The organism is Paenibacillus sp. sgz302191 (genome assembly GCF_057749925.1).
Genome location: NZ_JBYLHY010000031.1, coordinates 1 through 57,671 on the forward strand (window position 1 = coordinate 1; position 57,671 = coordinate 57,671).

At 48.4% G+C, this 57,671-nt stretch carries 49 protein-coding genes, 2 pseudogenes and 1 riboswitch (1 of these 52 running past the window's edge); of the genes and pseudogenes, 40 read left to right on the forward strand and 11 right to left on the reverse strand.

What is annotated here, in order from left to right:
- Positions 1–209: 209 nt before the first annotated feature.
- The 14 genes from AC3G2T_RS31335 (at position 210) to AC3G2T_RS31400 (ending at position 15,387) form a co-directional block, all read left to right on the forward strand.
- Positions 210–608: a hypothetical protein gene (locus AC3G2T_RS31335; protein WP_488437959.1), complete on the forward strand. Its 399-nt coding sequence runs from the start codon at positions 210–212 to the stop codon at positions 606–608.
- A gap of 460 nt (positions 609–1,068) precedes the next feature.
- Positions 1,069–1,170, forward strand: a riboswitch (purine riboswitch).
- A gap of 128 nt (positions 1,171–1,298) precedes the next feature.
- The gene (gene purE / locus AC3G2T_RS31340; protein ID WP_488437960.1) at positions 1,299–1,784 is read left to right on the forward strand and encodes a 5-(carboxyamino)imidazole ribonucleotide mutase; all 486 of its coding nucleotides are present in this window, start codon (positions 1,299–1,301) and stop codon (positions 1,782–1,784) included.
- Positions 1,781–2,950: a 5-(carboxyamino)imidazole ribonucleotide synthase gene (gene purK, locus AC3G2T_RS31345; protein WP_488437961.1), complete on the forward strand. Its 1,170-nt coding sequence runs from the start codon at positions 1,781–1,783 to the stop codon at positions 2,948–2,950. Before purE ends, purK begins: the two co-directional genes overlap by 4 nt.
- Before the next feature lie 27 nt (positions 2,951–2,977).
- Positions 2,978–4,273, forward strand: coding sequence for an adenylosuccinate lyase (gene purB / locus AC3G2T_RS31350; RefSeq protein ID WP_488437962.1), 1,296 nt, complete (start codon positions 2,978–2,980; stop codon positions 4,271–4,273).
- A 20-nt stretch (positions 4,274–4,293) separates the two neighbouring features.
- Positions 4,294–5,184: a phosphoribosylaminoimidazolesuccinocarboxamide synthase gene (locus AC3G2T_RS31355; RefSeq protein ID WP_474684612.1), complete on the forward strand. Its 891-nt coding sequence runs from the start codon at positions 4,294–4,296 to the stop codon at positions 5,182–5,184.
- Positions 5,185–5,275: 91 nt separating this feature from the next.
- Positions 5,276–5,515 carry a phosphoribosylformylglycinamidine synthase subunit PurS gene (gene purS, locus AC3G2T_RS31360; protein ID WP_188177107.1) on the forward strand — a complete coding sequence of 80 codons (240 nt, stop codon included), beginning with the start codon at positions 5,276–5,278 and terminating at the stop codon, positions 5,513–5,515.
- A gap of 22 nt (positions 5,516–5,537) precedes the next feature.
- A complete protein-coding gene (purQ, locus tag AC3G2T_RS31365) occupies positions 5,538–6,233 on the forward strand; it encodes a phosphoribosylformylglycinamidine synthase subunit PurQ (protein WP_488437963.1) in 696 nt (231 codons plus the stop codon).
- Positions 6,211–8,454, forward strand: a complete 2,244-nt coding sequence (gene purL, locus AC3G2T_RS31370; RefSeq protein WP_488437964.1) for a phosphoribosylformylglycinamidine synthase subunit PurL — start codon at positions 6,211–6,213, stop codon at positions 8,452–8,454. Before purQ ends, purL begins: the two co-directional genes overlap by 23 nt.
- Complete coding sequence (gene purF, locus AC3G2T_RS31375) at positions 8,439–10,010, forward strand: amidophosphoribosyltransferase (protein ID WP_488437965.1); 1,572 nt, start codon at positions 8,439–8,441, stop codon at positions 10,008–10,010. The genes purL and purF overlap by 16 nt, the downstream gene beginning before the upstream one ends.
- Positions 10,011–10,119: 109 nt before the next feature.
- The gene (purM, locus tag AC3G2T_RS31380; protein ID WP_474684608.1) at positions 10,120–11,160 is read left to right on the forward strand and encodes a phosphoribosylformylglycinamidine cyclo-ligase; all 1,041 of its coding nucleotides are present in this window, start codon (positions 10,120–10,122) and stop codon (positions 11,158–11,160) included.
- A complete protein-coding gene (gene purN / locus AC3G2T_RS31385; RefSeq protein WP_488437966.1) occupies positions 11,160–11,771 on the forward strand; it encodes a phosphoribosylglycinamide formyltransferase in 612 nt (203 codons plus the stop codon). The genes purM and purN overlap by 1 nt, the downstream gene beginning before the upstream one ends.
- Positions 11,772–11,865: 94 nt before the next feature.
- Positions 11,866–13,413, forward strand: coding sequence for a bifunctional phosphoribosylaminoimidazolecarboxamide formyltransferase/IMP cyclohydrolase (gene purH / locus AC3G2T_RS31390; RefSeq protein WP_474684606.1), 1,548 nt, complete (start codon positions 11,866–11,868; stop codon positions 13,411–13,413).
- A gap of 80 nt (positions 13,414–13,493) precedes the next feature.
- Entirely contained in the window at positions 13,494–14,765 is a 1,272-nt protein-coding gene (purD, locus tag AC3G2T_RS31395; protein ID WP_474684605.1) for a phosphoribosylamine--glycine ligase, read from the forward strand.
- 121 nt (positions 14,766–14,886) lie between these two features.
- Positions 14,887–15,387 carry a ferritin-like domain-containing protein gene (locus AC3G2T_RS31400; RefSeq protein WP_488437967.1) on the forward strand — a complete coding sequence of 167 codons (501 nt, stop codon included), beginning with the start codon at positions 14,887–14,889 and terminating at the stop codon, positions 15,385–15,387.
- Here the strand turns inward: AC3G2T_RS31400 and AC3G2T_RS31405 are convergent.
- The 3 genes from AC3G2T_RS31405 to AC3G2T_RS31415 form a co-directional block, all read right to left on the reverse strand.
- On the reverse strand, positions 15,374–15,871 hold the full coding sequence (locus tag AC3G2T_RS31405) for a CBO0543 family protein (RefSeq protein WP_488437968.1): 498 nt from the start codon (positions 15,869–15,871) through the stop codon (positions 15,374–15,376). The two genes, AC3G2T_RS31400 and AC3G2T_RS31405, sit on opposite strands and share 14 nt — an antisense overlap.
- A 14-nt stretch (positions 15,872–15,885) precedes the next feature.
- Positions 15,886–16,428 (reverse strand): hypothetical protein, encoded by a 543-nt coding sequence (locus tag AC3G2T_RS31410; RefSeq protein WP_488437969.1) that lies wholly within the window; start codon positions 16,426–16,428, stop codon positions 15,886–15,888.
- Positions 16,429–16,842: 414 nt separating this feature from the next.
- A complete protein-coding gene (locus AC3G2T_RS31415) occupies positions 16,843–16,971 on the reverse strand; it encodes a hypothetical protein (RefSeq protein WP_488437970.1) in 129 nt (42 codons plus the stop codon).
- A gap of 1,466 nt (positions 16,972–18,437) precedes the next feature.
- Here AC3G2T_RS31415 and AC3G2T_RS31420 point away from each other — a divergent pair.
- The 6 genes and pseudogenes from AC3G2T_RS31420 to AC3G2T_RS31445 all read left to right on the forward strand — a co-directional run bounded on the left by AC3G2T_RS31420 (position 18,438) and on the right by AC3G2T_RS31445 (position 23,396).
- Positions 18,438–19,318 (forward strand): annotated as a pseudogene (locus tag AC3G2T_RS31420) (IS1595 family transposase).
- Between the two features lie 100 nt (positions 19,319–19,418).
- Positions 19,419–20,270 carry a hypothetical protein gene (locus AC3G2T_RS31425; protein WP_488437971.1) on the forward strand — a complete coding sequence of 284 codons (852 nt, stop codon included), beginning with the start codon at positions 19,419–19,421 and terminating at the stop codon, positions 20,268–20,270.
- A 546-nt stretch (positions 20,271–20,816) separates the two neighbouring features.
- Positions 20,817–21,230, forward strand: a pseudogene (locus AC3G2T_RS31430) (DODA-type extradiol aromatic ring-opening family dioxygenase); the annotation flags it as partial.
- A 74-nt stretch (positions 21,231–21,304) separates the two neighbouring features.
- Complete coding sequence (locus AC3G2T_RS31435; RefSeq protein WP_488437972.1) at positions 21,305–21,601, forward strand: hypothetical protein; 297 nt, start codon at positions 21,305–21,307, stop codon at positions 21,599–21,601.
- On the forward strand, positions 21,598–22,566 hold the full coding sequence (locus AC3G2T_RS31440) for a helix-turn-helix transcriptional regulator (RefSeq protein ID WP_488437973.1): 969 nt from the start codon (positions 21,598–21,600) through the stop codon (positions 22,564–22,566). The genes AC3G2T_RS31435 and AC3G2T_RS31440 overlap by 4 nt, the downstream gene beginning before the upstream one ends.
- A 293-nt stretch (positions 22,567–22,859) precedes the next feature.
- Positions 22,860–23,396 (forward strand): DinB family protein, encoded by a 537-nt coding sequence (locus AC3G2T_RS31445; protein ID WP_488437974.1) that lies wholly within the window; start codon positions 22,860–22,862, stop codon positions 23,394–23,396.
- Between the two features lie 216 nt (positions 23,397–23,612).
- Here the strand turns inward: AC3G2T_RS31445 and AC3G2T_RS31450 are convergent, their stop codons facing one another.
- Positions 23,613–24,035 (reverse strand): thiol-disulfide oxidoreductase DCC family protein, encoded by a 423-nt coding sequence (locus AC3G2T_RS31450; protein ID WP_488437975.1) that lies wholly within the window; start codon positions 24,033–24,035, stop codon positions 23,613–23,615.
- 336 nt (positions 24,036–24,371) lie between these two features.
- Here AC3G2T_RS31450 and AC3G2T_RS31455 point away from each other — a divergent pair, with 336 nt between their 5' ends.
- Positions 24,372–25,442: a DUF3048 domain-containing protein gene (locus AC3G2T_RS31455; protein ID WP_488437976.1), complete on the forward strand. Its 1,071-nt coding sequence runs from the start codon at positions 24,372–24,374 to the stop codon at positions 25,440–25,442.
- A gap of 82 nt (positions 25,443–25,524) precedes the next feature.
- Here AC3G2T_RS31455 and AC3G2T_RS31460 read toward each other — a convergent pair whose 3' ends face one another.
- Positions 25,525–26,076, reverse strand: a complete 552-nt coding sequence (locus AC3G2T_RS31460) for an aminotransferase (RefSeq protein ID WP_488437977.1) — start codon at positions 26,074–26,076, stop codon at positions 25,525–25,527.
- A 236-nt stretch (positions 26,077–26,312) separates the two neighbouring features.
- Here AC3G2T_RS31460 and AC3G2T_RS31465 point away from each other — a divergent pair, with 236 nt between their 5' ends.
- The 4 genes from AC3G2T_RS31465 to rlmD all read left to right on the forward strand — a co-directional run bounded on the left by AC3G2T_RS31465 (position 26,313) and on the right by rlmD (position 30,481).
- Positions 26,313–26,603, forward strand: coding sequence for a YerC/YecD family TrpR-related protein (locus AC3G2T_RS31465; RefSeq protein ID WP_474684595.1), 291 nt, complete (start codon positions 26,313–26,315; stop codon positions 26,601–26,603).
- 233 nt (positions 26,604–26,836) lie between these two features.
- On the forward strand, positions 26,837–27,610 hold the full coding sequence (locus AC3G2T_RS31470; protein ID WP_488437978.1) for a sirohydrochlorin chelatase: 774 nt from the start codon (positions 26,837–26,839) through the stop codon (positions 27,608–27,610).
- A 10-nt stretch (positions 27,611–27,620) separates the two neighbouring features.
- Complete coding sequence (locus AC3G2T_RS31475) at positions 27,621–28,619, forward strand: diacylglycerol kinase (protein WP_488437979.1); 999 nt, start codon at positions 27,621–27,623, stop codon at positions 28,617–28,619.
- A gap of 215 nt (positions 28,620–28,834) precedes the next feature.
- Positions 28,835–30,481 (forward strand): 23S rRNA (uracil(1939)-C(5))-methyltransferase RlmD, encoded by a 1,647-nt coding sequence (gene rlmD / locus AC3G2T_RS31480; protein ID WP_488437980.1) that lies wholly within the window; start codon positions 28,835–28,837, stop codon positions 30,479–30,481.
- 180 nt (positions 30,482–30,661) lie between these two features.
- On the opposite strand, the gene AC3G2T_RS31485 is transcribed toward rlmD, so the two are convergent.
- Positions 30,662–31,384, reverse strand: coding sequence for a hypothetical protein (locus AC3G2T_RS31485; RefSeq protein WP_488437981.1), 723 nt, complete (start codon positions 31,382–31,384; stop codon positions 30,662–30,664).
- Positions 31,385–31,452: 68 nt separating this feature from the next.
- Entirely contained in the window at positions 31,453–32,280 is an 828-nt protein-coding gene (locus tag AC3G2T_RS31490; protein WP_488437982.1) for a M23 family metallopeptidase, read from the reverse strand.
- A 490-nt stretch (positions 32,281–32,770) separates the two neighbouring features.
- Here AC3G2T_RS31490 and AC3G2T_RS31495 point away from each other — a divergent pair, with 490 nt between their 5' ends.
- Positions 32,771–32,998 carry a hypothetical protein gene (locus AC3G2T_RS31495; protein ID WP_488437983.1) on the forward strand — a complete coding sequence of 76 codons (228 nt, stop codon included), beginning with the start codon at positions 32,771–32,773 and terminating at the stop codon, positions 32,996–32,998.
- Between the two features lie 292 nt (positions 32,999–33,290).
- Here AC3G2T_RS31495 and AC3G2T_RS31500 read toward each other — a convergent pair whose 3' ends face one another.
- Complete coding sequence (locus tag AC3G2T_RS31500; protein ID WP_488437984.1) at positions 33,291–35,258, reverse strand: AAA domain-containing protein; 1,968 nt, start codon at positions 35,256–35,258, stop codon at positions 33,291–33,293.
- Between the two features lie 95 nt (positions 35,259–35,353).
- A complete protein-coding gene (locus AC3G2T_RS31505; protein ID WP_488437985.1) occupies positions 35,354–36,475 on the reverse strand; it encodes a toll/interleukin-1 receptor domain-containing protein in 1,122 nt (373 codons plus the stop codon).
- 797 nt (positions 36,476–37,272) lie between these two features.
- On the opposite strand from AC3G2T_RS31505, the gene AC3G2T_RS31510 reads away from it, so the two are divergent.
- The 10 genes from AC3G2T_RS31510 to AC3G2T_RS31555 all read left to right on the forward strand — a co-directional run bounded on the left by AC3G2T_RS31510 (position 37,273) and on the right by AC3G2T_RS31555 (position 50,991).
- The gene (locus AC3G2T_RS31510; RefSeq protein ID WP_488437986.1) at positions 37,273–38,103 is read left to right on the forward strand and encodes a toll/interleukin-1 receptor domain-containing protein; all 831 of its coding nucleotides are present in this window, start codon (positions 37,273–37,275) and stop codon (positions 38,101–38,103) included.
- Positions 38,104–38,203: 100 nt separating this feature from the next.
- Positions 38,204–38,965: a toll/interleukin-1 receptor domain-containing protein gene (locus AC3G2T_RS31515; protein WP_488437987.1), complete on the forward strand. Its 762-nt coding sequence runs from the start codon at positions 38,204–38,206 to the stop codon at positions 38,963–38,965.
- Positions 38,966–38,978: 13 nt separating this feature from the next.
- On the forward strand, positions 38,979–40,397 hold the full coding sequence (locus AC3G2T_RS31520; protein WP_488437988.1) for a tetratricopeptide repeat-containing protein: 1,419 nt from the start codon (positions 38,979–38,981) through the stop codon (positions 40,395–40,397).
- A 5-nt stretch (positions 40,398–40,402) separates the two neighbouring features.
- Positions 40,403–40,825, forward strand: a complete 423-nt coding sequence (locus tag AC3G2T_RS31525; RefSeq protein WP_488437989.1) for a TIR domain-containing protein — start codon at positions 40,403–40,405, stop codon at positions 40,823–40,825.
- 103 nt (positions 40,826–40,928) lie between these two features.
- Positions 40,929–41,081 (forward strand): hypothetical protein, encoded by a 153-nt coding sequence (locus tag AC3G2T_RS31530; RefSeq protein WP_488437990.1) that lies wholly within the window; start codon positions 40,929–40,931, stop codon positions 41,079–41,081.
- Positions 41,054–41,389 carry a DNA/RNA helicase domain-containing protein gene (locus tag AC3G2T_RS31535; protein WP_488437991.1) on the forward strand — a complete coding sequence of 112 codons (336 nt, stop codon included), beginning with the start codon at positions 41,054–41,056 and terminating at the stop codon, positions 41,387–41,389. Before AC3G2T_RS31530 ends, AC3G2T_RS31535 begins: the two co-directional genes overlap by 28 nt.
- Before the next feature lie 84 nt (positions 41,390–41,473).
- The gene (locus AC3G2T_RS31540) at positions 41,474–44,284 is read left to right on the forward strand and encodes an MrcB family domain-containing protein (RefSeq protein WP_488437992.1); all 2,811 of its coding nucleotides are present in this window, start codon (positions 41,474–41,476) and stop codon (positions 44,282–44,284) included.
- Positions 44,256–46,688 (forward strand): DUF2357 domain-containing protein, encoded by a 2,433-nt coding sequence (locus AC3G2T_RS31545; protein WP_488437993.1) that lies wholly within the window; start codon positions 44,256–44,258, stop codon positions 46,686–46,688. Before AC3G2T_RS31540 ends, AC3G2T_RS31545 begins: the two co-directional genes overlap by 29 nt.
- A 448-nt stretch (positions 46,689–47,136) precedes the next feature.
- On the forward strand, positions 47,137–48,402 hold the full coding sequence (locus AC3G2T_RS31550; protein ID WP_488437994.1) for a class I SAM-dependent methyltransferase: 1,266 nt from the start codon (positions 47,137–47,139) through the stop codon (positions 48,400–48,402).
- A 3-nt stretch (positions 48,403–48,405) separates the two neighbouring features.
- Positions 48,406–50,991, forward strand: a complete 2,586-nt coding sequence (locus AC3G2T_RS31555) for a metallophosphoesterase (RefSeq protein WP_488437995.1) — start codon at positions 48,406–48,408, stop codon at positions 50,989–50,991.
- 48 nt (positions 50,992–51,039) lie between these two features.
- On the opposite strand, the gene AC3G2T_RS31560 is transcribed toward AC3G2T_RS31555, so the two are convergent.
- A complete protein-coding gene (locus tag AC3G2T_RS31560; protein ID WP_474684556.1) occupies positions 51,040–51,327 on the reverse strand; it encodes a hypothetical protein in 288 nt (95 codons plus the stop codon).
- A 204-nt stretch (positions 51,328–51,531) separates the two neighbouring features.
- Here AC3G2T_RS31560 and AC3G2T_RS31565 point away from each other — a divergent pair, with 204 nt between their 5' ends.
- The gene (locus AC3G2T_RS31565; RefSeq protein WP_488437996.1) at positions 51,532–52,437 is read left to right on the forward strand and encodes an ATP-grasp domain-containing protein; all 906 of its coding nucleotides are present in this window, start codon (positions 51,532–51,534) and stop codon (positions 52,435–52,437) included.
- Positions 52,438–52,521: 84 nt separating this feature from the next.
- On the opposite strand, the gene AC3G2T_RS31570 is transcribed toward AC3G2T_RS31565, so the two are convergent.
- Positions 52,522–53,055 (reverse strand): O-acetyl-ADP-ribose deacetylase, encoded by a 534-nt coding sequence (locus tag AC3G2T_RS31570; RefSeq protein ID WP_488437997.1) that lies wholly within the window; start codon positions 53,053–53,055, stop codon positions 52,522–52,524.
- Between the two features lie 611 nt (positions 53,056–53,666).
- On the opposite strand from AC3G2T_RS31570, the gene AC3G2T_RS31575 reads away from it, so the two are divergent.
- The 3 genes from AC3G2T_RS31575 to AC3G2T_RS31585 all read left to right on the forward strand — a co-directional run.
- Complete coding sequence (locus tag AC3G2T_RS31575) at positions 53,667–55,160, forward strand: TROVE domain-containing protein (RefSeq protein ID WP_488437998.1); 1,494 nt, start codon at positions 53,667–53,669, stop codon at positions 55,158–55,160.
- 244 nt (positions 55,161–55,404) lie between these two features.
- Positions 55,405–55,737, forward strand: a complete 333-nt coding sequence (locus AC3G2T_RS31580; protein WP_488437999.1) for a hypothetical protein — start codon at positions 55,405–55,407, stop codon at positions 55,735–55,737.
- 98 nt (positions 55,738–55,835) lie between these two features.
- Positions 55,836–57,671, forward strand: the 5' portion of a protein-coding gene (locus AC3G2T_RS31585) for a TOTE conflict system archaeo-eukaryotic primase domain-containing protein (protein WP_488438000.1). Its footprint extends 615 nt past the window's final position; the window shows 1,836 of its 2,451 coding nt (coding positions 1–1,836); it begins with the start codon at positions 55,836–55,838; its stop codon lies off the right edge, out of view.

Below are 57,671 nucleotides of genomic sequence, written 5' to 3' on the forward strand. Positions count from 1 at the left end.
ACCTCTCCAAGAAAGCAGGATGAGGTACAGACCTCATTCAAACCCTCATTTCCCCCCCTGAAATACTTTTTTTCCAAATGATTCGTTATGCTTTCGTAAACAAACAGGGGTTTCTCAACAGCCTGAATTGTGCAGGCTTTTTGCCGCGAACATGGGCTCGGGTTCATTTTCATCGAAAATTCCTGCACAATTGCAGGCTTTTCGTCAAAATGAACCCTTTTTACGGAAAAAACCTGCGCTTTTGCAGGTTTTCACGCTGCAAGCTACTTTACAGGAATGCCATGGCACGGGATGGCAGGGCAGGCACCACGGCAAGACAAGGCAGGGCATGCGGCCGAAGCCAGCCCGGCGGAAACCCGCCCGGCCGAAACCCGCCCGCCAGAGCCGGTCGCATCATCTGCCTGGTTGCGCGAAAAAAACCTGCAAAAGTACAGTTTTTGCTCGATGGATACGCCGGCCACGACAAATTCCTGCAATTGTGCAGGCTTTTTGCCGCGAACATGGTCTCAGGTTCATTTTCATCGAAAATTCCTGCACAATTGCAGGCTTTTCGCCAAAATGCCCCCTTTTTACAGAAAAAACCTGCGCATTTGCAGGTTTTCACGTGACAAGCTACTTTACAGGCAACTGCACCCACTCCGGTCCACTTTTTCTCACGTTTCCAAGAGTCTGGCCGACAAGTTTATTTACACGATAGAGGAATCGCCCCCTGTCTGATCGGTGTGCATACAAGATTGTATCGGGGGATATGCGGCATGGTATAATGCAGTAGAACATGGGGGAGTGATCGCCTTCGGGCTGCGCGAATTATTTGCCAAAATATGTTGATGAGTTCGAGCGGTCGCTAGTCGGGTGATCGTTTTGTTTTTTTGTTGGTAATAATCCCAGTATTCCCCCTTTTTCTTAATGGAACTGACGAATGATTTCATTCCGCCTTCATTTTTTTATACATCGCCGCCAAAACGCGAACTTTTTAAAAGCAAGTGCGGGAAAATGTTCGTTTTTTGAAATTGACATGACACGTTAGTTGGTAGTAAACTAGGTAAGCGGGAAACAAGTTCCCCACTAATTGAAGATGTCGAATCGACTCGTATAATGTCGGGGATAAGGCCTGAAAGTTTCTACCCAAAAACCGTGAATTTTTGGACTACGAGGATGCGAATGCCGGGAACCATAGATAGATGATGGTCTTTTTGCATTCGGTTCTTTTGCTGTCCAGCGTGTAGAATCGTGCATTCTAGCCCTGGGCATTTTTTAGTTTGCTGACAGCCTCTATTATTGAAGAAAGTAGGTTTATCATGACTGTACGTGTTGGTGTCATTATGGGAAGCCAGTCGGATTGGGAAACGATGGAGCACGCATGCGACATGTTGGAGGAGCTCGGAGTGCCTTATGAGAAAAAGGTCGTTTCCGCGCACCGGACGCCGGATCTTATGTTCGAATATGCGGCGTCGGCGGCAGGCCGCGGCATTCAAGTGATTATAGCCGGAGCGGGCGGGGCGGCTCATCTGCCAGGGATGGTAGCAGCCAAAACCGAGCTTCCGGTTATTGGCGTTCCGGTGAAAACGTCCACGCTGAACGGTCTGGACTCGCTGCTGTCCATCGTGCAAATGCCGGGGGGCATCCCCGTTGCTACGGTGGCGATCGGTCATGCCGGCGCGACGAATGCCGGACTGCTCGCGGCGCAAATACTGGGCGCATTCGATCCGCAGCTGCAAGCGAAAATCAAAGCCCGCCGCGAGCGCATCGCGCAGACCGTAATCGAAAGCAGTGACCTGTCATGACACGAGCAGACGGTAAAGTCATTAAACCGGGAGGCGCCATCGGCATTTTGGGCGGCGGCCAGCTCGGCCGCATGCTCTCTCTGGCCGGACGGAACATGGGCTATCGCTTTATTACGCTCGATCCGACGGAGGACGCGCCTTGCGGCCAAGTCGCCGACGAGCAGATTTTGGCCGGTTATGACGATGTGGAGGCGGCGAGAAGGCTGGCCGCGCGGTCGGACGTCATTACGTACGAATTCGAGAACGTCGACGCGCACGTTACCGACATTTTGATGCAAGAAGCTTACGTCCCGCAGGGGAGCAAGCTTTTATATACGACGCAGCACAGGCTGCGCGAAAAAAGAGCGATCGAAGCGGCCGGTGTGCCGGTAGCGCCCTATGCGGAGATTACAAGCGCCGGGCAGCTTCGGGAAGCTGTGGAGCGCTTCGGTACGCCGTGCGTGCTCAAAACGGCGACCGGCGGCTACGACGGCAAAGGCCAGTGGGTGATTCGCTCTCTGGATGAGGTCGGGGAAGCCTACGAAACGCTGAGCCGGGCGAAGACGGAGCTTGTGCTCGAACAATTCATCCATTTTGACAAGGAATTGTCCGTTATTGCAGCGAGAAGCCCCCTCGGGGAAGTGAAAGCTTTTCCTGCGGCGGAAAATATACATGTGGACAATATTCTTCATTTGTCCATCGTGCCGGCGAGAATCACCGCAGAAGTGCAGCGCGAAGCCGAAAAGCTGGCGATGCGCATCGCCGATTCGCTCGGCGTCGTCGGGCTGATCGCGGTAGAGCTGTTCCTGACCAAGGACGGTCAGCTCTATGTGAACGAGCTTGCGCCGCGCCCGCACAATTCCGGGCATTATACAATGGAGGCGTGCCGCACGTCGCAGTTCGAGCAGCATGTCCGCGCGATTTGCAATCTGCCGCTCGGTTCGACGGAGCTGATGACGCCTGTCGTCATGGTCAACGTGCTCGGCGAGCATGTGGAGCCGCTGCTGAGGCGGATTGACGAGCCCGGGTTTCTGGAGGACGGCGAGCTTGGCGTCAGCGCCAAAGTTCATCTGTACGGCAAGCATGAGGCGAAAGAGAAACGCAAGATGGGACACATCAATGTGCTGGCGAAAGACGTCCAAAACGCGCTGTCTTGGATAGAACGCATTGGCATTTGGGGAAAGTAAGTAAATGAGACAAACGGAGGAACGGCAATGATCGATCGTTACAGTCGCCCGGAAATGGCGCGCATTTGGACAGAGGAAAACAAATTCAAAGCATGGCTGGAAGTGGAAATTCTCTCCTGCGAAGCATGGTCGGAGCTGGGAGTGATTCCGAAGGAAGATGTCAAGGTGCTGCGCGAAAACGCGAGCTTCAACATCGACCGCATCTACGAAATCGAGCAGGAAACCCGCCACGACGTGATCGCGTTCACGAGAGCGGTGTCCGAAACGCTCGGACCTGAGCGCAAATGGGTGCACTACGGCCTGACTTCCACCGACGTTGTGGATACGGCGCTGGGCTACTTGCTGCGGCAGGCCAACGAGATTTTGGACAAGGATATCCAGAATTTCATCGGGATTTTGCGGGAAAAAGCGATCCAGTACAAGCATACAGCGATGATGGGCAGAACGCATGGCGTGCATGCGGAGCCGACGACTTTCGGCTTGAAAATGGCGCTCTGGCATGAGGAAATGAAGCGCAACCTGGAGCGTTTCCGCTTTGCTGCGGACGGCGTCCAGTACGGCAAAATCTCCGGCGCGGTCGGCACTTACGCCAATATCGATCCGTTCGTCGAGCAGTACGTGTGCGGCAAGCTGGGCACGAAAGCCGCTCCGATCTCGACGCAAACGCTGCAGCGCGACCGCCACGCCGAATACATGGCGACGCTGGCTCTTGTCGCGACGTCGCTCGATAAATTCGCCACGGAAATCCGCGCTTTGCAAAAGAGCGAGTTCCGCGAGGTGGAAGAGCCTTTTGCCAAAGGTCAAAAGGGCTCCTCGGCGATGCCGCACAAGCGCAATCCGATCGGCTGCGAGAGCATTTCCGGGCTGTCCCGCGTGATCCGCGGACATATGGTTTCCGCTTACGAGAACGTGACGCTCTGGCATGAGCGCGACATTTCGCACTCTTCCGTAGAGCGGATCATTCTGCCGGATGCGACGACTTTGCTCAACTACATGCTGAACCGTCTGGGCAACATCATCAAAAATTTGACCGTGTTCCCTGAAAATATGAAGCGCAACATGCGCAGCACGTACGATGTGCCGTTCTCCGGCCGCGTGATGACGAAGCTGATCGACAAAGGCTTTAGCCGCGAGCAGGCTTACGATACGGTGCAGCCGCGGGCGATGCAGGCTTGGGAAGAGCAGCGCTCGTTCCGCGAAATCGTGGAGAACGCATCGGTTATTACGGAAGCGCTGAGCGCCGAAGAAATCGCCGATTGCTTTGATCCTAGCTGGCATTTGAAGCATGTCGATACGATTTTTGACCGGCTCGGTTTGAAATAAGAAGAAGGGACGTGTTGTTCTTGGCAAGCACAATTTTGGATTCGGCCGCCGGTCTCGTCCTAGCGCCTTTGGTGCACAAAGGCAAAGTTCGCGAGCTGTACGATTTGGGCGAACATTTCCTCATCGTGGTGACGGACCGGATCTCGGCGTTCGATTACATTTTGAAGCCGGGCGTGCCGGACAAAGGCTACGTGCTGAACTCGCTCAGCAAATATTGGTTCGGCATCACAAGCGGGTACATGAACAACCATATCGTGCACACGGACGTGGAGCAATTGCGCGATGTGATTCCCGATGCCGCGGCAAGAGAGCTGCTTAAGGAACGGATTATCGTGGCGAAAAAAGCGGAGCGGATCTCCGTAGAATGCGTCGTTCGCGGATACATTACAGGCAACGGCTGGAGACAGTACGAGAAAACGGGCGAAATCAACGGCCGGAAGCTGCCCGAGGGCTTGCGCAAAAATCAGCGTCTTGAGCATCCGATTTTCACGCCTGCGGCGAAAAACGACGTCGGTCACGACGAGGATATTTCGGTACAGCAAATGTGTGAGTTGATCGGTGAGGATCTGACCTACGAGCTTCAGGAGAAAAGCATTATGCTGTACACGCTGGCACATGCGATATGCGAGCGCAAGGGCATTATTTTGGCGGATACGAAGTTCGAATTCGGTTTTTATGCGGGTGAACTGATTATTATTGATGAAATTTTCACGCCGGATTCGTCGCGCTACTGGGCGGAGGACAATTATGCCCTCGATATCGAGATCGATTCGATGGACAAAGAGCCGGTGCGCACGTATTTGGCGGGCTCGGGCTGGGACAAAAACAGCGAGCCGGACGAGCTTCCGGCCGAAGTTGTGGAAGAGACGTCCCGCAGGTACAAAGAAATTCTTCGCCGTTTGGCGGATTAACGCATACGCAGCAGACCCGATTATTATCATGCTGAGGGTGGCCGGTCAGGGCTAACAGAGGGCAGTCAATTCGAGGAGGAGAGAATAGGAAATGAAAGCAACCGTATATGTAACGATCAAACAGAACGTATTGGACGTTCAAGGAACGGCGGTTCAAGGAGCGCTGCATTCGATGGGTTTTGAAGAGGTGGGCAAAGTCCGCATCGGCAAATATTTGGAGCTGGAGCTGAACACGACGGACAAGGCGGAAGCTGAAGCGAGAGTAAAAGCGATGTGCGAAAAGCTGCTTGCGAATACGGTTATCGAGGACTACCGCTACGAGCTGGCGTAAAACGATGAAGGAGGAGAGCGTCATGAAATTTGCGGTTCTTGTATTTCCGGGATCGAACTGCGATATCGACTGCTACAAAGCAGTTGAAGATACGATCGGGCAGCCGGTCGATTATGTATGGCATACGGCGGACGATCTGTCGGGGTATGACTGCATCCTCGTGCCGGGCGGTTTCTCCTACGGGGACTACCTGCGCTGCGGCGCGATCGCGCAATTTACGAACGTGATGAAAGCCGTGGTGAAGGCTGCGGAAGAAGGCAAATACATTTTGGGCATTTGCAATGGATTCCAAATTTTGACAGAATCGGGACTGCTGCCGGGAGCGCTGCTGCGCAACAACGGCATGAAGTTCCGCTGCCATCAGGCAATGCTGAAGGTGGAAAACAATGCGACTCCGTTCACGCGGGAATATGCCGAAGGCGAGCTGATCGATATTCCGATCGCACACGGCGAAGGCAATTACTACTGTGACGAGGCGACGTTGAAAGAGCTGCAGGAGAACAAGCAGATCGTATTCCGTTACGAAGCGGGCAACAACCCGAACGGATCGATTGACGATATCGCCGGTATTTGCAACAAAGCCGGCAACGTAGTAGGTATGATGCCCCATCCGGAGCGAGCCATTCATGAGCTGCTCGGATCGGCGGACGGCAAGAGAATGTTCACATCGATTCTAAGCACCTGGAGGGAGAAACATGGCGCAGCAGCTATCCGCTAAGGAACCAACGGCCGAGCAAATCGCGGAGCAGAAAATATACAAGCAGATGGGCGTAACCGACGAGGAATACGCACTGATCTGCGGCTTTCTCGGACGCAATCCGAACTATGTCGAGATCGGCGTATTCAGCGTCATGTGGTCGGAGCACTGTTCTTACAAAAACTCCAAGCCCGTGCTTCGCAAATTCCCGGTAACGGGACCGCGCGTCCTGATGGGACCGGGGGAAGGCGCAGGCATCGTAGATATCGGCGACAACCAGGCGGTCGTATTTAAAATCGAAAGCCACAACCACCCATCGGCGATCGAGCCTTATCAAGGCGCGGCGACGGGTGTGGGCGGGATTATCCGCGACATTTTCTCGATGGGCGCACGTCCGGTAGCGCTGATGAATTCATTGCGGTTCGGCAAATTGCAGAACGACCGCGTGAAATATTTGTTCGAGCACGTCGTTTCGGGGATTGCCGGATACGGCAACTGCATCGGTATTCCGACGGTCGGCGGCGAGGTTATGTTCGACGAGAGCTACGAGGGGAACCCGCTCGTCAATGCGATGTGCGTCGGTCTGATCGACCACGATAAAATTCAGCGCGGCGTCGCCAAAGGCGTCGGCAACCCGGTATTTTACGTCGGTCCGGCTACGGGCCGCGACGGCATTCACGGCGCGACGTTCGCGTCCGAGGAGCTGACGGCGGAGTCGGAAGCGAAGCGCCCGGCGGTACAAGTGGGCGATCCGTTCATGGAGAAGCTCGTGCTGGAAGCATGCCTCGAGCTGATCGATTCCGGTATCGTGCTCGGCATTCAGGACATGGGCGCGGCGGGGCTGACATGCTCCAGCGCCGAGATGGCCAGCAAAGCGGGCAACGGCATGGAGCTTTATCTGGACGAAGTGCCGCAGCGCGAAGAGGGCATGACGGCCTACGAAATGATGCTGTCCGAGTCGCAGGAGCGCATGCTGTTCGTCGTTGAGCCGCAGCATGAGGCTCAGGCGAAAGGCATTTTCGAGCGCTGGGGCTTGCACTGCGCGAAAGTCGGCAAGGTGACCGATGACGGTCGCCTGCGTCTGATCCACCACGGCGAGGTCGTGGGGGATATGCCTGTAGGGGCGCTCGTCGACGAGTGCCCGGTGTACAGTAAGCCAAGCAAGGTGCCGGCTTACTACGAGGCGAACGCATCCATCGACACGACCCGTTACCCGGAGGTAACGGAGCTCACGGATGCGCTGAAGGCCGTGCTCGCGTCTCCGACGGTGGCGAGCAAGGAATGGGTGTACAACCAGTATGACTACATGGTTCGTACGGATACGGCGGTGCGCCCGGGTTCGGACGCAGCGGTCGTGACGATTCGCGGCACCCGCAAGGGGCTGGCGATGACGACCGACTGCAACGGGCGCTACGTGTACCTCGATCCGGAAGTAGGCGGACGGATCGCCGTGAGCGAAGCGGCGCGCAACGTCGTCTGCTCCGGCGCGGAGCCGCTGGCGATTACGGACAACCTGAACTTCGGCAGTCCGGATAAGCCCGAGATTTTCTGGCAGCTGGAGAAAGCGACCGACGGCATGGCGGAAGCGTGCCGCGAGCTGAACGCTCCGGTCATCGGCGGCAACGTGTCGCTGTACAACGAGAACGCGAAGGGTGCGATTTACCCGACTCCGGTTATCGGAATGGTCGGTCTTGTGCACGACATCGACCACATCACGACACAAAGCTTCAAAAATGAAGGCGACATCATCATCCTGCTCGGCGAGACGAAAGCGGAGCTCGGCGGCAGCGAATTCCAATATGTCATTCACGGCGTAACCGAAGGCCGTCCTCCGGAGCTTGATCTGGCTGTGGAGAAACGCCTGCAGGAAACCGTATTGAAAGCAATCCAGGAAGGCTTCGTCGCTTCCGCGCACGACCTGTCCGAAGGCGGTCTTGCCGCAGCGCTCGCCGAGAGCTGCATCAGCGGCCGCATCGGCGCGAACGTGACGTTCAAGACCGAGCTTCGTCCGGACTTCGCGCTGTTCAGCGAGAGCCAGTCGCGCATTGTGCTGACGGCATCCCCGGACAAGGCCGATGCCTTGAAACACTGGATCGCTTCGCAAGGCGTGCCTTATCAGGAAATCGGAACAGTAACGGGAACAGAACTGAGCATAGCCGTCAACGACGGCCAGCAAATCCAGTCTCCGGTCAGCGAGCTGGAAAAGGTCTGGAAGGATGCGATCCCATGTCTAATGCAGTGAGTTTCGAAGCCCGAAACCCCGAGCTTTCTGTGGCGGAGACTCAAACCGGGGCCCTGAAGCTTCCTGCTGCCCCTATCGTCCAATTGGGCGAGCGGCAGCACGAGCTTTGGACAGGTGCGTATTTCAACGAAGGTACAGGCGGCCATGGGGGACTGCTCGACAAATTGAATGAAGAATGCGGTGTGTTCGGGGTGTACGGTCACCCTGACGCCGCTTCGCTGTGCTATTACGGGCTTCACGCCCTGCAGCACCGCGGGCAGGAAAGCGCGGGAATCTGCACGGTCGACAAGGAGCAGTTTAACTATTACCGGGGCATGGGACTGGCAAAAGAAGTATTTACGGGCGAGACGCTTTCCCCTCTGACCGGCTCGACGGCGATTGCGCATGTGCGCTACTCGACCGCAGGCGAGAGCAAGCTGGCGAATGCGCAGCCGCTCGTGTTCAAGTACCGCGAGGGTGATTTGGCGATTGCCACGAACGGCAATTTGGACAACGCCAACATCATCAAGCGGGAGCTGGAGCGTCAAGGCTCGATTTTTCAAACGACGAGCGATACGGAAGTTATGGCGCATCTGATCGCCCGCTCGAAGCACGATAACATCGTGGACGCGGTCAAAGACGCCTTGGCGCAAGTCATCGGCGGCTTCGCGTTCCTGATCGTGACCAAGGACAAGCTGATTGCCGCGCTCGATCCGAACGGCCTGCGTCCGTTCATGATCGGCCGGCTCGGCGACGCGTACTTGTTCGCGTCGGAGACGTGCGCGTTCGACGCTGTCGGCGCGACGTATTTCCGCGACGTGCAGCCCGGCGAGCTGATCGTGCTCGACCGCGACGGCTTCCACGAGGAGCGCTTCGCGGAAGGCGGCAAGCGCGCGATCTGCGCGATGGAGTACATTTACTTCGCGCGGCCGGACAGCGACATCGATACGGTCAACATCCACTCCGCGCGCAAGCGGATGGGCAAACGACTGGCGATGGAATCGTTCGTCGACGCCGATGTTGTGACAGGCGTGCCGGATTCGAGCATTTCCGCGGCGATCGGTTTTGCCGAGCAGACGGGCATTCCTTACGAGCTCGGACTGATCAAAAACCGCTATACCGGCCGGACGTTCATCCAGCCGAGCCAGGAACTGCGCGAGCAGGGCGTCAAAATGAAGCTGAGCGCCGTCCGCAAAGTCGTGGAAGGCAAGCGCGTCGTCATGATCGACGACTCGATCGTGCGCGGCACGACTTCCTTGCGGATCGTCAACCTGCTGCGCGAGGCGGGCGCGACGGAAGTGCATGTGCGGATCAGTTCGCCGCCTTTTATGAACCCTTGCTATTACGGCATCGATACGCCGTCACGCAAGGAACTGATCGCGGCCATGAACTCCATTGAGGAGATTCGCAAAGCGATCAATGCGGATTCGCTGCATTTCCTTACGCAAGAGGGGCTGCTCGATTCGATCGGCCAAGGCTCGGCGGGCAAAGAAAGCGGCTATTGCATGGCGTGCTTCAACAACAATTATCCGACGGAAATCGTCGATACAACCAAAGTGGGCTGTGCTTGCGACTAATTGTCCGACTTGGCGGCTTAAAGTTTCGGCGGGACGGCCGGGCAGCGGGAGAGCTGTTCGGACGAGCGTCCGGCCTCCCGATTTTATAAATCAAAGGAGTGGAAACGAAGTGTCGGATGCTTATAAAAAAGCTGGAGTCGATATCGCGGCGGGAAACGAAGCCGTAGAACGGATGAAAAAGCATGTCAAACGGACGTTCCGGCCTGAAGTGATGACCGACCTCGGCGGCTTCGGCGGGCTGTTCAGCCTGAATAAGGACAAATACGAAGAGCCTGTGCTCGTATCCGGTACGGACGGAGTGGGCACGAAGCTGAAAATCGCTTTTGCGATGGATAAGCATGATACGATCGGGATCGACGCGGTGGCTATGTGTGTGAACGATATCGTCGTTCAAGGCGCCGAGCCCTTATTTTTCCTCGATTATCTCGCTTGCGACAAAGTCGTGCCGGAGAAAATCGAAGCGATTGTCAAAGGGATCGCCGACGGCTGCGCGCAGTCCGGCTGTTCGCTGATCGGCGGAGAAACGGCGGAAATGCCCGGCATGTATGCCTCGGGGGAGTATGACATTGCCGGCTTTACCGTAGGAATCGTCGACAAGAAAAAAATCATCGACGGCTCCACCATCCGTCCCGGAGACGTAGTTCTGGGCCTGGCTTCAAGCGGCGTGCACAGCAACGGGTTTTCTCTTGTGCGCAAGCTTTTGCTGGAGGACAAAGGGTACTCGCTCCAAGATCATGTGGAAGAGCTTGGCGATAAGCTCGGCAGCGTGCTTCTTGAGCCTACCAAGCTGTATGTGAAGCCGGTGCTGGCGATGCTTGAGCAAGTGGGCATCAAGGGCATGGCGCACATTACTGGGGGCGGCTTCATCGAAAATATTCCGCGCGTTCTGCCGGAAGGCGTGAATGTACAGATCGAATACGGCTCCTGGCCGATTCTGCCGATTTTCCAGCTTATGCAGCGTGAGGGCGGCATCAGCAACAACGACATGTTCCGCACGTTCAACATGGGCATCGGCATGGTCGTTATCGTGAGCGCGGACGATGCGGAGAAAGCCGTTCAGGCTGCCGAATCGCAGGGCGAGAAGGCTTACCGTCTCGGCGTCGTTACCGAAGGAAGCCGCGTCGTGACGTTCCAAGGAGCTGAAGTGTAATGCAGCCATACCGTATTGCGGTATTCGCTTCCGGCAGCGGTTCGAATTTTGCGGCAATCGTAGATCAGGTGCAAAAGGGGAAGCTTGATGTCAGCATCGAGCTTCTTGTCTGTGACCGCCCGCAGGCGTTTGTCGTAGAGCGCGCCGAGGAAGCGAAGGTGCCTGTGCTTGCATTCCGTCCCAAAGAATACGATAGCCGCGAGGCGTACGAGACTATGATTTTGCAGGAGCTTCAGGCACGGCAGGTGGATTTGATCGTGCTTGCGGGCTACATGCGCATCCTGACGAATGTGCTGGTCATTCCTTATTACGGCCGCATGATCAACATTCATCCTTCGCTGCTGCCGTCGTTCCCGGGCGTGAACGCGATTCAGCAGGCTATTGATTACGGGGTGAAGCAGACGGGCGTGACTGTGCATTTTGTGGACGGAGGGCTGGATTCCGGCCCGATCATCGCCCAGCGCAGCGTGGAAATTCATGAGCATGAGACGGCGGAGTCTTTGACGGAGCGGATTCATGCAGCCGAGCATGTGCTGCTGCCGCAGGTGATCCGCTGGCTTCGCGAGGGCCGGGTGGCCATCGACGGGCGCAAAGTGACGGTACGGAAGTAGCGGACTGCCCAGCGGTGGTTGCGGCAGTGTTGGCGGGGAGCCGAACGGAGAGAAATGGAATTTTTCAAATCAACAAATACTGGGAGGAAGCAAAGTGGCTATCAAAAGAGCACTGATCAGCGTGTCGGACAAAACCGGAATCGTGGAATTTGCCGGCGAGCTGGCGAAGCTGGGTGTGGAAATTATTTCCACAGGCGGCACGCAAAGCTTGTTGAAGGACAAAGGGGTGCCGGTTATCGGCATTTCGGAAGTTACAGGGTTCCCGGAAATTATGGACGGCCGCGTGAAAACGCTGCATCCGGCCGTACACAGCGGCCTGCTCGCCGTTCGCGACAACGAAGAGCATCGGGAGAGCATGAAGCAGCTCGGACTGGATTACATCGATTTGGTTGTCGTGAATCTGTATCCTTTTGCGCAGACGATTGCGAAGCCCGACGTGACTTACGAGGATGCGATCGAAAATATCGATATCGGCGGGCCTACGATGCTCCGCTCGGCAGCCAAAAACCATGCGTTCGTAACGGTTGTCGTGGACGCGGCCGATTACGCGGGTGTGCTGGAGGAAGTGCGCGCCGGCGGCGATACGACGCTGGATACCCGCAAACGTCTGGCGGCAAAGGTGTTCCGCCACACCGGCTCTTACGATGCCCTTATCTCCGATTACTTGTCCAAACAGGTAGGAGAGCCTTATCCGGAGCGTTACACCGTTACTTATGAAAAAGTACAGGAGCTCCGTTACGGAGAAAACCCTCACCAGAAGGCGGCTTTTTACCGTAAGCCCAATGCGGCTGCGGGCAATATTACGACGGCGGAGCAATTGCACGGCAAAGAGCTGTCGTACAACAATATCAACGACGCCAACAGCGCCCTGCTGATCGTCAAAGAGTTCAGCGAGCCTGCGGTGGTGGCCGTCAAGCATATGAACCCTTGCGGCGTAGGGATCGGAGCGAACGTGCTCGAAGCTTACCAAAAAGCGTACGCAGCGGACCCGACGTCGATCTTCGGCGGCATCGTAGCGGCGAACCGCACGATTGACGAAGCGACTGCCCTGCTGCTGCACGAAATTTTCCTGGAAATCGTCATTGCTCCGGATTTTGCGCCGGAAGCGCTGGACATTCTTTCCAAAAAGAAAAACATCCGCCTGCTGAAAGTAAGCGGTTTGGATAAAGCAGGCGCGCGTGTGCCTGAGCCTGTCATTACAACGGTAGAAGGCGGCATGCTGGTGCAGGATATCGATGCTTACCAGTTGACCGAGGCCGATCTGACCGTCGTTACGGACCGCAAGCCGACCGAAGCCGAGCTGAAGCAGCTCTTGTTCGGCTGGAAAGTCGTCAAGCACGTGAAGTCCAACGCGATCGTGCTTGCAGCGGACGACATGACCGTCGGCGTCGGCGCCGGACAGATGAACCGCGTAGGCTCGGCGAAAATCGCCATCGAGCAGGCGGGCGACAAAGCCAAGGGCGCCGTCATGGCGTCGGATGCGTTTTTCCCGAAAGGCGACACGCTGGAATTGGCGGCCAAAGCGGGCATTACCGCCGTCATTCATCCCGGCGGCTCGATCAATGACGCGGAATCGATCCGCGTTGCCAATGAGAACGGAATCGCCATGGTAACGACCGGCGTGCGTCATTTTAAACACTAATTCCCGCAGGAATGCTTGCGGTTTGGCCCACCGGGGGCAGACCGCGAGCATTCGCGGTTTTTTCGAGAGGGGTACGAACGATGCGTATTTTGGTTATCGGCCGGGGCGGCCGCGAACACGCGATTGTCTGGGCTTTGAGCAAAAGCCCGAAAGTGAGTAAACTGTTCTGCGCACCGGGCAACGGCGGGATTGCCGCATTGGCCGAATGCGTGCCGATTACGGAGCTGCAGTTCGAGGAGATCAGCGCATTCGCCAAGGCGCAGCAAATCGACCTCGTGATGGTCGCGCCTGACGATCCGCTTGCGGCGGGGCTCGTCGACCATCTGGAAGAGAAAGGCATCGCGGCGTTCGGGCCGCGGGCCAACGCTGCGATTATCGAAGGCAGCAAGGTGTTCACGAAGGACTTGCTTAAGAAGTACAATATCCCGACCGCGGCTTACGAGTCGTTCGACGCTTTCGAGCCTGCGCTCGCCTACCTGCGCACGCAATCGGCGCCTATCGTGATCAAGGCCGACGGCCTCGCGGCAGGCAAAGGCGTGACGGTAGCCCGCACGATGGAGGAGGCGGAAGCTGCGCTACGCGACATCATGGTCGATCAGGTGTTCGGCGCATCCGGCGCCAGCGTGGTGATCGAGGAGTTTTTGACCGGCCAGGAGATGTCGCTGCTTGCTTTTGTGGACGGCTCGGTCGTTCGCCCGATGGTGCCTTCGCAGGACCATAAGCCGGTGTTCGATAACGACCAGGGCCCGAATACAGGGGGCATGGGTACGTATTCGCCGCTGCCGCACATTCCGCAGGAGATCGTGCAGGAGGCTATCGACAACATCGTGCAGCCGACGGCGGATGCGATGGTGAAGGAAGGCAGGCCGTTCAAAGGCGTGCTGTACGCGGGCTTGATCCTTACGCCGCAGGGCGTGAAGACGATCGAGTTCAACGCGCGCTTCGGCGATCCGGAGACGCAGGTCATTTTGCCGCGGCTGAAGACGGATTTGCTCGATATTTTCCTGGCGATCAATAACGGAACGTTGGCCGAGCAGCCGATCGAGTGGAGCGACGAAGCGGCCGTATGCGTGATCGTGGCATCGGAAGGATACCCTGCCGCGTATCCGAAAGGGCTGCCGATCAGCGGCCTGGATCAAGTGCAGGACTCTATCGTTTTCCACGCGGGCACGGCTTTGAAAGACGGACAAGTCGTCACGAACGGCGGACGCGTGCTGGGCATTACGGGCCTCGGCAAAGATATCGCGGAAGCCCGCCAAAAAGCATACGCAGACGCGGACCGCATTCATTTCGACGGCAAGCATTACCGGACGGACATCGCCATGAAGGCGCTGAACGCACTGAAATCATAAGCATAACGTCAAACAGTCTTTTGCGCATTGCGGCAAAGGGCTGTTTTTTCATGCCGAGGAACCAATTTGGATTAGGCGAATATTCTGTTGTAAAAATGTTCGTTCAAAGGAGTTATTCGGGATGTATTATGCATACAGAGCGCCGGCTTATACACCGTATCAAGGTTATCTGGAATATTTTACGCGCAACGAAGAAATGGTTCTTAAGCTGATTCGCGAAGCCGTTGCGGGAGAACGAAACGACGAGCTTTTTTATGATACGCTCATCCGCATGGCTCCGACGCAGCAAGAAAAAGCGGTTATAGCCGGCATCCGGGACGATGAAAGAAAGCATAGACGGATGTTCAGAAGCATCTATGCTCAGCTTACGGGAACGGTTCCTCCGGGGGGAGAAGAAACGGAGCCGGCCGAACACGTGACCAATTATGTTGAAGGGCTTGAAAAGGCGCTGCTTGGGGAATTGAAAGCTTTTGAAAAGTATCGCACGATTTACTTGAACATTCGCTCGGAATTTCGCGATGCGATATTTGAAATTATGACCGATGAGATCAAGCATGCCGGTTATTATAACTGGTTGTATGCCAAAAACAAATCACGGGCCGGGACGATCAAGGGGGACTGATTTTGAAATACCACATCAGGATGACGATGATTATAACGGACAGCAAATACGTCAGCAGCGGTCTTGTATGGTGCAAGCGCAGCATGGGGAACATCACGATGTCGAACAGGACGGAATACCAGTAGTTCCAGCCATGCTCATACCAAATTTCGCCGAGAATTTGCAAGATCCATTCGGCGGCCGCATAGATGGCGATCCATTTGGCGATGTAGATGACTTGTTGGATCGGCCCGGCGGGATAGTTCGACAAGTAAATGAGAGCGCTTAGCGGCATCGTGACGGCTGCGTACACGGTCACGGTCCACAACTCACTTAACTGGAAATCGGGGTGAAAAGCCCAGAGCGTACAGTTCGTGGTTAAATATTCATACAGCAGTCCGCCCGCCAAAATATACAGCATTGTCGAATGGTACTGCTTCCACTGCTTGTAGTCGCCGTAGCGCCAGGCGCCCAAAACAGTGAGCAGGGCTATTGCAAAATGCATGCTCAAATTCCTACCTAATTGAAAATTAGCAAAAAAGAAGCCGATTTTGAAGGCACCGCTTCGAAGGGGCTTGGCGGTCCCGGCAGCTGGCGGACTGGCAGTTTGGCAGCTTGGCAACTGGTTGCCTGGCAGCACACAACCATGCAAAATTCTCTCGCACCGCGCGCAGCTCCCAGCGCGCGGTGTTGCGCTGCATGACGGCGGTCGGTCGACCACATGCAGGTTGTTGGCCGGTTTGCCAGCATAGCCTGCAAAAAAGCAGGAATTTCGCTTATGACGGGACGAAGCCCCGAGCTTAAGCGGTCAAACCTGCTGCCTAAAACCCCCCACGACAGGGCGGTCGCACAAACTGCCTGGTCGCGCACGAAAAAAACTGCAAAAGTACATCTTTTGCTCGACGGATACGCTGTCCACGACAAATTCCTGCAATAGTGCAGGCTTTTCGCCGTGAACATGGGCTCAGATTCATTTTTACCGAAAATTCCTGCACAATCGCAGGCTTTTCGCGAAAATGAACCATCTTTACGGAAAAAACCTGCACTTTTGCAGGTTTTCACCTTGCCAAACCGCCTTACTCCCACCACTTCAGCTTCGTAACCTATGCAGTAGAGGGATCGATTGGGGAAGAGCGGCTGTGCCTCCGTTGGTTCCTCTAACCCATCACTTGAGCAACAATCTGATGTTTACAGAAAAGTTACAATCACCACTCCGGCTGTCGCCTACGTTACACTTGGCAGGTTTTCTACGTCTTATAGCGAAGCGCCCCTCAACAATGTACGTTTTCTCAACAGCCTGACATCTGCGGGTATTTTTCTTGCCAGGCGCTCATCCGGGTTTAAAAAGATGTACATGTGCAGGTTTTCTGTGTGCGATGTGGTTGACCACCGTCGCGTGACGCTGCACCGTACGTCAGGAGATGCGCGCGGTTGCCAGTGATGCTTTAGCGGACAAGTTTTGCGGCAGCACGAAGTTCATTTGTCACTGCTGCCGGTCAGCAGTTTGTCTTTGTTTTTATACACGAAATATATCGCCAAGCACACCCCTGCGATCAAGGCAATCGATATCCAGTGACGTGCGATCCAGCTCCAAAATGTATCCATCCGCTGCCTCCCCGAAACCTAATCCAAATCCAAACCCGAACCTGAATCTATATCCGAACCCGAATCCCGACCTGAGCCCAAATCCATATCCGAAACGAACCCAAATCCTGACCAAGGCCTGAATCCATATACGAACACCAGTCAGAATTAACCTATGCATAGTGTGAGCAGAACGAAGCGTTTTCATGCAGATGGGTATGGATAATTTCGGCCATTCAAGGGTATCGCCAGCAGAATGACGGAAAACCCACGCTGAGACATTATCTGGAATTTTGTATTGCCCCTAGTTAACGTTATCTAAAATTGTGTTTAGAAACCCCTTGATCATCAAGGGATTGTACAGCGAAGACATGTAAACAACGTATTCGCCTTGACAATGAGCCTCGCTGCATCGGATTCTAAACACGTGTGCCGATGCAACAGTAAAGATAATTAGCGAAAATATAAGCTAAGCTCTTATTTTCGCGTCCTTGTATTTGATTACCGGAGAGGGGTGGTTATAACTTATCTTGCTTGATAGTTATTTTTGGGTTCCGTTTGATTGAAATATTTAATGGTCCCATACAGGAGATAGGTGTGCCATTTTGATCGATGAGACCTTGCTTGGTATTGTTTAACGGTACGGGTGGAGTGGCCGCGGAGCTCTTCACTAACAAAAATAATAAAGGCGCTTCAGAAGGTAGACCCCTCTGTGAGCGCCGCGGAATTCTGGTGAGTATTTGTCGTACTATTGTATGACGGACTGGCCATTTTTTGCTATTTGAGCCTAGCTGGGGTTGTGCCAACATTTTGACCGTTTTATACGCTGGGCATTAGCGGACATTCGGCTTAGAGTAGGAAAAGTCCGCTGTTCGTGAGTCTAAACGTCCCTTAGCGAATATTTTGGTTAAAATGTTGGCGGTCGCCCTAGCTGCTTCGTCGCTTCAGCTGAAGCTAATCTAGCGACGAATAGCGTATGTGGGACAAACGAATTATGCCTATCTACTCCCCAGAAGCCAAAAAAATAACTAGCGTGGGCCAAGATGTATTGTACGGGCGGGATGGCTTTTGTTTTTTTATCCCGGTGCTGGCGGAACGCTTATCGAGCCGTCTGAGTGCCGAATAACATTTTCGGTGCAGTATGTGGTTCCGTTAGTCGGAGAATCTGGAATAGCATCCTTAATGCACACAGGTTTTTGGTTTGAAATAGCAACGACGCCTGATTTAATGTGCTCCCCATCATCTGAAGAGGCTACGGTTGTAATGCAATTGAATAGAACAGTACCAATTATCAGCATCATACTTGATAAAAAAACCAGTCTCGTTGTACTCAGCATGAACTCTCCCTCCTCTCTTGAAAGTGACGCTTCTCTTAATTAACGATAACCTAAATGTTTCTATATTTCAAATTCTACCCATACAATCCCATAAATATTTATATTTGTATTTGTATTAGATTACACCAATAATTACATTAATATTTTTTAATTATCCAGTTAGCTCAGTTAGATCAGGAGGAAGCTTGCCATCAGCATTTGTTCAAGATGAAATGGCCTGACGGATATCGCTGCCCGAAATGCCAGCACCGGAAGGTTTACGAAATTAAGACTCGTAATTTACCTCTTTACGAGTGTACGGGTTGCCAACACCAAACAACCGTGATCGCCGGAACGATTTTCGAAAAGACAAGAATGGATTTGGTCAAATGGTTTTGGGCCGTATACTTGATCGCCCAAGACAAACGTGGCGTCTCGGCTACTTACTTATCCGACGAACTCGGCATTGTCTATCAGACTGCCTGGACGATTCAGCTCAAAGTTCGTAAGGCGATGGGACGTGATGCTGCCTATACTCTTGCTGGCATCATAGAACTCGACGAAGCTTTTTTCGGAGCGCCCACGGAAGGCGGTAAACGCGGGCGCGGCACCGAACAAACTACCGTGCTTGTAGCTTTATCCTAGACAAGAAGGGCTGCCCCAAATACCTAAAGATGCAGGTCATTCCTGACATCAAAGGAACGACGCTCACTGACTTTGCAACTACGTACATTGAAGCCGGATCAACAATTCCCAGCGATAGATATCGTTCTTACCAAGCTTTGGCCAAAAATGGCTTCCACCATGAAGCCAGAAAGTACGACCTGAAAGAAAATCCAGATCATCTAAAGTGGCTCCACACGATCATCTCAAATACGAAAGCTTTTATTGGTGGTACCTACCACGGCTTAGATCCTAAGCACCTTCAAGCGTATCTGGATGAGTTTTGTTATCGATTCAACCGTCGCGAGGTCAAGAGCGAGTTATTTAACAGGCTAGTTCATTGTTGCCTTTCGTCTACGACGATTACCTATCCTGAGCTAGTTGGATAATCAAAATATTTTTTTATCCAAAAAAAGGATTTTAATTGCCTGGTGTAGAATGAAATATATGTAAAAAATACAAGTAATTGAAAAGAAGAGAATCGAAGGTATGAAAAAAATGTTCGCTATGGTTTCGGCAATCGCTCTGGCTTCTACTGTTTTTGCTGGAGTATCAAGTGCTGCTGAAATTAACAATGACTCTGCAACCGAAAAGGCAATTACGATTTCAGCGGTAGAAAAATCGGAAAAAGCAGCTTTAAAGGCTGCGAATGATTATTTCCAAAATATCGTAAATCAAAGCGTTGCAGGTACTGCAGACGGCATCCCTCTGAAAAGCTTTAAGATTGTATCGAAGGACGCTTCGGATGTAGACAATGTCAAGTTATCGGTTGAATTGACATATGAGGAGTTCGGTACACTTCCTGTTACACCGTACAGCGTGATTAATAATAACGGAACTTATAAAGTAAAAGAAGAATCCATTACCTATAATTTGGTTCCGGGTTCCGATCAATACGGGACTGTAGAGGTAGGTAAAGCTCAGGTTGACAAGACTGCTGGTAGTAGCGCGAATAAACAAGCTTCTACGGTATTTTCAAGTTCTATTCCCGGCTCATACTATCTCAATGATGCACCTGGATACGGTCTGATTACGTACTTTTCTGGGCAGTCTTTTGCAACTACTCAAAGTAATGTTTCCATTATGGGATGGCAAGTAATTTCGCCATCTTCCCCAAGCAAAACTAACTTGAAGGTGAAGTATGGCATTGCTGCTAAATTATCTGGTCAAACTTCCTTTGTACAATTGGGTATTAGTGAAAGTTTTGATGGAGAGTATCCTAGCAGTGGCACTTGGCTAACAGCAAAACTCTCTAACATTCCTTGGGGTATTAATCGTTGCATATTTGTACAAACTGGTGGATCGGCCACCGCGTATCTTTCGGGAAATGCATATGAGTAAGAAATAAAAGTAAGTAAGGGATCGCCTCTTCTTCACTCCTCAATTTTGAGGATTCAAGAAAGGAGTGATCCTTTTTTATTTGTTGTTCGTTTGCCATTTGCAATGTTAGAAACCTTATCAGAACGGAAACAGCGAATACATCCAAGTGTATGTTGAAATTGGTAGCAAGGACAACAATCCTTAGATTATAAAAAAACGCCAAGCCTGGCGTATCCGAAGGCTTAGCGTATATTTTTTAGCGTTAAAATGTTGGCGGGGAGACCCCTATTAAGTAATTGTCAAGAAAAATGCCGAAGTTCCTTAGCGTAAGGGATTCGGCATTTTTTATGGTAAATAATATCTTAGCGTAGGTTTTACGTCATTCTGCTGGCGGGACCCCATTCAGGGAACGAAAGGTTTAGATCGCCCCGATTCGCTATAATTCAAGCAGCTTGCGGGTCAGGCCCTTTGCCGTTTTCGTCCGCTGCCTCATCGGCCTAATGAAATCGCGAATAAAGTAAGTTATGATAGAGGAAAATCAGGATTGAGGCATAAGGGGGTTGGGCGATGCTGCCTTCTTTTTTTATAGCGCACGGGGAGCCGGGCTTGGCTAACGAGCAAAACGCGTATACCGATTTTTTGCAAAAGCTGGCTGCAAGCCTGCCGCGGCCCGAGGCAATTGTCGTGTTCAGCGCCCATTGGGAAAGCGGCGTGCAGCGGGTCGGTGCGGCGGCCCGGCCGGAGACGATGCATGATTTTACCGGATTTCCGCAGGAGCTATATCAAATTCGCTATCTCGCCGCGGGGAGTCTACCGCTCAGCTTGGAAATACAGAGCCTGTTCGAGAACGAAGGCATCGCTTGCGGGCTGGACGACCGGAGGGGTCTGGATCACGGGGTCTGGTCGCCGCTCCGCATCATGTACCCGGATGCGTCGATTCCGGTCGTGGCGCTGTCGGTGAACCCGAATCTCGCGCCGGAGGAGCATTACCGGATCGGACGGGCCATATCGGGGCTCAGGGAGCGGCAGGTGCTGATCCTGAAAGCGGTGGCACGGTGCACAATTTGCGCAGGCTGGATCGAAAAAACAATTCCCCGCAGCGATGGGCGCTGGAGTTCGACGAATGGCTGGCTGAACAGTTGGAGACGTGGAATCTGGAAGCGCTGTTCGACTATGTGCAGCGAGCTCCTTGGGCCCGCGAGGCGGTGCCGGCGGAGGGGCATCTGGCGCCTTTGCTGCTGGCGTTAGGCGCGGCGGAACCTGCGCGCAGGGCGAAGCTGCTGCACCAAAGCTTGCAGATGGGCACGCTGAGCCTGAGCTGCTGGATGTTCGGGGCGGAGGAACGTCGATGAACCGGACCGATCGGATGCTGGCCATCGTCCTTGAGCTGCAGAGGCGCGGAACAGTGCGCGCCGAAGATTTGGCGGAGCTATTTGAAACGAGCGTAAGAACGATTTATCGCGATATGCAGGCTCTCAGCGAAGCCGGGGTGCCTGTCGTCGGGGCGACCGGACAAGGCTATTCGCTGATGGAGGGCTATTTTCTGCCTCCGCTTACTTTCAGCAGCGATGAAGCGGCGGTTATGCTGCTGGGCAGCGATTTGGTGATGAACCATCTGGACATGCAGTACCGCCGGCACGCCGAGTCGTCGAAGGCCAAGATGGAGGAGGTGCTGCCTGCCCGCGTCCGCGAAGAAGTGGAGCTGCTGCGCTCCCGGATGCGCTTCCTCCCGATAAGGCCGCTGCACAAAGATGCGGCCCTAAGCGAAATCATGCATGGGCTGCGGCAAGCGATTGCCGGCTGCCGCCGCGTCAGCTTCCGCTATTACAAAAAAGCGCCCGGAGCCGCGGAACGGGTCGGAAGCGACCGCGAGGCCGATCCGTACGGGCTCGTCTTCAATGCGACCGCATGGGTGCTTGTCGCTTACTGTCATCTCCGGCAGGAGATACGCCATTTTAGGCTCGACCGGATGCGGGACTTGAAAGTTTTGGACGAGGCGTTTGCGCTGCCGGCCGATTTCAATCTGCGGGAATATACGATGGCGGATGACCGCAGTCTGAGTGTGAAGGTGCTGTTCCCGTCAACGCTGTTCGAAAGGCTGAAAGAGAGCCGCTGCTTCTACTCCGAGCATATGGAACAGACGGCGGAGGGGATTTTGGTTACGCTGCGGGCCAGACAGGAGGAGGACGTGCTGGAGTGGATTCTTGGCTGGGGCCACCTCGCCCGGGTGCTGGAGCCGGCGTCTTTGGCGTACCGGATACGGGATGAGGCTCTCAAAATGGTTGCGGTCTATGAGGAAGCGGCGGAAGGGCCATAGCGGGAAGCCGCGTAAGTCCTGGATGCCCGCGTCTGCGAGGCTCTCAGGCGGGAATGTGCCCTGTGAGTCTGGCGGGCGGTGTTACTTTTGTGCATACCGGGTGACTAATGACTGCATATATTGCCGCTTCCGCTATATATACCTTCACGTGGTTCATCGGACAGATTCCAATGTGGTTGACCTCCGTCATGCGACGCCGCACTGCGTGCCGGGCCTTTTTCGTTACTGACATAACGGTGTCAGTAACGATCTGCTATATTAGAAGAAACTTGATTCTAAAGGAGCAGATACTTATGATGAACACTCAACAAATTGTGGCAAGCTTGGAGCAAACGATCGGCGATTACATCCGGGATCTGGACGGGTACCGCGAGGAGGATTTTTTGGCTAACCCCAGTGAAACGAACTGGTCGCTCGGTCAAATGTATGTGCATCTGCTGGGGGCCGCCTTTTACATGCAGCTAAGAAATGTCGAGCTTTGCAAAAGCGAGGACGCGCAAACCTCCGAGGGGAAAACCGATGTCGGCCAAATGATATTCGAGCAGGGAAGCATGCCGAACGTCGATATCAAGGTGCCGCCGTCAGCGCAATATACGCCCGCCAATCCGCAAAGCAAGGCGGAAGTCCGCGAGCAACTGCTGCGGCTGGCCGATGAGCTGAAGCGGGTTGAATCGACGCTGCAAGCCGTTCCGCAGGACCGCAAAGTACCGCATCCGCGCTTCGGGTATTTGAACGCTGCGGAATGGTTCGCGCTGATCGAAATGCATTTCCGCCATCATTTGCGGCAAAAAGCCAAAATTGAAAAAAACCTGGGACTGCAAGCCTCCTAGGAGGCGCTCGCATCTGTCCGACAGAGCTGCACCCAGTCGATCCGAACCGGAGCGGCCACCCGAATGATAAGGGTGCCGCTTCCGGTTTTTTTACCACATAAAAATGTTTAAGTTCTTTACAGCGGTAAAGCGTGAAGAACAGCATTCTTATTGGCGAATAAACCTACCTCTAAACGCGGCCCTCACATCTTCGAAAGACCTCGATAGGGGTTTATCTCATTCCAAAAAGCGGTGCTTGTATTCCGGCTTGGGCAGCATGCACTGCTCGCTTTGGCCGAACCAGCGGTACCGGTTGCGCGCAATCCAGGAGTAGACGGCGTTCCGCACCGCCGGAGGCACGGCAATCGCCGCATAGGCAAGCGGCCACGCTCCGCGGAGCCCGCGGGCGATGCGCAGCGCGGCTGCAGATTGCGTGTAGGCGCGGTCTTTTTCAATCAGCACGATCGAGCTGATCCGATCCGTCGGCAGCCCATGCTCCTGCAAAAGCCGCTGACCGGCGGGAGACTGCAGGGACGCAAAACGAAACTTGCCCCTCGGATCGTTGCGCAGGATGAATTGTACGGCTCCGCTGCACAGGTTGCATACCCCGTCAAACAAAATAACGGACGCCGGGCCGGTATCGCCTGTTCGGGTAACCATGATGGAAGCCTCCTTGAATGCAAATGGTAAATAAGCTGTAACAAAAACTATAGCACATCCGGCTTTTGCGCGGAACGAAAAGCTTGGCGGGAACGCCGTGCAGACGGGCATTGTCCCCTCTGAATCTCCAATCGCGAAAAAGGGTTCTTCCACACGCGCCGCGAACTAGTAATTCATGTAAAAAATAGGTTGAAAGTCTTCTAAATGTCCTCTTGCCAGAATAAGAATAGCTAAGAGTCTGTTCGATGAACCCGGTAGAAGGCAAACGTATGCAAAATGCGCAAAGTACCTCCGTCGGACAAACTTCCGAAGAACGAGTAGGAGAGGTGCAGCCCTATGAAACTATTAAAATTACGCCCAGCCCGCATTCGCGTCTGGCTGATCCTCGGATGTGCGGCTATCGCCTTATCCGGCTGCGGCGGCGCGTCGTCCGGTTCCCCGGCGACCGGCGTCAAGCCTGCGGAAACAACCGCGGTCTCCGCATCGTCCGAGCCTGCTTCCGCAGCCGTAGAATCGTCGCCGGCCCCGTTCAGGTTTCCGCTGACCGGCTTGCCGAGCGAAGCTGAAGTGAAGAGCAGACCCTTCATGGTCATGGTCGAAAATTCGCCGCAAGCGAGGCCGCAGACCGGGCTGGATCAGGCGGATATCGTGTATGAAATATTGGCGGAAGGCGAGATCACGAGATTCGTCTCGGTTTTCCAGAGCCACGAAGCGAAAACGATCGGCCCTGTGCGCAGCATCCGCCCTTATTTTGTGGAAATCGGAGATATGCTTGACGCCGTTATCGTTCATGCAGGCTGGAGCCAGGACGCGATGAACATACTCGCGGGGCGCAAGCTGGCACATCTCGACGAGGTTTACGGTGACGGGGCCTTTTATTGGCGCGATTCCGAGCGCAAAGCTCCGCACAATTTGTATACCTCCACGGATAAAATGAAGGAAGGCTCCGAGGCGCGCAGCTTCCGCCAGGAGTGGAACGGCCCGCTGCTCGCTTTTGCCAAGGACGGTCAAAGCAGGCTTACGGGTCCGGCTGTCTCGCGCATTCGGATTCCCTATATTTCGGGATACGTCGTTTCTTACGAATACAGCGCCTCTGAGGGCGTATACAAGCGAAGCATGGACGGCAAGCCGCATCTGGATAAAGAAACCGGCAAGCAACTGCAGACGACGAACCTGCTCGTGCTGGAAAGCAAGCACCGCATTGTGGATAAAGAGGGGCGGCGCGAAGTCGATGTGTTCGGTCCCGGCAAAGGCGTCATTCTCCAGCAGGGCAAATCCCAGGAGATCGTTTGGGAACGCAAAAACGGCATGATCCGCGCATTTGCGGACGGGAAGGAAGTGCCGCTGCTGCCGGGCAACACATGGATTCAATTCGTGCCCGAAGGCTCGGCGCTCCAAACGGAGTAGGCGCTGCAAAGGCGAAAGCCGCCCTGCCGGCAGCATGCATGCCAAGCGAGGCGGCTTATCGTATTGGCCGAAGAGGGCCGTTTTATCTGCGGGTGCGTCCGGAACCGCCGGATTTTCTGCGGCTGGAGCCGGATTTCTTGCGGCGCTTGCGCTTGCGTGACCGGCCAGAATCGGAATCGGTAGATTTGGCAGCCTTGCCGATCGAATTAAAAAGCACTTTTAACATCGGCGCCATTTGTTGAAAGCTGTTTACGAATTTTTGGACTTTGCCCATCGTGCCGATGATGCCTTCAATTCCGCCCATGCGTTCTACGAAGCCTTGGATTTGCTTGAAATTAATGCCGCTGAGCGGATTGGCGGAACCTCCGCCTCCGCCGAACAAGCCTCCGCCTCCGCCCCCGCCGCCAAACAAACCTCCGCCGCCTCCGCCTCCGCCTCCGCCAAATAACCCCCCGCCCCCGCCTCCGCCTTGAAACGGGCCTGGAAGATTGCCGCTAGGTGGGAAACCGCCAAACGGAGCGCCTCCGCCAGGGCCGGGATAAGGTCCCCCGAAGCCATCGCCGATTTGGGGTGGGGCAAAGCTTCTGGTATACGCCTCGGGGCCATTTCCATTCATTGGTCTTTGTGTGTTCACAGTGGATTCACGATCCTTTTTATCAAGTTTTTCTAATACAGGATATGTCACTTGCCTACCGTTGGTATGGACGGATGTCACGGGTATTGTGATTTGTAACAATTTAGCCCATTAACGCATAGAAATTTTAACGTTTTGCAAACCTAAAGGAAGGAATTATGGGAGGAGTGTCGAAACATACAACAGAGCTTGCTAAACTCATAAGCTACGACGACGTTCTTCCGGGAGTTGATAACATGCAGTTGAAAAAACTAAATGATAAGGCGATCGACCAGCTTTTTGAAGCGATTCTTACGCTCAAAGATATAGAGGAGTGCTACGTTTTTTTTGATGATTTGTGTACCGTGAACGAAATTCAATCGCTGTCCCAGCGCCTTGAAGTGGCACGCATGCTGCGCAAAGGCTGTACGTATAACCAGATCGAAGCGGAGACAGGTGCGAGCACGGCGACCATATCCCGTGTAAAACGCTGTCTGAACTACGGGAATGACGGCTACGTAATGACGCTGGACCGGCTGGACCGTTAAAAGCTAACCGCTAACAGGCGGCGTCCGTCCCGGGCCCGAATGAACAAATAACAAACCGTCCTGCTTTGCCTAGCGCCGAGCAGGGCTTTTTCACAGATAGGTCGCCTAATAATTGGAAATAACCGAAAGGTCCCATTTTTGATGTGGGACTATTTTCATGCTCAATTGACATGGGAGGACCATTTCGATAGCATAAGAATAATGGTAGTGTCCGGAACGGTGGGAAGAGTGCGATGAACAAATACGGTGTGCTTGTAATCAGCCATGGTTCCCGGGACGAGGATTGGGTCAGACTTGTAGATGATGCGGTGTCGGGGGTCTCGCTGCCCGGCGGTATTCCGGTCTATGCCTCGTATTTGGAACTGGTCGAAGGGCGTCTGATCCAGGACGGTATTTACAGCCTGGAAGCCGCAGGCGTCACGGATATTATAGTCGTTCCCTTGTTCGTGTCCTCCGGGAGCACACATATTGATGAGATCAGCTATGCGCTGGGCGTCATTCCGGAGCCGATCCTTGCGACCGATATGGAGCTTTTCGATATAAAAGCCAGAATCCGTCTCGCATCGCCGATCGACGATGATCCGGTGATTGCCGATATTGTTTACGACAAAATCGCCGGGCTCAGCGTCAATCCCGAACAGGAAATCGTGCTGCTGGTAGGCCACGGCAGTGTGGAAAAAAATTTTCATCTCAAATGGCGCCAAGGGCTGGAAAAGCTGGCCGGGCGGCTGAAGACGATCGGCGGCTTCGATGAAGCGGATGTGGCGATGCTTCTGCCCGATCAGGTGAAGCGCAAAATGACGCGGTGGGCCCAAAGGAAGCCCGGCCATACGGTCATCGTGGCCCCGCTGTTTTTGAGCGAAGGCTATTTTACACGGAATGTGATTCCTTCCCGAATGGAAGGGTTCGAATACAGATACAATGGACGGGCGCTCCTGCCCAGTCCGCTTATTTCCAGATGGATTGAGAAGCAAGCCGCTTCTCAAATAACAATTGCGAACGGGTGATGAGTGCGTAATGGTTAAAAGGGCAAGACTGATCTATAATCCGACTTCCGGACGCGAGGAAATGCGAAAACGGCTGCCGGAAATCCTTCAGCGGTTGGAGCGCGGAGGGCTTGAAACCTCGACGCACGCGACGATCGGCGAAGGCGATGCGACACTGGCGGCCGCCGAGGCGGTAGCCCGCGGCTTCGACGTCATCATCGCGGCGGGCGGGGACGGCACGCTGTGCGAGGTCGTAAGCGGAATGGCCGAGAAAAACCATCGGCCCGCCCTCGGCATTTTGCCGCTCGGGACGACAAACGATTTTGCCAGAGCGCTGAATATCCCCAAAAACTGGGAACAAGCGTGCGACCTGATCGTCAGGCAGTACACGCGGGACATTGACGTAGGCAAGATCAACAACCGCTATTTTATCAACATCGCAGGGGGAGGCTCCCTGACGGAACTGACTTACGAAGTGCCCAGCAAGCTGAAAACGATGATCGGCCAGCTCGCTTATTATATGAAAGGACTCGAAAAGCTGCCCAGACTGCGGCCTATCGAGCTGTTTGTCAAAACAGGCGAAACCGAGCTGCACGAGGAAGCAATGATGTTCCTTGTCGCTAACAGCAACTCTGTCGGCGGCTTTGAAAAGCTGTCGCCCGACGCCAGCCTGAACGACGGCCTGTTCGATGTCATCATTTTGCGCAAATGCAATCTCGCCGAATTCATCCGCGTCGTGACGCTGGCGCTGCGGGGCGAACATTTGAGCGATCCGAACGTGATCTATTTTCAGACGAGCCATATCGAAATCAATTCGCCGGACTACGTCCAGCTTAACCTGGACGGGGAGTTCGGCGGCACGCTGCCGTGCGTCATGACCAATCTGAAAAGCCACCTGCAAATCATCGTCGATGAATCCGGCCAGTCGATCTACAAAAAGACGCTGCTCAACACGCTGACCGCGCCGTTTCAATTGAAAGGAATCGGTCAAACCGACGAGGACGTCGAGCATGGCGATGTGAGAGAGTAGGGGAGGCCCGCCGTGCAGCGCTGCAACGTGCGCGTGGAGAGGTGCGTGCTTGCCTGGCGGCATTTAAGTACCGTGTGCCGACGATGTACGCGGCGTTCCGCCGGATTCCTGGTACAGGGTAAAATTCATAGACACCGCAATCCGCCACATTTCGCCCATGTTGAGCATGGCGCAGGTCTGGAGCGGGCGGTGACGGGTATAAAAGCGAGGGTATTATGACTGTTAAAAAAAATACCGGTAAACATAAAAATCGCGGCGGGACGGCTGCTGCAGGCCGCGGGCCGGGCGCAGGCAAACGCGCCGCGGCGACGGATCTGCCCGTGCAAAAAGGGCAGCAATATGAGGCTGAGATCATCGGGATCAGCCATGACGGGGAAGGGGTAGGCCGTGTGAACGGCTTTACCCTTTTTGTCGGCGGCGCCCTCCCGGGTGAGCGCGCGCTGGTGCGAGTCGAGCACCTGAAGAAGCAGTACGGCTACGCCTCGCTGCTGCAGGTGCTGGAGGAAAGTCCGGATCGGGTGCGGCCGGACTGCGGCATTTACGACCAGTGCGGCGGCTGCCAACTGCAGCACTTGAGCTACGAGGCGCAGCTGCGCGTCAAGCGCCGGCAGGTTGTGGACAACCTGCAGCGCATCGGCAAGCTGCAGGTGTTGGGCGAGCCGCCGATCGGCGAAGCCGCGGGTTCGGAGCGGGCGGACGAGGCCGCCGGTCTGGAGCGGGCGACCGGCAAAGCTCCGGTACCGGAGCGGGAAGGCAAGGCCGCCGATTCCGGTGCGGACGCGGGCTCGAACGAGGGCGTTTCCGCGGCGAGCCGGCGTGCGGAGCAGGGCGTTATCGTCCATCCGACGATCGGCATGAAAAACCCGTGGCGCTACCGGAACAAAGCACAGGTTCCTTTCGGCGAAGAGCAGGGCGGCTTGGTCGGCGGGTTTTACGCGCAGGGCAGCCATCGCATTATCGATATGGATACATGCCTGATCCAGCATGAGGCTAACGACGAAGTCGTTGCCCGCGTGAAAGAAATCGGGACGCGGCTTGGAATTAGCGCCTATCGGGAAGAACTGCACGCCGGACTACTTCGCCACGTCGTCGTGAAAGTCGGCTACCGCACGGGCGAGATCATGGTCGTTTTGGTGACCAATGGTTTTGAAATTCCTCGCGCGGACGAATGGGTGGCCGGCATCCGGGCGGCCGTGCCCGGCGTTGCAAGCATTTGTCATAACGTCAATACGAAGCGGACGAACGTTATTTTTGGGGATGAAACCCGCGTCCTGTGGGGCAGCGAGGTCATCTACGACTACATCGGCGACGTGAAATTTGCCATTTCCGCACGATCGTTCTTTCAAGTCAACCCCGTACAAACGGAAGTGCTGTACGGGAAAGCTTTGGAATACGCCGCATTGACCGGCGGCGAGACAGTCGTCGATGCCTATTGCGGCATCGGCACGATCTCCCTGTTCCTGGCGCAGCGCGCGGGACAGGTGTACGGCGTCGAGATCGTCGAAGAGGCGATCTCCGATGCACGTAAGAATGCCGAGCTCAACGGCATGTCGAACGTGCACTTCCAGGCAGGACCGGCCGAAGTCGTCCTGCCCGAATGGACACGTCAGGGTGTCCGCCCTGACGTGATCGTCGTTGACCCGCCGCGCAAAGGCTGCGACCCCGCGCTGCTCGCAACGATCCTCGAGCTGCGGCCGCGGCGCGTCGTCTACGTGTCGTGCAGTGCATCGACACTAGCCCGCGACCTGCGCGTGCTCGAGGACGGCGGCTACACCGTCGCGGAGGTCCAGCCGGTGGATATGTTCCCGCATACCGTTCACGTGGAAAGTGTTTGTCAGTTGATTTATAAGGGTGTCGAGTGAGAGGCCTGTAGTGTTGGGGACGTGAGTTATTACGTCCCCAGTTGTTATTGTTGATACTTGAACTCATCATCGTTATTTTATTAGCTCCCTAAAGGTGAAAAATCGTGAGTATTGTAAGCACCCACGATTTCAACTTTAATAATGCAAAATTTAATTATCAAACCATTCCGTTTGCGAGAGCTATTCCAATAAAATTTTATTTTCTTCCACTGTGAGCGTCCTAGCTCTTGTGCCAATTAATAAGTTCATAAATTCTCTTCGCGCTTTACTCAACTCATCGGAAGGTACTCCGTAATCATGTGGTTCCTTCTCATCACCAGATGCGAACAAACTGCTGAAAAATTCATCGTTTTCTGGTATTGTTAGTTCCACTGGAAATTTTATTGTCTGATCTTTCTTATATAATTCATAAACAGTGTGTACCTTATAAGCCCCCTCTCCCCCTTTCTTTCCTTTTTGGTAACTTATATTCATTTCGGTTATCCTACATGTCGGATAAGGGTCGTCAGATTGTAATGGAAGCATCTTGTCTTCATACATTTTTTTTATTTTTAAATAGTCCACATGTTTATCTATATTTTTCTTTAGGTTTTCTTTGCTTTTATCTGTGGTATGCCATGTCATACGCGCGTAATATTCCCATAATGATTCCGCATCTTTCTGTTTAAAAAGCATCGGGTAATATTCGGTTAGTATTTGAGTTACTGTTGACAAGGATACTATAGGCTCAGAAGGAACCATTTTTTTTGCTACTTCTAACTGATTCTTTGCGTTTTGTAATTGTTTTTCATAATTTTGGTCAGTGACAGACTTGCTTTCCACGGATACACTTCTTTGCTCACAACCGACTAGCAATGTGAAACTTAACATCATTACAGGGATTGTTCTTCTTAAAATCATCATAAAACCACACCTTTCGTTATAAACAGAGATACACCAGTAAACAGAGGTGTTTACTGGTGCTGTTGAAACTATTGTAATTTATAATATGCTTCCTTTAGTTCCTTTTCTTTTTTATCACTGATTTTAAAATGTTTTTTGAAAGCACTTACCGTAGCATCCTTTTCAGAAGTAGATTTTTTCCATTGATCAAATGCGTTTCTTCCAACAAAATCTATTAGAGCGTTATCAAAGAAGTATTCTGGATTGTCATATTCAATAGATTCCCCGGATATTGAATCTGTATTGGACAGAAGGGAATTAACATAAGTAAATTTTATACGAGGAGATGGATAGAAAATTTTCGGGTCAATCATATCACTTTGCGTCAATCCAGAATACTTTCCTGCATTATTGACATCAAAGTGTAGGTGAGCTGCTACTCCCCCTGAGTTACCTGACACGCCAATGTTTTGATCCTTGGTAACTCGACCTTTAGTTACATCTTGCTTACTCAGATGTAGATATCTGACTATAAGCTTCTTCCCCGTGTCAGGGTCTGCATCGTCAGATTCTAGTGCAATATATTTACCGCCATTTCCATTGCCCCAATCACCCGAGGACAGAATAGTCCCATTTTGTACGGCGTATATTTTGATGAAATTCGCTCTAAGATCAATGCCTTTATGAAATTCGCCGGGTCGCAAACCGAAATCAGATGTAATCGTTTGTTCGCTTCCAGTGAGAGGAAAACCCCACCAAAAGTCTGCATAAGGATTGACAGGAGCAAGGCGTGGAATTGCTTCTTGGTTGTTCACTTTAGAAGAACTTTCAGTTGCATTTGCTGTCAATTGCAAAGGTGCGGTTAATAATAATGTTGCTGATAAAGCAGTCAATGTAATGATTTTTAACTTTCTCACCTGTATTTTCCTCCTTGGATTAACACGTTAACTATCGGTAATAAGCAATAGAAATCGAGTGAAGAATATTACGAAATTTTTAAGAAGATAACAAAGGAGTGAAAATAGGTAAGTGGGGTCTCAGAGTTACTTCTCCATTATGTTAAATAGGTAAACTTAAACAAAGAGTAATTAATTCGAGGCATTTGGAGAAGTGACGCGCCAACTTCTTATAATTTAGTATGACACATGCAACAAGGAATTTCACTAGGGAAAAGGTACTTAATTGATTAAGTACAAAAATGGGTATAATTTACCAATTTCATACAAATCCTTTCGGAAAAAGCGCAATCATTTTACATAAATTAACCAATGGATAATTATTGTTAACTGTCGTAAAATTATATAGTAAATTCCTACTATGTCAAAGTTTTAATGGGGATTTTTAGCGATTGTATGCTAAGGAGAGAGCTATGCTGGAGGGTGTAAAAAAGGAGAACTTGATTCTTTCTTGGATGACTCTGAAACTCCATCTTTCTTATTTGATCTAGGCGAAATGTTATTTAAACAAGGTAGAAGTAAGGAGTCTATTCGTTATTACAAATATTTTTGCGATCGGGAGCAGATAAGTTTGTCAGAAAAAGTGAGCATCGCTCAATATCAAATTTTTCTTGCTTCTTTGGAATATGGGTCGGAATATCCGCTCATACCGAAAAAACTACGAGCAAAGAAAATTTAAAAAATCTCCAACATACTTTCCTCTTATTCATTTTTAAACGCTCAGCAACTTTTTAGCTACTTCAATCGCTTTTTTGTGTCACATACCGTTTCTACTTCTTCTCTTGCACCTACTAGCATGGAAGCTTCATCGTGCAGGAATTTTTTCATATAAGCGCCCGGCTTCTGGTATCTTGGCTCCAAGCTTCAATCGGAAACGAAGCTCATTGGGAGAGGTCTCCCCTAAAGGGGCATAGCCATTGGGGAGACCAATAAACTAGCTTATCGTTTATGCTAACTCTATAAAAGTATGCTTAACCAGAAAAGCTTGGCTCTCCAACTTCCCGAAAGCTCTTATTCAACAAAGGCTCCAAGTATTGCTTCTGAACATACTCTATGGACTCCTGTTTCATTAACAGACAGCTGATTTCATCCCGGTTTTGCCTGCCTTTATTGGATAACCAATTATGCGATCCGATAAAAAGAAACTGGTTATCGACGAGCAGGATTTTGCTGTGGATGGGCGGAACATAAGCTAATCGATCTTGCAGCATTCTGAACAGCTCTTCGATGGCTTCACGGGTTTTCTCTAATTCGCCTCCGAAGTTGTCCAACTGCACGATTTTATCAATATCCGCCAAAGTAAATTTAGATGGCTTGTAACCAAAACCAATTCGGATGTCCACTCCGCGGTCAATAGATTGTTGAAGAGAATGACGGAACGGCTCATCTACCACAGTGTGCAGCATCCATGGAGAGAGAATCCGAATACTCTTTGATGCCAGTTGTATAGCTCGAAGCAACAGCGTATGATGTTGGGCGGGCTTAAGAATAATTCCGGTTGGAAAATGTTCTTTCAAATAGTTTTGAAATGGACTCGATGACGGACCTCCTTTGACAGGATCCGCGTACAATCGGTAAACCTCTGCATCGTAACTTTCCTTAAAATGACTTCTAATATTATCGCTGTCGTATGGACTAAAGCATGCTCCTACTTCTAACGTAATTTTGAAGAGCTTATGCAGGAAGTTGTCTTGCTTTAAATTGCGCATGACATCCAGGTTGCCAATCCAAACAAATTGTTCTTTCGCTCTGGAAAATGCTACTTTGAGCATATTGCTCTTACCGCCGATGAATGAACCCAGACCGGATTGTTTCCCGAGATATGAATCAATAACGGATGTAAACAAAATGATTTTTCGTTCTTGGCCTTGAAAAGAATGAACAGTCCCGGATTTAACTTCTGGAATCGCCCGGGTTAGTTCTTCCACCTGCCTATAGAACGGTGCAATAATCGCGATCTCTGCCACGATATCGGAACCGTATACTTCCTTGTATTTGTCAACTAGTCGACGGCAGAATTGAATCTCCGTCTCATTTGCATTCCCTTTATTTGCTCCTCGCACATCAAACGCCAGCATGTTGCGCCCGAACAGTTTGTCGTGATTGTCCTGGTTCGTGATGATAAGCTTATTGTCATAAACGTAATAGTTCGAGAAGCGCATGATAGCAGCTTCGCAACGTCTATGCTCAGTTAAAAACAGTCCAACCCGTTGACCCTTGAAGATTTCAAACCAATCGGCATGACGGTCTACATAATGTTGAACGCTGTTGCTCTCCACGCAAACCGACGAGTGCAGGGCTTCCGAAATATTTGTATAGCTATTAATTAGATCCAGCCTCACGGTACGGACAGGCTCCAATTGTTCAACATCGCCTACGACAATGGCTCTTCGAGCGCGATAGAGCGGAGCGCAAAGGTAGTGAGGAAGAATTTGCCCGGCTTCATCAACAAACAGTGTATCCAAAAAGGCGGGGAGAAGCTGGAACGTGTCTTCCCGGAAAGAATGCAACGTTGTCGTGACCACCGGGAAGCAGATAAAAAAGGTCTCCCACAATGCCAAAAGTCCTTCCTTATACTGAACGTCCCGTTGATGATCGGCGCTATAAAAGGGCTGGAACCATCTCCCGTTGGGGATCTTTTCCATATTGGCGCATATAGGTTGACGATGCTTGATAATATATTTCTCGATGACCTTCAGGGAATCGAGGAAAAGCTGATGCCTTAGTTTCAATATTACATTTGTATTAGTCAATTGGTAGAGGGAGGCCGACCAGACATCGTTGATGAAGGACATGCTTGTTTGTGCATGGCGCTTTCGAATACGGTTAAGCTTGTACCTGCGCTTGCCTTCTCCGAATTTACTTTTAATTGCATTAGATTCACTGGCATCCAGTTTCATAGCTATGTACATCGGGCGGGTTGTTTTCTTCGAGCGCATGCAATTCACTGCTGGAGAGGCTCAACTTGGTCGTATGCACCCGGGGAAGGGACAGTCCCCGATGTCACGAAATGAACCGGACAACCCCGATTGAACTATACTTTGGAGATAACTTCTTTATCTACTAGAGAGCAGATAAAATCCTGAATATCCTGATAGGTAATACTTTGTGGAATAAATGATAGATTAAGGACATAGTGTTCAGTTTTTTGTGATGTCCACCTGTTTTGATTATATATAGAGAACTTAATATCTTTTTCTCCATAAGAAAAACGTCCAATACTATTTTCAGAAAAACCAAATTTATCTGGATACATAGACATAACGGATGCTAGGTGTTCTTGTCGTGTTATATAGATATATCCACTTTTTAAACTGAATCTGAGATGAAACCACTCTTTTTCATCAATTAATCGAGCTAGTTGAGCAAATAAGTTAAATGATTTTTCAAAATTATAAGGTGAAATTATAAAGGTGATTTTATCCAAATCGCTTTGCGAGACAGAACCCTTCTCATCCTGTTTCTTTCCAATTTTATAGAGTATTTTTATCCCATAAACTAAAATAACTTTTTGGCTTTGAGAAAATTGATAAGAATATTTTATACTGTGCTTAGCAAGGTAGTTCATTGTATTCTCAAAAAATTTTTCTATGTTATATGTGATTTTACCGTCTTTTCCATCCCCATACTCTGCAAGTAGCTCATAATCTATAGAATCAAAAATATGCCCTAAATCAAGATTCTTCAAAGAATCATTTTGATGAGTGATAATACTCGCATAATCATTATTTGAAAATTTCTCCTCGAAGTGAAAGTCAAATTTTTTGTTTATCACAGTAATGAAATTATTCAGTCCATCATCCGAATTTATGTTAAAACCTTGAAGCAAATTTAACGGCGCTTTTAATAAAGCTATGTCAATCCCAATACCTACTGGAATAACTTCTATACTTTTCGAATATGCAAATCCTGCTTCGAAATAGATCCAATTTGAAGCAATTGAATTTGGTGTTACAAAAACAAACATTATAGAGGACCGTTTAAGGCCATCCTCTATTTTGTGAACCCAATTACTTCCGAACGGAATGCTTTGACCGTCGCTTGACAGAAAAATATCCAGTACACCGCCAGTAAAAGAATCTAATTTATTTTTAACCGATAGCATCAAATCTTTGTCCTTGCTAGAATGACTAAAAAAAATTGTTGGTTTGTTCATATCTTCAGTTTCCTCTCGAATAGAACTTTGTAGAATATGTTTTTCTAACCATAAATAACACTTCTTTGCTATAACATTAGATTGATTCAGTTTAATTATAATTTTATTTATTATACAAAGTGGTGTCAAAATGGAGTTACCTCAAAACTGCGCAACGGGATTGCCACTCGAAGACGAACCATGTGGTGGCAGTCATTTTAATGGTTCGAAATGAGATTTGGCTGGTTCGCTAAAAGCGGTTGGATTGATGTACTGGGTAATGTAGAATGATGAGTATGCTTGCGAAGAAGTAATTAGTACTACAGTATCTATAAACAATATTTTGAACCTAATCGAACAATGTTTGGGGATTTTATTTTTAAGGTTCTGTTAGGATCGATTATTGCCGAAAGATGTAAGTTTAGGGTCGTAAAAATCGACAGTTATATCTGCGTATTTCCAAAATTTGTGGTATGATAGATGGGAACATAATAGATTATGAGTAACCTTTATGGAACAAATAGGATTGTAATTTCCTATGAAGAAAGACAGACCAGTACAATAGAAATTTCACTTCCAATATTTGTTCATGACACATTTATCCTGAAGCCTTCATTAAAGAAGTAAACGAAGACCTTTATAAATTTCAAATATCTCAATGGATAGGTTTTGATATCGGTGTTAAATTGGTTCAGTGTTCTGGAGTGGTTTGGACCAATCACGAAGAAGGTGAGAGTCTTCCTAGTGCTTTAATTAATACACACGGTTACTTTACTTTACTTTACTTAATTAAATAGAGATAGTTTGGAGGAAAACACTTGGAAGAATACAAGAAGGAGAAGCATAAATCCTATTTATTTACGCTTGATTACGGCAGAAGAATGACTGAAAAAAAGTTTATATTTGATGTTTTAAATAGATATGAACCTAGTAAACTTGTTGGAACAGGGTTATGGGTAAACAATAATCCTTATCATTTTGAGTTTTATTTTTATTTGAATTTTTACGGTGATACACAAGAGTTCGAGGAATGGTTGAACACTAATTATAAAGAAAAGGAAAGAAAATTCAATTTTTTTCTGGGGGATATACTAAATTCAATGGGAAGTAGATCTTATACGGGGATGAGTGGAATGGAAGAAGGTTTTCTTTTAGATCTTTTCTTTATTGAAGGTGGTAATTTCCTATTTCCAGAAGAAAGCAAGTATAATCAAATAATGAAGGGGGGGTTATCGGATAAGCCGACAGTATTCTTGAGCCACTCTAGCAGAGATAAAAAAATAGTAGATAGTATTTATAGTCGAATTACTAATCTGGGCTTGAATGTTTGGTACGATAAATTTGAGATTAATGGAAATGATGATTTCGTGCAAAAAATTAATGAGGGACTTGATAAATCACATTTAGGTATACTGTTTATTTCGAATAATTTTCTTAACTCTACCTCTGGATGGACACACGCGGAAATGAATTATTTTATTCAAAAGAGAGTGAGTTCTGGAATCTCAAATTTAATATGTGTAAATATTGACGTAACACGTAGTAAATTACCATCTTTGCTCCAGGAATACCGATTTATTGAGTATACAGAGAAGGGAATGCAGGAATTATTATCGATATTAAGAAAGGCAACTATAAATTATGTATAGAACTCTTGTACAATTAGTCAAAAAATTCAATTTTATTAAAAAGAACGGATTACAAAAGTCTTATCTGTTTCAATTAAGCTATGGTAATAGAATGTCGGAAGTGAAGTTTATAAATGACTTCTTAAAAGAATTTGATACTAGAGTCTCTAGAATTATAATAATTATAAACAATAATCCATATAATTTAGAATTGTTTTTATACATAGATTGTATGTTAACTATAGATGATATTGAAGTTTGGATACAAAATAATTACTCCCAAGACAGAAGGAGATTAAAGGAGTATTTTGGAGATGTTGTTTTCGACATAGAAGAGAAAGGATACCTAGGGTTAGAAATAACTGACGCGGCAATTTTGGAACAAATTATTGTGCCGGAAAAAAGTGATATCTTTGATTTTCCTGATAAAGCTACAATGGAAGTGATCTGGCCACTTGGAGCAGTCTCAACAAAGTATACAGTGTTTCTATGTTATTCTGGAAAGGATAGACTCATAGTCAATGAAATCTTTGAGGATTTTCAGAAAATTGAGATACCATGTTTCTATGCTGAGTATGAGATTCAAGCTGGAGATAGTATTGTAAAAAAAATTGATGAAGGGCTTAAAAAGTCAAATTTGTGCATTGTTTTTTTATCCAATAATTTCATTAACCCTGAAACGGGTTGGCCAGAGTCTGAATTAAATTATTTTGTAAATGCCAAAAGAACAAACGGTGTAAAAGATATTGTATACGTCAACATAGGCTTGGATACGTTTTACAATTCGAATATATTCGATGGGATAACAAAGCTATACGACTACTATAATGAAAAAAATGAGCTCTTATCTCTAATTGCACAAAAATGCAATGCTTTATCATAAGGAGGAGTATTTCGTGAATGGTTATATCATATTTTCAGACTTGAAAGGCTTTTCCAAATTATCCCCCCCTGAAATTAGGCTTTTTTATAAAGATGTATTACCAAGACTTTTTGAAAAGATACATACTTATAGAGATAAATCTAAGATTTGGAATACCTGGGGTGATGCTATTGTTGCAATTTTTGAGGATGGAAAAGATGCAGTTGATATGATGCTGGATTACAGGGATTTTTTCCTTGATGCAAGTAATAATACTTTTCAACCCAAAAGTGTTTTGCCAAGAATTGCAGGACATTTTGGAGAGTTCGATACATTTGAAGACCCTATATTGGGTGGGGTAAACATGCTTGGTTCAAATATAAATGCTACTGCAAGGATTGAGCCGATCACTAGAGCTGGGGAAGTATTCGTCACTAAACAATTTAAAGATGCGATTGAAGCATTACCAGAAGCTCTAAACCATGTTAAGTTTGATGAATTAGGAATAATACCGCTGGCTAAAAATTTTGGAGAGCGTGAGCTCTATCGTTTATATAGAAATACTGAAAAGCCTAGAATAATCGATAAAATATTAAAGCAAGATTTATCGTTGGCGTTACCAGATGCACCTGCAATGTTAAAAGAAGAAAAGGATACCATTGAATTTTTCATCAAGGCTCCTAACGCTAAAGTGTTTAAGGGGCTCTTGGAAAATGAAACAGTTGAAGGGAAATCGGGTGAGTTCATTTTTCAGTTGGCACAACTATGTAAGAAGTTTGGCTTATATAGCGAGGCATTAGGATACATTGAGGCTGCAGAAGGTTGTTATATGGAAGTTGACAGCATTAGAGTATATCCTTATAAATACAAGCAAAGTTTAATTAAGTTAAAGGCAAATTGTTTAACGAGAAATGGCGATTTTGAAAGTGCCGCAGATCTGGTATACGGGTTATGGCAGTCTGGTTTACAGGATTCTGACACCTTGTCAATGCTTGCTGCACAATATAAACGAAGGGCTACTTTTAAAAATGGAGAACTCCTTAGAAAGAATCAAATTAATCTAGAGTTGTTAATTCGTGCAAAGAGTATTTATATTGAAGCATTTAGATTGAACATCGAAGATTATTATCCTGCTATCAATACAGCATATCTTTACAAGATTATTGGTGGACAAGACATGGGTAAAGGGAACAAATTGGCAAGATATATATGTGATTCATGGGGCAATACAGCTGGAGGGAATTGGTGGCTAGACTGTACACTTGCAGAATGTGAGTTATTGGAGGATGATTTTGAAGAAGCACATATTAAGATGAAAGAAGCTGTTGAAAGACATAAACCTGATTATTTCGAGAGAAAAGCGACCTATGAGCAAGTAATGCTTTATTCTGTGTTGCAAGGGCTTAACAATGAATGCAATGAAATATTAAAACTATTATATGTGGAGGAATGAGTTAGATGCCAATCTTAAAAACCTATGATTTATTTATTAGTCATGCTTGGAAATATGGGGATGATTATAACGGTCTAGTTAATCTCTTAAATGGTGCGAATAATTTTAAGTGGAGAAACTACTCAGTACCGGAGCATGACCCCGTGATAGATCCTAATACAGATGCAGGGAAAAAACAACTTACAGATGCTCTTGATAGACAAATTAAGCCTGTTAACTGTGTTCTAGTGATTTCAGGAATGTATGTAAATTATAAATACTGGATTCAAAAGGAGATTGAATTAGCTCAAAAATACAATAAACCTATTGTAGGGGTTATTCCTTGGGGGGCAGAGAGAGTACCTTCAGAGGTACAGAATGTTGCTAAAGAAATGGTAAGATGGAATACAGATTCTATTGTAGCAGCAATCCGCAAGCATTCTCTTTAGTGCGAAATTTTTTGTTTAAAAAACAATCTTCCTGTAGTCAGCTTGCCGACTTGTCCTTTCCCAAGCTATGGTCAAAAGCAATCTACCTTGGGTGGAGATTATCTTGCCACAGCAGCCTTTGTCGGATTGGATGAAGCATGGATTCGATTTTGAATATGACCTTAAGATATTCGATGATCCGAATGAGCTTCAGAGTGAAATTTTCAAGGTATTATTATTGGTGGAGATTTGCGATATGAAAAAGGAAGAATTGTAACAGATCCTTTTAAACGTGCAAGTACAGATAAGTCACTATCTGGTTTTAAATCTTTATATAAAAAGAATAAGGATGAAGCCCTTCAGATAGCAGACCAAATTATTAGAAATACTTATCGAACATTGATGACCAGGGGGATGAAGGGGTGCTACATTTACTGTGTAGATCCTTATCTTAAATATTATTTAACTGAGAGAATGAATAAAACGCAGAAACCAACCTATTTTTCATATGTATCAAGTTTTAATAATTCGTCCATTGCCGCAGAAGAGTCCGAAATTTACCAAACGAGTAGTGATAGAGAATAGCTTTTAGTCGCTAATGTTATTGCATTAGCGTTTTTTTGTTAAGTTGTACTTGGTTGCTGTAAAAAGCAGGGATGTACTACCATTTTGTCGAATGCATTGGACGATTGTCATATATCTTGTATAAAAAATAAAGGTGATAAAGTGACACTTCCATCAGAGCTAACCAATATATTTTCCAATAAACAAAAATCTTACAAAATGGTGCTCATACTAGCACTTTTAACTGAGATGCAAGAAGTAGGTCGGCAAACTGTTTCACTACTCAAAGTAAAAACACGCTTCCTAGCATTGCTCCAAGAAAGAGAAGCAAGCGGTTTACCTGTCGATCAACCACCTGAGAAAGCCGGAGCTCGCTGGGAATCCATGAGCATAAGTAATCTGAATTCCGTTATCAGTACCCCTATCTCAGCACTAAGCTCCATTTTGGATCATAATTCTGAACAACAAACAATCGGATTCAAGGAAGACTTATACGCCAAATGGCCAGAAGAAGTTCTAGGTGAACTCTATGATTATGCCCAAAGAGAGTTAGAGTACTACTACAACCAGCACAGTACGGGATTCTCTTTGAAAGAAGTTTTATCAGACATCTTATTAACCTATACTCAAGCTAAAAGGGAGAATCTCGCAGGTCATAGACTCGGTAATCTCGTTCGCCAAGAGATTCCAAATGAGCTCAAAAAGTTGCCTTTCATCCATTCCAATTTGAAGATCGCAGGATCAGTTGGACAGGGCAATTGGGCTACTATTCCGTGGATTGCCATTATGGATAAGCGAATAACCGAGACAACTCGTCAAGGTGAGTATTTAGTTTACCTTTTCGCTGAAGATATGCAATCAATTTACCTCACGTTTATGCAAGGGGTAACTATACCCGTTGAGAACATGGGCAAGACAACAGCCTACGAATACTTCAAACAAAAGGTGCAAGAAATCCGAGATCTTCTCCCCCTAGAAGGAATGGCAAAAGACGACGCAATCTACCTAACGTCCGGCGGATTAGGCCAAGATTATCAGGTATCCACGGTTGCTTATTACCGTTATGACGTGGGACAAATTCCTGATGATAATGAGCTCATCTTAGACTTAAATAATGCTGTAAAGAATTATAACGAATACGTCGGAAAAGTATTGAGTCCGCTATACGATCCTCAATCATTAGTTAGTTTCAATTATACAATCAGCCACCTATACGCTGGACACGGTATTATCAAATATTTGCATGATCAAGGCCCGGATAATATTTCATTGACTGATTTAATCTCAAACCAAGGCACTGTCCTTCTCTCTGGAGATGATGTGAAGCATCCGAAGGAGAGGATCAGACATCTGGGACGGGCGTTTCAAGAGCTTGGCCTTTTGTCTATAAACGAGAATCAATTTTCATTAACCTACCTAGGTCAGGAGTATGCTAATCATTTTGACGAAAATATTTGGGTATTGAGCGATACGCAAATCAGGCTAATTAGAACTCAGCTCAACAACACGGAAGGACAAACGCCACTTGTCCGAAGTATCAATAAAGCAATCGAAATCTGTCAGGAGCTGGGCACTTTTACACTAGATGATTTCATCCCTCGATTTATCGAAGCGCTAGGTACGCAACAGGCTTGGGTGGAGGTTACTCAGAGGCATAAATCGACTTTTATGCTCAACTGGCTAGAGCTTCTAGAATTCATTTCAAAGTCAGGGCACCTGTATACGTATATGCAATGGGAGGAGATACCTCTTGTGGACTCACTAACTGTTAGCGAACGGGTAGCAGCCATTAAGAATTTCATTGTCAGTAAAGGCTTTATGTACCCGGATCATTGGATTGAGAACTTCTATTTGTCTTTGAAATCTAAGCCTTTTGTTATTTTGGCAGGGGTTTCTGGTACGGGGAAAACAAAGCTGGTGAAGCTTTTTGCTGAAGCGGTGGGAGCGACTGCAAATAATGGCCAATTTACGTTGATTCCCGTTCGGCCAGACTGGAGCGACCCATCGGATCTTTTGGGGTATAAGGATTTGTCGGGTGCTTTCCGACCCGGGAAATTAACGGAAGTGTTGGTGGAAGCTTCAAAAGCAAGCAATCGGCATAAGCCTTATTTTATATGCTTGGATGAAATGAATTTGGCTCGCGTGGAACATTACTTTAGTGATTTATTAAGTATACTTGAGACGCAAGAATGGCGTAACGATCGGATTGTAACTACACCTCTTTTACATAAGGATTCATTGCAATCTGAGCAGGATAAACAAGTGTATGGTAATCTCCATCTCACAGACAATGTGTATATTGTTGGAACGGTGAATATGGATGAGACGACGCATCCTTTTAGCAAAAAAGTATTGGACCGCGCCAATACGATCGAATTCAACTACATTGACCTCGGGCAGTACCCTGATCTCAATGGGTCGTCTGATGCTCCCCATGTTTCGCCGCCGCTTAATTCGTTGCTGAGAAGTGAATATTTGCAATTGGTCGATGTATATCGCGATTATAAGCAATTGACGGAAGAGACGACGGACATTTTAGTTAAAATCAATGGGATTTTGGAGCAAATTCATTCGCATGTAGGTTTTCGAATTCGGGATGCGATTTGTTTTTACATGATTTATAACGAGCGTTTTGAGTTATTAAGTAAGGAAACGGCGTTTGATTTGCAATTGTTACAGAAGATCTTGCCTCGGATTCAAGGAAGTAGTCCATCTGTGAAAAAAGCCTTGCTTCAATTGATGCAAGTGGCTCAGAATCGTACTTTGCGGATTCAGGATTACATGGAAGATGCATCCGAACTTTATTTTGCGCTGGATCAACTCGCAGCCTCTAAATATCCGCAAAGCGCTCGGAAAATTGCCTTCATGTTACGGAGGTTAGAAGAAGATGGCTTTACCTCATACTGGCTCTCTTAATCAGAGTACGGAATTACTTCGCATTGAGACGAATCTGTTCAATCTCTATATTCAGGGGAAGCCGTTTCACCCTACAGTGGAAACTTTACAACTCCATCGGGGTGTAAATGAAGAGTGGATCGATGCTCATTTTCATGCTGCATCTCTTATGGATTCCCTTGAACTAGAGTCGATTTCTGTTTTCTCTCGTGAGCATGGGGGAATGGTTGACTGGAATCAGGGGGATACGTGTACTCCGTGCTTTTTTGAGACGCAATCGTATGAACTGGTTATTGAAAAGAAGGTGGCGAATATCTCCTTATCTTTCCATCACGATAATGTTCTACTTAGGCAGGCTGTTAAGCCACTAGGGAAGATGATTTTATCAGGCGTTCTCCATTTTCAAAATGAGGTTGGACTATCGGAGCTTGAAATTCGGTTAAATGGAGAGGCCATTTTTCGTCTACAACTAGAAATTTTTCCGTCAAAAATGGATTACAAGCAAGACTACCAAATGATTTTGAATGATGTGAACGAGCAGATTTACAATCTATCGTTTGATTTTTTACGGAAGACCTATAATCTTACAGGATTGAAGGAAACAAGTCATCAGAGTTTGACAGAGTTTTTTACGATTCTGCAACATGTGTTTATACAGCTAGTTCAAGCGGTTGAGCGGATTAAGTTGTCGCCCCATTCCAAGTTACAAGTGGAAAATCGATTAATTGAAGCTGCACGAGTAAAGAAAGCTGGAAAAGAGAATATTTCTTATTTGGCTAAGCGGCCCCATTTATTGTTTGAGGATCGGAAGAATGGGGTAGTCGAGGTAGAGGGACGACGTTTTATTCCTAGCTACTTGCTGGAAACCAGGCGTCATGTCAATTATGATACTGCCGAAAATCGTTTCGTAAAATGGGTGCTTCTACGCATCCAACAGAAGTTAAAAGAGATAAAGATTCGTTTAGCGAAAATGAGTCGGGTAGCAGATCCACTGTTAACCAAAAAGCTGAATCTCATGCAAGGCCAGCTCCAGCGTTTGTTGCAGTACGATTTTCTGAATGTTGGCGAGATGAGACAACTATCGATATCTCTAGTTTTGCAGATGGCTACGGGATATCGCGAAGTATATCGGTATTATTTAGTGCTATTAAAGGGTTTGTCGATTCAAAATGATCTGTTCCGCCTATCAATGAAGGACTTAGCTCAGTTGTATGAGTATTGGTGCTTTCTGAAGATTCATCATCTTCTAAGAAAAAAGTATGAGTTGCTGAAGCAAGACATTATTAAGGTAAATCATACTGGCCTTTTCGTCACGTTGGATAAGTCGCAGAATGCGAAGATAGTTTATAGGAATCCGCTAAATAGCGAGATTTTTACGTTATATTATAACGCGCTGCCTTCAGGAGATAAGAGTCAGACGCTTGCTCAGAAACCTGATAATATCCTTACTTTGAAGAAAAACGACGCCGCGGCGGAGTACAAATATATTTTCGATGCTAAGTATCGCATCAATCCTGCCTATGAGGGTACTCCTTATTACGAAAAGTACCGGATGCCGGGACCAGAAGAAGATGATATTAATACGATGCATCGGTATCGGGATGCCATTGTATACTCGGAGGGGCAAGGGAAAGAATTTGAACGAAGCATGTTTGGGGCGTATGTTCTCTTTCCTTATCATGATGAGAGGAAGTTTCAGGAGCATCGTTTCTATAAGAGTATTGAGCTGATCAATATCGGGGCTTTTCCATTCTTACCGAATTCGACGAGCTTGATGGAAAAGTTCTTAGATGAGATTATAATGGATAGTCCCGAGAAGGCATATGAGCGATCGACGAGACCTAGAGGGACCAAGGAGTATTACAGAGACAAGATGTCCGGCAAAAATGTCTTGGTTGGTGCGCTTAGTAAAAAGACGCAACTGTATGCCGCACTTGAGCATGGATTCTATCATACCCCGCTTCGAAACATTACGGATCATAAGATTTTAACCCGGTTAGAATTTGTGGCACTATACCAGTCTATTCATCTATTTGGTAGGGCTGAAGCGGGAATTTCCTGGTATGGCAAGGTTCGTGATTGGAAAGTAGTTCCACGTTCGACCATTAAGCAGATACCCTCGAGTAGAGGAGCAACAGATGAGCTCTACGTTGTATTTGAGGTGGAGGAGTGGCATAGACGGAAGGACGTTATTGTTCCTGCGGGGCACGGGATACATAGGATTGTGTACACGACGGATTACATGTTTCGTAGAGCTGAGGAAGTCGCGGAATTACGCTTGGAAAGCGATGAAGAACTTAGAGATTGGCGGGAGAAACGGCGCACTGGTAAGGTCAAGGTAACGCTGGATCGGGAGCATGTGGATTTGGGGAGTACTGTTTTGGGGATTAAGGTTGAGGAAGTGTCAGAAAGAAACTCTATATAATAATTAACCATCAAGGGCCCGCTTTTTATAAGTGGGCTCTTTGTTTTCATAGTCACGATTTGGTTAATGCGAATAACTAACCCGTCAACAGAGATGGTGGGTTTGGTTTCTGGCCTGAACTGATTTAGAGGAGGAATGGGATGCTAGAGTGATTCATATTTCCTCCCTCGTAATACTTCCACCCTGTTCGTTTGGTTATAACTAAGCGAAAATACGATAAGTGACCAAGAGCATCGAGGCGCATGGATGGGTTACTTCGCCCATTACGCGACGTGTCGTTGGTTCGAATCCAACTTCCGCTGAAAAAAGCGGAATAGCTCAGTGGTAGAGCAGTCTGTACCTATCCGACCTTTTTCCTCGATGGTCTTTCCACAATAAGTTACATAAACAAGTGCCGGTAAAGGTTATCCCGTACGGTTCCCAATTTGAAGTTCAGGAGTAGATTGAGATGGCAATTGTCCAAGTCAGATCCACCAATCCTCAGTTTTCGTTTTTGATCAAGAAAAATCCGAGTTCAGGTATGATGCTTCGCTCAATCCGCAGGGGAATGGCGTATGGCTGGTACGCGGATGAGCGGACTTTTAATGTATATTTTAAAGATGCGGACAATGAGATTTCCTATAAGCAGCATGAGCAGGAGAATTTCGAGTATTTGAATGTATCGAGGTACAACACGCCATTATTTCCGCTGAATGCGATTAACGAGTTCTTCTCTGCACCGCTTAAGGCACGGGACGAACGCGACGCGGAGGGTTACGAGCATACTTTTTTCATCAATATGATCCATATCGAACTGGTTCGGTATATTGAGTTTTTTGAGAAGCATTTGAAGGATTTCTCGTTTGAAATCACCCATCAGGCTCATAAGAGCTATTCGCTTACTGTTACGACGAGGAAGAGCCTGTATCAGCTGCTCCATGCCGTAAGTGTTTTGTGCTTGTTCCTTTCCATGTTCGGTAACGAAAATATCGATATCTCGGATAGCATCCTGGATAAGTACATCAAGAGCATGAATGTGATTGATGCGCCGTTTTATATTCGCAGTTTGTTTGTGCGGAACTTTTTGTCCTCCAGGGATCGGTTTCAGAAGTACAAGGCGGAGCTTGAGAAAACGGAGCGTTATGACATTCAGTTCGCTTACGGGGGGACGGGGCTGCAGCGGAGGAATTACATCGGGAGCGCGCTGGCTTTTGACAAGTCGATCTTGGATGTGGGCTGTGGAGAGGGATTTTATGCGATTCCTTTTGCCGGGGAAATCGAGGGCAGTTACTATGCGGTAGATATCAATGGGGAGCTGCTGGAGAAGGTAAAGCGTAAAGCGGGGGCCAAAGAGATCGACAATATCGTCACTTTCGGCTCGATCGATCAGTTCCTGGAAAGCTATAACGGGGAGCAGGTTGATGTGATTTTGACAGAGGTCATTGAACATATGAGCCAGGATGAGGCCAAGCTGCTGATTCATCAAATCTGCGCGCATGTCGATTTTGACAAGTTCATCATTACGACGCCTAACGCCGATTTTAACCGCTACTATGAGCTGAGCGATTTCCGGCATGACGACCACAAGTGGGAGATGGGGGAACAATCTTTTCAACAGTGGATGCGTGAAGTGATTAAGGAAACGAATCTGCATGCCGAATTTGTAGCTGTCGGAGACGGCGTCAACAATATCAAGACTACGCAGGGCGTTATTCTTAAGAAAAGGGGGGCCTGACCCATGGACATCCAAACGAAGGTTCACACGGTTTTCATGCTGATCGGGTCTACGGAATGCGGCAAAACGACGTTTGCCAAGGAAGTGCTGATTCCGGGGCTGCGTTTTGAGGATGGTAGCCGGAATGTCAGGGCTAACGTTCAATATTTGTCCTCCGACCAGATCCGACAGGAGATCCTTGGCTATGAATACGACAAGTATGACCAAGTGATGCTTGAGGCCAGTGAGCAGGCTTTTCACCTGTTGTTTGAAAGGCTGAAGATGGCGACGGCTTTTCCGGTCAATGCGGAGTTTGTGGTCGTTGATACAACCGGGTTGTCTGAGGATTTTCGGGCAAAGGTGAAGGAGATTGCGTTTCAGAACAACTATAACCTCGAGGTCATTGTTTTCGATTATCGAAAGCGGGAAGATTACTATGCGTCGGAACGTTCGAAGAAGCTGATCACGAACCACATTAACCGGCTGAAAAAGGACGTCCTCGGCTCGCTGGCTCGCGAAGGATACGACAAGATCCATAAAGTGCGTGCAAAGGACTTTTATCTGGCTGAAGAAGGGAAGGCGAATCCTGAATACAACATCGTCATCGAGGATTTGGATGCTTACTTAGCGACCATTCTTCCTCAGGATCAGCAGTACGTCATTATTGGCGATGTCCACGAATGTGTGGATGATTTGAAGGGGCTGCTGCTTGACTATGGATACCGGATCGAAGCAGGTAAGCTGGTTGCGCCGGAGAAGCTGAAGCAAACTAAGCTTGTTCTGGTCGGGGACTGGATTGATAAAGGCAAACAAACGAAGGACATCGTTCAGTTCCTGTATGATAACCAGGAGCACTTTTACTTCGTGCTTGGGAATCACGAAAACTTTGTCTACAAGTATACGCGGGGCGAAATTAACGGCGTCGACCAGGAGCTGCTGCATACATATTTTGACTCAGCGCAAGTATTGTTGAGCGATCCGGATTTGCTGGGGAAATTCCAGCACCTGGCGTCGATTTCGCAGCCATTTTATCGGTATGTGGGGGCGAAGGGGCCATCCTTCTATGTCACTCATGCCCCGTGCCGGAATAAGTACATCGGTAAGCTGGATGCGAATTCCGTCCGGCATCAAAGGAGTTTTCGGATCGACCGGGAAGCGCCGCTGGAGGGGCAGCTTGCTTTTGTGCAGGAGGAAGCAGTCAAAAATCATCCTTACCACGTGTTCGGACATGTCGCGGCCAAGCAGTCTTTCCGGATCAGGAACAAAATCCATATCGATACCGGCAGCGTATATGGCAACCTGTTGACCTCCGTCAGCATCTCGTATAAACCGTTCATGAAGTCCCGGAAATCCAGCCAAGCGGTGATTGCTGAGGAACTGCAGATCCTATTCAAGCAAGAGCGAAAGGTGTCCATTCAAGACCTTGGGGAAGATGACATTCGCCGACTTCACTATTGTTCGCGAAACAAAATCAATTTCATCTCAGGTACCATGTCACCGGCGGATAAGAACGACGAGACGAATGAACTGGAGTCTTTAAAGCGCGGACTCGATTATTTCAAGGAACGCGGTGTCCGGCAAGTTGTCCTGCAGCCCAAATATATGGGCTCGAGATGCAACGTTTATTTGCATAAGGATCAGGAGCAATGCTTTGCAGTCAGCCGTAACGGCTACAAGATCAATCATGTGGATTTATCCGGAATTTACGGCAAGCTGCTGCTCAAGTTCGGCGACTATATGGAAGAGCAGAAGATTGCCATGCTGATTTTGGACGGGGAGCTTCTCCCGTGGAAGGCGCTGGGCGAAGGGCTGATCGACAGACAGTTCAAGCCCATTGAGAAAGCGCTGGAGACAGAGCTGGCGTTCCTGCAGCAAAACGGTTTTGAAGAAGCCTACAGTAAACTCATTGCCGAATATGAGGCGAGCGGGTTTGAAAAAGACCAGCATCATACTGCCAAGTCCGCTTTAAGCGACAAGTACGGCCCGAGTGTGTACCAAAATTATAAGTACGTCCATGATATTCGGGAAACTTATGTCCCTTTATCCGAACACATGGAGGCCTATCAAACGTACAGAAGACAGTTGGAGCTGTATGCGGAAGACGAGACTATGGAGTATAAGCCGTTTGCCGTTCTGAAAATCGCATATGAGGACGGAAACGAACAAGTCCCGGAATGGAAGACCTCTGACATGTACGGTTTTCTGTCTGAAGACGAGGCGCTCACGCTGGATCTGTCCGAGCCGGACTGCTTGGAGAAAGCGGATTACTACTTCTCTAAGCTTACGATGGAGAACCATATGGAGGGCGTCGTGATTAAACCGGAGATGTGGGATGGAAAAACGGTGCCCTATATGAAGGCGCGGAATCCCGATTATTTGTCCATCATTTACGGGTACGACTACAAGTTCCCGCATAAATACCGCAAGCTGATGAGGCAAAAGAATGTGGGTCAAAAGCTTCGTACCTCGCTTAATGAGTATCAGCTTGGAATGCGAATGCTGGCGGTGCCATTTGACGAGATTGCGCCTGAGCATGAGGCCTATAAAGAGATCGCGGCCAATTTGCTGTTTGAAGTTGCGCAGGAGCGGGAGATTGACCCGCGTCTGTAAAAGGATATAAAAGTTCAAGCGCCGGGCTTCCCTGACCGACGCTTGAGCTTATTTTCTTTTATAGAACTTTTCCCAGTGTTGAATGACTTCTGCCTGTGTTAATAACCGACCCCGAAGCCATGGGGATGTCTTCCATTCGTGTATTGCTTGCTGACTGGTTTTGAAGAAACGGTAGTCGCAAATATTCCAGGAACAGAATAATTTTCGATACCACTTGCCATTTTGAACGTCGTCTGTGAAGCGTCGCACCGCTTTGTTGGCCTGCCGTTTACTCCAGCGGGTACCGGGTGTATGGTGGTCTGTCCATACGGTTGATTTTTTTACACTTCTGCTCATTTGACTCTCTAACCTCCTTAGGGGGAAGCTAGAGGCCGTCTAATGTTTTCATATTTCACCTCATCTAAAATTTGTAGTTTTCTGTATATATAAACGCCGTCGACAAAAATATGTTTCCATAAAAATGAAATTTTCTCCCCCTGAGGAACACCAACATATGGTACGATTTGGCTAGTATTATTTTGTTATGTGGGGGGATACCGGATGAAGATCTTATTTTGCTCTGATCCTTTGAATAGCAAGGCGGTAGATCAGGAGTATGAACAGGAATACAAATGTGCCCGACGATTGGGAATGGATGTCCATTTGATCTCGCTGGAGTCCGTTTTAGACGGGGAGTTAACCCAGGCAGTTAAGCGAATTCCAACATTCGAAGCGCCTGAAAGGTTCATCTACAGGGGATGGATGCTTAAGCCGCACGATTACGAACAGTTATATTATGCACTAGAGCGGAAAAATGCCGTCCTGATCAATTCTCCTGCGGAATATAGAAATGGACATTATTTCCCTTATTCTTATGAGGCCATTAAAAAGGCAACCCCGCAGAGTATTTGGCTCGAAATAGGAGAACTTTCAAATGGGTATGATGCTTTGTTTGAGAAGATGCGCATATTCGACAACAAACCGGTTATTGTCAAGGATTATGTAAAATCCAGAAAGCATGAGTGGGAAGAAGCCTGCTATATACCCGAAGCATCCGACAAGCAGAGAGTTCAAACGGTCCTTCGAAACTTCATCGATCGTCAAGGCTCGGAGCTTAACGGCGGCATCGTGATTCGCGAGTTTATTCAGTTGGAGGCGCTCACCAGGCATCCGAAAAGCGGTATGCCTTTATCGAACGAGTACCGGCTGTTTTTTCTTCATCACAAGCTGATAGAATGTACGGAGTATTGGGATGAGGCGGTCTACCAAGAGGAGATTCCAGGACTTGATTCATTTATAGAGTTAGCCGAGGGTGTAGCGAGCCGTTTTTTTACGATGGACATTGCCAAAACCGCAAGCGGAGAATGGACGGTTATTGAAATAGGGGATGGGCAGGTCTCCGGGCTTCCGAGTCATGCGGATCCGGAACATTTTTATAAATCAATATTGGAGTCTGAGGTTAATTAGGGCTTGCTGAGGGGAGCATTATAGCACCTAGTTGCCTGCGAAGACTCGTTAAACTTTGGAATAGAAACATGGGAGGAGCATATGTCAGAAAAACAATTTACGATATGTATCAAAATTCTCATCATCAAAGCAGACAAAATATATCTGCTCAATCGTACCCTGGTCGGCACTTAACACAGCCTCAAGCGCGGTTTCAGCCGCGAGCTGTTTAGGAAAACGATAAATACCTGTGCTGATATTCGGAAAAGCAATGCTCTTGGCTTTATATTCCGAGGCAAGTAGCAGTGAATTTTTATAGCAGCTTCTTAGTTTTTCAATTTCGTTGTTAGTTCCTCCATTCCATACAGGGCCCACGGTGTGAATAACATAGGAGGCAGGCAGGTTGCCTGCTGTAGTAATGACTGCTTCGCCGACTGCGCAGCCCCCTTGCCGCTCTCTGATCTTTACGCATTCTTCGAGAATGCTTTTGCCGCCGGCCTTATGAATAGCACCATCCACACCACCGCCGCCTAGTAAACTTGTGTTCGCTGCGTTGACGATGATGTCGGCCGTTACTTTCGTAATATCCCCTTTAATCAAGGAAATGGTTGTTTGATTGACCTTAATGTAGTCCTTCATTTTACTCCTCCATCAGTAGTATACATGTTCATCTACGATCTTTTTCAGAATGTCATCCTCTTCCTCTATTGTAACAGGGGTGGGATTTGGGCGAAATGGAAAAGTTTATGTTCGGTCGTAATACTTTCGCCATGTTCATTGCTCCGAAAATAAGCGAATATAGACACAGAAGGCCGATGCGGCAAACGTGGCGGCTGAAAAGATCATCGAGGCGCATGGAAGGGTTACTTCGACTCCAGATCGGCTTGTCGTTGGTTCGAGTCCAACTTCCTCCCGATGGGGGAATAGCTCAGTTGGTAGAGCAGCATGTACCTTTCCGACCAACTTCCTCGATGATCTTCAAAAAGTGAATCGCGAAGCGAGGCGCCAGAAAGGGTTCCTTCGACTTATATGGGATAAGTATTGATGGTGTCTGTCAGGCACTAACGGCCTTTTCAATCATTTCCTCGCTTCGTTATGAAATAAGTTAAGCAGCCGATGAGGCGCTGGGATGGGTTACTTCGAGCTTAATCGACCAATGGTATACCCGGGCAATACGGCAGGTTCGACTCCTGCAGCAAACCTATCCCGCTTTTTCCTCACCGGTGTTACATGAAGGAGGGTATTTTATCGTGAGTATAGCAAAGAAAGTGTTCGGCTCGCTTAGACCGGATACATGGAATAAAGATCGCTACCCGGCATTCACACGATCTCTTGAGGAGCAGTATTTACAGACGCTTCTGACCAATACGATAAGCAACACTTTTTATGCGGATCAAAATGAGCTGCTTAGCGAGGCGGGACAGTTCCATCATGAGATGGCGGACAGCAATCCGAGTTTCATGGCCAAGGCGATTGTGTTTGCGCGGAACGAAGGTTTTATGAGGCTGCAGCCTTTGTTTGGCTTAGCCATCCTTTCGATTTATCGTCCGGATTTGTTTGCGAAGATTTTCCTGCAGGTTGTGCGGGTTCCTTCCGATTTGTCGGATTTCCTAACGATACTGAAAGGACTTGGACGCGGTGAAGGAGGCCGAGCCGTCAAGCGGCAGGTGAACCATTTTTTATCCGGAGTGTCCGAATATTGGGCCATCAAGTATAACGGACGTGGACGCGGATACAGTCTGGGGGATGCCATTGCAACCGCACATCCGAAGCCGGAAGACTTGAAGCAGCAGGCATTGTTCCGGTATTTGAGGGGGCTGGAGGCTAATCTTACATTGGTGCCCCAAGTCGAGGCCCTGGAAAAGCTGAAGCTTGCTTTGACCGAAGAAGAGCAGATCGCGTGGATTGAACGCGGCAAGCTTCCGTATGAAACGGTTACCGGGGCAATCAAGCCGTCCAAAGCCGTTTGGGAAGCGCTGCTTTACCAGATGCCGACATTCGCCCTTCTCCGGCATATGAACGCTTTGCAGAGGGCCGGGGTCTTGGAGGAACAACGCAACCTGGACTATGTCGTACAACGTATAACCGACGAACAGGCACTGAGGAAAGCCAAAATCCTGCCGTTCCGGTTAGCAACGGCTTTCCGTCAGGTGGATCATCCGGAGCTTCGGGATGCTTTGCGGGAAGCTGCTGAGCTTACGTTTGATAACCTCCCGGAACTCGGAGAACAAACGGCGATTTTCCTTGATATATCCGGCTCAATGAACGGCCAATATTTGGAGATCGGTTCGGTATTTGCTTTGGCGCTGTACAAAAAAACGCAGGGCAACTCGTTGTTCTGGCTGTTCGATACGGAGGTCATGGACGCCAAGCCTTCCCGCAAAGACAGTATTTTAACGCAGGCGGCGCAAATCCATGCCCGTGGAGGAACCGATACGGGGGCGCCCGTTCGGAAGCTGATCCAGGAGCGGAGGAAAGTAGACCAAATCATTATCATCACAGACGAACAGCAAAACAGCGGAAGCCCGTTTTACGAGCAGTTGAAACTGTACCGCTCGAAAGTAAACCGGGATGTGAAGGCATTTATCGTTGACATTGCTCCTTACCGGCATGCGATGGTACCGGATCAGGATCCGCAAACGTTCTACATTTATGGATGGAGCGATACCGTACTTTCCTACATCGCGCAGTCTGTACAAGGCTACTCCTCGCTAGCGGAGCGGGTCGATGCGATTGATATTTAGAAGAAAAATATAGAAGGATAAAGGAGGACGATTGCTGCCTCCTTTTTATTATTTATGGACACATGAATGCGTTGCTTATTTGGTGAAAAATGGTTACCTAAACTGCGTGCTATGATAATATAGAAATGAGGTATAATGCACGAATTTATCTAAAAAGGTGAGTCAGTGAAAATCAGAGTTGATGATGAAGAGCGACAAGTAATAATTGATGATTATTTTCGATGAAAATTTGGAGTAATGAATTATGAAGATGTTGTGGTGTTGGCGTTGTAAAAGGGAAATGCCTATGTTAGATGAAGAAGAATATGTTCGGATTGAAAAATTGTTTGGTGATTGTATGAAAGCAACAAAGGAGTTTAGACAAGAGCACGGGTTGTCACTTGAAAAGATTTCTATGGACGAGAGGTTCAGTCCTGTCGTAAAGGAATACGAAAGAATAACTGGGGTACCAGGTGTTCATCATAATGCAATAATGCATCATAGAATATCTTTATTGGGCGACCCCTGCCAATACTGTGGTAAGCCACTGAGAACTCCAAACGCAAAGCTGTGTGCTAGCTGTGGTCAGCCAAAGTAATGAATAGTTGATGGCTGAGAATAAACAGGTTTTACTTGTTCTAGTCTCCATTCTTCATATGATAAACTACTCTTATGACGTTCATTTCTGGAGGAAATATGAAGAATCTGGAAAGAAAGCTTGAGCTTGCCTTGAAAGAAATAGAACGATTGAATCAAGAGAATTATCAATTGAAGCAAAAGCTTGCTGACATTTCAAAAAGCACATCTGAAATAGCTGATTTGAGCCGTCCTTATGTTATTAAGGATGTTTTTGTCATTAACGAACCTATCGCCAGGATGGAACATCAAAATGGTGCCGTGCATAATTATTCTACTCCGAGTGAAAAGATTGCATTGTTTCGCAGTCTATTTCGCGGTCGTGAAGATGTATATCCAAATAGATGGGAAAGCAAGTTGGGGAGGTCTGGATACTCACCGGCGTGTAAGAATGAATGGTCAATAGTATGTAAGAAGCCTCAGATCAAATGCTCAGACTGTGCTCATAGAGAGTTTCTTCTTGTAGCTGATGAGGTCGTATCCAACCATCTCGATGCAAAGATTAACCGTACAATCGGAGTTTATCCGATGCTTCCTGATGAAACTTGTTGGTTCGTAGCGATTGATTTTGATAAACAAAACTGGCAGCAGGATGCAGCCGCTGTTATGGGTACATGGAAAGAACTCCAGGTACCTGCTGCATTGGAACGCTCCCGTTCAGGAAACGGGGGGCATATATGGATATTTTTTGATCGGCCTGTTGAAGCAAGTTTGGCTCGGAATTTTGGATGTGCCCTTTTAACCAAGACGATGGAAAACAGATACGAGCTTGGTCTGGATTCCTACGACCGTTTGTTTCCCAATCAAGATACGCTGCCAAAGGGCGGTTTTGGCAACTTGATCGCTCTGCCTCTGCAAGGCGGCCCTCGGAAAGAAGGGAACAGTGTTTTCATAGACGAGAATTTTATTCCGTATGAGGATCAGTGGAGTTTTTTATCTAGTTTACGGAAAATGACCTTATCTCAGATTGAGGACAAAGTTCATGAGGTTACAAGAAGTTCCAAAATTCTTAACGTCAGTATTTGGGACGAGGAAATGGACGAGGATAGGCCCTGGGAGAAACAGCAAATTGATTTCGATGAAGCACGAATTGATGCTTCGATGCCATCGAAAGTTCATATCATTTTGTCTAATATGATTTATATTGAGAAGACTGGTTTACCGGCACGGATGATTAACCAAATTAGAAAGCTTGCGTCTTTTCAAAATCCGGATTTCTATAAAACTCAAGCGATGCGGTTGCCTACGTATGGAAAACCTCGTGTTATTGGTTGTGCGGAGGATTTCCCTAAGCATATTGCCCTTCCTAGAGGGTGCCTGCAACTAATTTCAAGTTTGTTTGAAAAGTATGGCGTTGAATTATCAATAACCGATGAGAGAAACAAGGGAATAGAAGTTGACGTAATCTTTAACGGTCAGCTCTCTATTCTACAAGACGCCGCGGCGAGAGCGATCCTAGCTCATGATACGGGAATACTATCTGCGACAACTGCATTCGGAAAAACAGTGACAGCAGCTTCCATGATCGCCTCCAGAAAGGTGAATACGCTAGTATTGGTGCATCGCCGAGAATTGATGGATCAATGGAAGGAAAGATTAAGTACGTTTCTAAACATGGATATGAAGAATATCGGTGTAATTGGGGGCGGCAAGGAGAAACGAACGGGTATTATCGATATCGCCGTCATTCAAAGCCTGAATAATAAAGGGAAAATAAAGGATTACTTAACTGAGTACGGACAAATCATTGTCGACGAATGCCATCACGTTTCAGCGTTTAGTTTTGAGCAAGTGCTGAAGCAGGCAAATGCCAAATATGTCGTTGGTCTAACGGCTACTCCTATACGACAAGATGGCCAACAACCTATTGTGCTTATGCAGTGCGGTCCTATTCGA

Bases quoted from the DNA above. Each gene is read 5' to 3' on its own strand.
- AC3G2T_RS31335 (WP_488437959.1), top strand. From the start codon at position 210: ATGAACCCTTTTTACGGAAAAAACCTGCGCTTTTGCAGGTTTTCACGC.
- purE (WP_488437960.1), top strand. From the start codon at position 1,299: ATGACTGTACGTGTTGGTGTCATTATGGGAAGCCAGTCGGATTGGGAA.
- purK (WP_488437961.1), top strand. From the start codon at position 1,781: ATGACACGAGCAGACGGTAAAGTCATTAAACCGGGAGGCGCCATCGGC.
- purB (WP_488437962.1), top strand. From the start codon at position 2,978: ATGATCGATCGTTACAGTCGCCCGGAAATGGCGCGCATTTGGACAGAG.
- purS (WP_188177107.1), top strand. From the start codon at position 5,276: ATGAAAGCAACCGTATATGTAACGATCAAACAGAACGTATTGGACGTT.
- purQ (WP_488437963.1), top strand. From the start codon at position 5,538: ATGAAATTTGCGGTTCTTGTATTTCCGGGATCGAACTGCGATATCGAC.
- purL (WP_488437964.1), top strand. From the start codon at position 6,211: ATGGCGCAGCAGCTATCCGCTAAGGAACCAACGGCCGAGCAAATCGCG.
- purF (WP_488437965.1), top strand. From the start codon at position 8,439: ATGTCTAATGCAGTGAGTTTCGAAGCCCGAAACCCCGAGCTTTCTGTG.
- purN (WP_488437966.1), top strand. From the start codon at position 11,160: ATGCAGCCATACCGTATTGCGGTATTCGCTTCCGGCAGCGGTTCGAAT.
- purD (WP_474684605.1), top strand. From the start codon at position 13,494: ATGCGTATTTTGGTTATCGGCCGGGGCGGCCGCGAACACGCGATTGTC.
- AC3G2T_RS31400 (WP_488437967.1), top strand. From the start codon at position 14,887: ATGTATTATGCATACAGAGCGCCGGCTTATACACCGTATCAAGGTTAT.
- AC3G2T_RS31405 (WP_488437968.1), bottom strand. From the start codon at position 15,871: ATGCATTTTGCAATAGCCCTGCTCACTGTTTTGGGCGCCTGGCGCTAC.
- AC3G2T_RS31415 (WP_488437970.1), bottom strand. From the start codon at position 16,971: ATGGATACATTTTGGAGCTGGATCGCACGTCACTGGATATCGATTGCC.
- AC3G2T_RS31425 (WP_488437971.1), top strand. From the start codon at position 19,419: ATGAAAAAAATGTTCGCTATGGTTTCGGCAATCGCTCTGGCTTCTACT.
- AC3G2T_RS31440 (WP_488437973.1), top strand. From the start codon at position 21,598: ATGAACCGGACCGATCGGATGCTGGCCATCGTCCTTGAGCTGCAGAGG.
- AC3G2T_RS31445 (WP_488437974.1), top strand. From the start codon at position 22,860: ATGATGAACACTCAACAAATTGTGGCAAGCTTGGAGCAAACGATCGGC.
- AC3G2T_RS31450 (WP_488437975.1), bottom strand. From the start codon at position 24,035: ATGGTTACCCGAACAGGCGATACCGGCCCGGCGTCCGTTATTTTGTTT.
- AC3G2T_RS31455 (WP_488437976.1), top strand. From the start codon at position 24,372: ATGAAACTATTAAAATTACGCCCAGCCCGCATTCGCGTCTGGCTGATC.
- AC3G2T_RS31465 (WP_474684595.1), top strand. From the start codon at position 26,313: ATGCAGTTGAAAAAACTAAATGATAAGGCGATCGACCAGCTTTTTGAA.
- AC3G2T_RS31470 (WP_488437978.1), top strand. From the start codon at position 26,837: ATGAACAAATACGGTGTGCTTGTAATCAGCCATGGTTCCCGGGACGAG.
- AC3G2T_RS31475 (WP_488437979.1), top strand. From the start codon at position 27,621: ATGGTTAAAAGGGCAAGACTGATCTATAATCCGACTTCCGGACGCGAG.
- rlmD (WP_488437980.1), top strand. From the start codon at position 28,835: ATGACTGTTAAAAAAAATACCGGTAAACATAAAAATCGCGGCGGGACG.
- AC3G2T_RS31485 (WP_488437981.1), bottom strand. From the start codon at position 31,384: ATGATGATTTTAAGAAGAACAATCCCTGTAATGATGTTAAGTTTCACA.
- AC3G2T_RS31500 (WP_488437984.1), bottom strand. From the start codon at position 35,258: ATGCGCTCGAAGAAAACAACCCGCCCGATGTACATAGCTATGAAACTG.
- AC3G2T_RS31505 (WP_488437985.1), bottom strand. From the start codon at position 36,475: ATGAACAAACCAACAATTTTTTTTAGTCATTCTAGCAAGGACAAAGAT.
- AC3G2T_RS31525 (WP_488437989.1), top strand. From the start codon at position 40,403: ATGCCAATCTTAAAAACCTATGATTTATTTATTAGTCATGCTTGGAAA.
- AC3G2T_RS31545 (WP_488437993.1), top strand. From the start codon at position 44,256: ATGGCTTTACCTCATACTGGCTCTCTTAATCAGAGTACGGAATTACTT.
- AC3G2T_RS31550 (WP_488437994.1), top strand. From the start codon at position 47,137: ATGGCAATTGTCCAAGTCAGATCCACCAATCCTCAGTTTTCGTTTTTG.
- AC3G2T_RS31555 (WP_488437995.1), top strand. From the start codon at position 48,406: ATGGACATCCAAACGAAGGTTCACACGGTTTTCATGCTGATCGGGTCT.
- AC3G2T_RS31560 (WP_474684556.1), bottom strand. From the start codon at position 51,327: ATGAGCAGAAGTGTAAAAAAATCAACCGTATGGACAGACCACCATACA.
- AC3G2T_RS31565 (WP_488437996.1), top strand. From the start codon at position 51,532: ATGAAGATCTTATTTTGCTCTGATCCTTTGAATAGCAAGGCGGTAGAT.
- AC3G2T_RS31570 (WP_488437997.1), bottom strand. From the start codon at position 53,055: ATGAAGGACTACATTAAGGTCAATCAAACAACCATTTCCTTGATTAAA.
- AC3G2T_RS31580 (WP_488437999.1), top strand. From the start codon at position 55,405: ATGAAGATGTTGTGGTGTTGGCGTTGTAAAAGGGAAATGCCTATGTTA.